49 protein-coding genes and 1 pseudogene (2 of these 50 cut by a window edge) are annotated in these 56,498 nt (G+C 72.3%); 24 read left to right on the top strand and 26 right to left on the bottom strand.

Annotation, left to right across the window (positions count from 1 at the left end):
• Positions 1–330, top strand: the 3' end of a protein-coding gene (locus ACZ7L0_RS01930; RefSeq protein WP_471240420.1) for an elongation factor G. Its footprint begins 1,860 nt before the window's first position; the window shows 330 of its 2,190 coding nt (coding positions 1,861–2,190); the start codon falls outside the window, past its left edge; it ends in the stop codon at positions 328–330.
• 74 nt (positions 331–404) lie between these two features.
• Here ACZ7L0_RS01930 and ACZ7L0_RS01925 read toward each other — a convergent pair whose 3' ends face one another.
• On the bottom strand, positions 405–2,252 hold the full coding sequence (locus ACZ7L0_RS01925) for a coagulation factor 5/8 type domain-containing protein (protein WP_471240419.1): 1,848 nt from the start codon (positions 2,250–2,252) through the stop codon (positions 405–407).
• Between the two features lie 211 nt (positions 2,253–2,463).
• Here ACZ7L0_RS01925 and ACZ7L0_RS01920 point away from each other — a divergent pair, with 211 nt between their 5' ends.
• From ACZ7L0_RS01920 to ACZ7L0_RS01900, 5 genes are all read left to right on the top strand, one after another.
• Positions 2,464–3,780 (top strand): ABC transporter substrate-binding protein, encoded by a 1,317-nt coding sequence (locus ACZ7L0_RS01920; RefSeq protein WP_471240418.1) that lies wholly within the window; start codon positions 2,464–2,466, stop codon positions 3,778–3,780.
• A 5-nt stretch (positions 3,781–3,785) separates the two neighbouring features.
• Positions 3,786–4,775 carry a carbohydrate ABC transporter permease gene (locus ACZ7L0_RS01915; RefSeq protein ID WP_471240417.1) on the top strand — a complete coding sequence of 330 codons (990 nt, stop codon included), beginning with the start codon at positions 3,786–3,788 and terminating at the stop codon, positions 4,773–4,775.
• A gap of 7 nt (positions 4,776–4,782) precedes the next feature.
• On the top strand, positions 4,783–5,622 hold the full coding sequence (locus tag ACZ7L0_RS01910) for a carbohydrate ABC transporter permease (RefSeq protein ID WP_471240964.1): 840 nt from the start codon (positions 4,783–4,785) through the stop codon (positions 5,620–5,622).
• 29 nt (positions 5,623–5,651) lie between these two features.
• Positions 5,652–7,016: a GH1 family beta-glucosidase gene (locus tag ACZ7L0_RS01905; RefSeq protein ID WP_471240416.1), complete on the top strand. Its 1,365-nt coding sequence runs from the start codon at positions 5,652–5,654 to the stop codon at positions 7,014–7,016.
• A 209-nt stretch (positions 7,017–7,225) separates the two neighbouring features.
• Positions 7,226–7,417 carry a hypothetical protein gene (locus ACZ7L0_RS01900; RefSeq protein WP_471240415.1) on the top strand — a complete coding sequence of 64 codons (192 nt, stop codon included), beginning with the start codon at positions 7,226–7,228 and terminating at the stop codon, positions 7,415–7,417.
• Between the two features lie 68 nt (positions 7,418–7,485).
• Here ACZ7L0_RS01900 and ACZ7L0_RS01895 read toward each other — a convergent pair whose 3' ends face one another.
• Positions 7,486–8,247 (bottom strand): CDP-alcohol phosphatidyltransferase family protein, encoded by a 762-nt coding sequence (locus tag ACZ7L0_RS01895; protein ID WP_471240414.1) that lies wholly within the window; start codon positions 8,245–8,247, stop codon positions 7,486–7,488.
• Between the two features lie 121 nt (positions 8,248–8,368).
• On the opposite strand from ACZ7L0_RS01895, the gene ACZ7L0_RS01890 reads away from it, so the two are divergent.
• The 5 genes and pseudogenes from ACZ7L0_RS01890 to ACZ7L0_RS01870 form a co-directional block, all read left to right on the top strand.
• Positions 8,369–9,349 carry a zinc-dependent alcohol dehydrogenase gene (locus tag ACZ7L0_RS01890; RefSeq protein ID WP_471240413.1) on the top strand — a complete coding sequence of 327 codons (981 nt, stop codon included), beginning with the start codon at positions 8,369–8,371 and terminating at the stop codon, positions 9,347–9,349.
• A 188-nt stretch (positions 9,350–9,537) separates the two neighbouring features.
• Positions 9,538–9,936 (top strand): 6-pyruvoyl trahydropterin synthase family protein, encoded by a 399-nt coding sequence (locus tag ACZ7L0_RS01885; RefSeq protein WP_471240412.1) that lies wholly within the window; start codon positions 9,538–9,540, stop codon positions 9,934–9,936.
• Positions 9,933–11,132, top strand: a complete 1,200-nt coding sequence (locus tag ACZ7L0_RS01880) for a glycosyltransferase family 4 protein (protein WP_471240411.1) — start codon at positions 9,933–9,935, stop codon at positions 11,130–11,132. Before ACZ7L0_RS01885 ends, ACZ7L0_RS01880 begins: the two co-directional genes overlap by 4 nt.
• Positions 11,129–12,178 (top strand): methyltransferase domain-containing protein, encoded by a 1,050-nt coding sequence (locus ACZ7L0_RS01875; RefSeq protein WP_471240410.1) that lies wholly within the window; start codon positions 11,129–11,131, stop codon positions 12,176–12,178. Before ACZ7L0_RS01880 ends, ACZ7L0_RS01875 begins: the two co-directional genes overlap by 4 nt.
• Before the next feature lie 143 nt (positions 12,179–12,321).
• A pseudogene (locus tag ACZ7L0_RS01870) lies at positions 12,322–13,530 on the top strand (lysylphosphatidylglycerol synthase transmembrane domain-containing protein); the annotation flags it as partial.
• Positions 13,531–13,589: 59 nt separating this feature from the next.
• Here the strand turns inward: ACZ7L0_RS01870 and ACZ7L0_RS01865 are convergent.
• Complete coding sequence (locus ACZ7L0_RS01865) at positions 13,590–14,369, bottom strand: creatininase family protein (RefSeq protein ID WP_471240409.1); 780 nt, start codon at positions 14,367–14,369, stop codon at positions 13,590–13,592.
• A gap of 39 nt (positions 14,370–14,408) precedes the next feature.
• Between ACZ7L0_RS01865 and ribA the strand changes: the two genes are divergently transcribed.
• From ribA to ACZ7L0_RS01845, 4 genes are all read left to right on the top strand, one after another.
• Positions 14,409–15,068, top strand: a complete 660-nt coding sequence (gene ribA / locus ACZ7L0_RS01860) for a GTP cyclohydrolase II (protein WP_471240408.1) — start codon at positions 14,409–14,411, stop codon at positions 15,066–15,068.
• A 100-nt stretch (positions 15,069–15,168) separates the two neighbouring features.
• Positions 15,169–16,308, top strand: a complete 1,140-nt coding sequence (locus tag ACZ7L0_RS01855; protein ID WP_471240963.1) for an NAD(P)/FAD-dependent oxidoreductase — start codon at positions 15,169–15,171, stop codon at positions 16,306–16,308.
• Positions 16,305–17,369: a saccharopine dehydrogenase gene (locus ACZ7L0_RS01850; RefSeq protein WP_471240407.1), complete on the top strand. Its 1,065-nt coding sequence runs from the start codon at positions 16,305–16,307 to the stop codon at positions 17,367–17,369. Before ACZ7L0_RS01855 ends, ACZ7L0_RS01850 begins: the two co-directional genes overlap by 4 nt.
• Positions 17,362–18,516 carry a saccharopine dehydrogenase family protein gene (locus tag ACZ7L0_RS01845; protein ID WP_471240406.1) on the top strand — a complete coding sequence of 385 codons (1,155 nt, stop codon included), beginning with the start codon at positions 17,362–17,364 and terminating at the stop codon, positions 18,514–18,516. Before ACZ7L0_RS01850 ends, ACZ7L0_RS01845 begins: the two co-directional genes overlap by 8 nt.
• A 13-nt stretch (positions 18,517–18,529) precedes the next feature.
• On the opposite strand, the gene ACZ7L0_RS01840 is transcribed toward ACZ7L0_RS01845, so the two are convergent.
• From ACZ7L0_RS01840 to ACZ7L0_RS01830, 3 genes are all read right to left on the bottom strand, one after another.
• Entirely contained in the window at positions 18,530–19,753 is a 1,224-nt protein-coding gene (locus ACZ7L0_RS01840) for a serine hydrolase domain-containing protein (RefSeq protein ID WP_471240405.1), read from the bottom strand.
• Between the two features lie 65 nt (positions 19,754–19,818).
• Complete coding sequence (locus ACZ7L0_RS01835; protein ID WP_471240404.1) at positions 19,819–21,195, bottom strand: MFS transporter; 1,377 nt, start codon at positions 21,193–21,195, stop codon at positions 19,819–19,821.
• Complete coding sequence (locus tag ACZ7L0_RS01830) at positions 21,192–21,779, bottom strand: TetR/AcrR family transcriptional regulator (RefSeq protein WP_471240403.1); 588 nt, start codon at positions 21,777–21,779, stop codon at positions 21,192–21,194. The genes ACZ7L0_RS01835 and ACZ7L0_RS01830 overlap by 4 nt, the downstream gene beginning before the upstream one ends.
• A gap of 76 nt (positions 21,780–21,855) precedes the next feature.
• Here ACZ7L0_RS01830 and ACZ7L0_RS01825 point away from each other — a divergent pair, with 76 nt between their 5' ends.
• Entirely contained in the window at positions 21,856–22,293 is a 438-nt protein-coding gene (locus ACZ7L0_RS01825; RefSeq protein WP_471240402.1) for a PPOX class F420-dependent oxidoreductase, read from the top strand.
• A 27-nt stretch (positions 22,294–22,320) separates the two neighbouring features.
• On the opposite strand, the gene ACZ7L0_RS01820 is transcribed toward ACZ7L0_RS01825, so the two are convergent.
• Positions 22,321–23,196, bottom strand: coding sequence for an NAD(P)-dependent oxidoreductase (locus tag ACZ7L0_RS01820; protein ID WP_471240401.1), 876 nt, complete (start codon positions 23,194–23,196; stop codon positions 22,321–22,323).
• A 117-nt stretch (positions 23,197–23,313) separates the two neighbouring features.
• Here ACZ7L0_RS01820 and ACZ7L0_RS01815 point away from each other — a divergent pair, with 117 nt between their 5' ends.
• Positions 23,314–23,907, top strand: coding sequence for a TetR/AcrR family transcriptional regulator (locus ACZ7L0_RS01815; RefSeq protein ID WP_471240400.1), 594 nt, complete (start codon positions 23,314–23,316; stop codon positions 23,905–23,907).
• A 67-nt stretch (positions 23,908–23,974) separates the two neighbouring features.
• Here the strand turns inward: ACZ7L0_RS01815 and ACZ7L0_RS01810 are convergent, their stop codons facing one another.
• Both ACZ7L0_RS01810 and ACZ7L0_RS01805 read right to left on the bottom strand, forming a co-directional pair.
• Positions 23,975–25,330 (bottom strand): MFS transporter, encoded by a 1,356-nt coding sequence (locus ACZ7L0_RS01810; RefSeq protein ID WP_471240399.1) that lies wholly within the window; start codon positions 25,328–25,330, stop codon positions 23,975–23,977.
• 173 nt (positions 25,331–25,503) lie between these two features.
• Positions 25,504–26,169, bottom strand: a complete 666-nt coding sequence (locus ACZ7L0_RS01805; protein ID WP_471240398.1) for a TetR/AcrR family transcriptional regulator — start codon at positions 26,167–26,169, stop codon at positions 25,504–25,506.
• Positions 26,170–26,378: 209 nt separating this feature from the next.
• Between ACZ7L0_RS01805 and ACZ7L0_RS01800 the strand changes: the two genes are divergently transcribed.
• Complete coding sequence (locus ACZ7L0_RS01800) at positions 26,379–27,260, top strand: shikimate dehydrogenase (RefSeq protein ID WP_471240397.1); 882 nt, start codon at positions 26,379–26,381, stop codon at positions 27,258–27,260.
• Between the two features lie 38 nt (positions 27,261–27,298).
• Positions 27,299–29,080 carry a bifunctional sugar phosphate isomerase/epimerase/4-hydroxyphenylpyruvate dioxygenase family protein gene (locus ACZ7L0_RS01795; RefSeq protein WP_471240396.1) on the top strand — a complete coding sequence of 594 codons (1,782 nt, stop codon included), beginning with the start codon at positions 27,299–27,301 and terminating at the stop codon, positions 29,078–29,080.
• Between the two features lie 16 nt (positions 29,081–29,096).
• On the opposite strand, the gene ACZ7L0_RS01790 is transcribed toward ACZ7L0_RS01795, so the two are convergent.
• From ACZ7L0_RS01790 to tkt, 7 genes are read right to left on the bottom strand one after another with little or no spacing between them, the layout of a single operon-like run.
• Positions 29,097–29,690, bottom strand: a complete 594-nt coding sequence (locus ACZ7L0_RS01790; RefSeq protein ID WP_471240395.1) for a histidine phosphatase family protein — start codon at positions 29,688–29,690, stop codon at positions 29,097–29,099.
• A 6-nt stretch (positions 29,691–29,696) separates the two neighbouring features.
• On the bottom strand, positions 29,697–30,578 hold the full coding sequence (gene gnd, locus ACZ7L0_RS01785; RefSeq protein ID WP_471240962.1) for a phosphogluconate dehydrogenase (NAD(+)-dependent, decarboxylating): 882 nt from the start codon (positions 30,576–30,578) through the stop codon (positions 29,697–29,699).
• A 26-nt stretch (positions 30,579–30,604) separates the two neighbouring features.
• Positions 30,605–32,266 (bottom strand): glucose-6-phosphate isomerase, encoded by a 1,662-nt coding sequence (gene pgi / locus ACZ7L0_RS01780; protein ID WP_471240394.1) that lies wholly within the window; start codon positions 32,264–32,266, stop codon positions 30,605–30,607.
• Complete coding sequence (opcA, locus tag ACZ7L0_RS01775) at positions 32,259–33,194, bottom strand: glucose-6-phosphate dehydrogenase assembly protein OpcA (protein ID WP_471240393.1); 936 nt, start codon at positions 33,192–33,194, stop codon at positions 32,259–32,261. The genes pgi and opcA overlap by 8 nt, the downstream gene beginning before the upstream one ends.
• Positions 33,191–34,777 carry a glucose-6-phosphate dehydrogenase gene (gene zwf / locus ACZ7L0_RS01770; protein ID WP_471240392.1) on the bottom strand — a complete coding sequence of 529 codons (1,587 nt, stop codon included), beginning with the start codon at positions 34,775–34,777 and terminating at the stop codon, positions 33,191–33,193. The genes opcA and zwf overlap by 4 nt, the downstream gene beginning before the upstream one ends.
• Positions 34,777–35,919, bottom strand: coding sequence for a transaldolase (gene tal / locus ACZ7L0_RS01765; RefSeq protein WP_471240391.1), 1,143 nt, complete (start codon positions 35,917–35,919; stop codon positions 34,777–34,779). Before tal ends, zwf begins: the two co-directional genes overlap by 1 nt.
• 19 nt (positions 35,920–35,938) lie before the next feature.
• Positions 35,939–38,014 (bottom strand): transketolase, encoded by a 2,076-nt coding sequence (tkt, locus tag ACZ7L0_RS01760; RefSeq protein ID WP_471240390.1) that lies wholly within the window; start codon positions 38,012–38,014, stop codon positions 35,939–35,941.
• A 166-nt stretch (positions 38,015–38,180) separates the two neighbouring features.
• On the opposite strand from tkt, the gene ACZ7L0_RS01755 reads away from it, so the two are divergent.
• Entirely contained in the window at positions 38,181–39,104 is a 924-nt protein-coding gene (locus ACZ7L0_RS01755) for a helix-turn-helix domain-containing protein (protein WP_471240389.1), read from the top strand.
• A gap of 3 nt (positions 39,105–39,107) precedes the next feature.
• Here ACZ7L0_RS01755 and ACZ7L0_RS01750 read toward each other — a convergent pair whose 3' ends face one another.
• From ACZ7L0_RS01750 to ACZ7L0_RS01725, 6 genes are all read right to left on the bottom strand, one after another.
• Complete coding sequence (locus ACZ7L0_RS01750; RefSeq protein ID WP_471240388.1) at positions 39,108–39,482, bottom strand: MerR family transcriptional regulator; 375 nt, start codon at positions 39,480–39,482, stop codon at positions 39,108–39,110.
• Positions 39,483–39,606: 124 nt separating this feature from the next.
• Positions 39,607–40,626 (bottom strand): NADP-dependent oxidoreductase, encoded by a 1,020-nt coding sequence (locus ACZ7L0_RS01745; protein ID WP_471240387.1) that lies wholly within the window; start codon positions 40,624–40,626, stop codon positions 39,607–39,609.
• 65 nt (positions 40,627–40,691) lie between these two features.
• The gene (locus tag ACZ7L0_RS01740) at positions 40,692–42,086 is read right to left on the bottom strand and encodes a glycoside hydrolase family 16 protein (RefSeq protein ID WP_471240386.1); all 1,395 of its coding nucleotides are present in this window, start codon (positions 42,084–42,086) and stop codon (positions 40,692–40,694) included.
• Between the two features lie 164 nt (positions 42,087–42,250).
• Positions 42,251–43,489, bottom strand: coding sequence for a L,D-transpeptidase (locus ACZ7L0_RS01735; RefSeq protein ID WP_471240385.1), 1,239 nt, complete (start codon positions 43,487–43,489; stop codon positions 42,251–42,253).
• A gap of 210 nt (positions 43,490–43,699) precedes the next feature.
• The gene (locus ACZ7L0_RS01730; protein ID WP_471240384.1) at positions 43,700–44,455 is read right to left on the bottom strand and encodes an IclR family transcriptional regulator; all 756 of its coding nucleotides are present in this window, start codon (positions 44,453–44,455) and stop codon (positions 43,700–43,702) included.
• A gap of 30 nt (positions 44,456–44,485) precedes the next feature.
• Positions 44,486–44,911, bottom strand: a complete 426-nt coding sequence (locus ACZ7L0_RS01725; RefSeq protein WP_471240383.1) for a MarR family winged helix-turn-helix transcriptional regulator — start codon at positions 44,909–44,911, stop codon at positions 44,486–44,488.
• A 231-nt stretch (positions 44,912–45,142) separates the two neighbouring features.
• On the opposite strand from ACZ7L0_RS01725, the gene ACZ7L0_RS01720 reads away from it, so the two are divergent.
• The 4 genes from ACZ7L0_RS01720 to ACZ7L0_RS01705 are packed head-to-tail and all read left to right on the top strand — an operon-like array spanning position 45,143 to position 48,938.
• Entirely contained in the window at positions 45,143–46,060 is a 918-nt protein-coding gene (locus tag ACZ7L0_RS01720) for an SDR family NAD(P)-dependent oxidoreductase (RefSeq protein WP_471240382.1), read from the top strand.
• Between the two features lie 2 nt (positions 46,061–46,062).
• The gene (locus ACZ7L0_RS01715; protein ID WP_471240381.1) at positions 46,063–46,947 is read left to right on the top strand and encodes an amidohydrolase family protein; all 885 of its coding nucleotides are present in this window, start codon (positions 46,063–46,065) and stop codon (positions 46,945–46,947) included.
• A gap of 12 nt (positions 46,948–46,959) precedes the next feature.
• On the top strand, positions 46,960–48,468 hold the full coding sequence (locus tag ACZ7L0_RS01710; protein WP_471240380.1) for an acyl-CoA synthetase: 1,509 nt from the start codon (positions 46,960–46,962) through the stop codon (positions 48,466–48,468).
• A gap of 14 nt (positions 48,469–48,482) precedes the next feature.
• Entirely contained in the window at positions 48,483–48,938 is a 456-nt protein-coding gene (locus ACZ7L0_RS01705) for a MaoC family dehydratase (protein WP_471240379.1), read from the top strand.
• A gap of 53 nt (positions 48,939–48,991) precedes the next feature.
• Here the strand turns inward: ACZ7L0_RS01705 and ACZ7L0_RS01700 are convergent, their stop codons facing one another.
• The 4 genes in view from ACZ7L0_RS01700 to ACZ7L0_RS01685 are tightly spaced (at most 33 nt apart) and all read right to left on the bottom strand, a layout consistent with a single transcriptional unit that may run on beyond the window.
• Positions 48,992–50,662 (bottom strand): PHP domain-containing protein, encoded by a 1,671-nt coding sequence (locus ACZ7L0_RS01700; protein WP_471240378.1) that lies wholly within the window; start codon positions 50,660–50,662, stop codon positions 48,992–48,994.
• Between the two features lie 23 nt (positions 50,663–50,685).
• Positions 50,686–52,530: a LamG-like jellyroll fold domain-containing protein gene (locus tag ACZ7L0_RS01695; RefSeq protein ID WP_471240377.1), complete on the bottom strand. Its 1,845-nt coding sequence runs from the start codon at positions 52,528–52,530 to the stop codon at positions 50,686–50,688.
• A gap of 33 nt (positions 52,531–52,563) precedes the next feature.
• On the bottom strand, positions 52,564–55,662 hold the full coding sequence (locus ACZ7L0_RS01690; RefSeq protein WP_471240376.1) for a glycoside hydrolase family 2 TIM barrel-domain containing protein: 3,099 nt from the start codon (positions 55,660–55,662) through the stop codon (positions 52,564–52,566).
• Positions 55,662–56,498, bottom strand: the 3' portion of a protein-coding gene (locus ACZ7L0_RS01685; RefSeq protein ID WP_471240375.1) for a carbohydrate ABC transporter permease. Its footprint extends 27 nt past the window's final position; 837 of the gene's 864 nt are visible here — the last part of the coding sequence; its start codon lies off the right edge, out of view; its stop codon occupies positions 55,662–55,664. Before ACZ7L0_RS01685 ends, ACZ7L0_RS01690 begins: the two co-directional genes overlap by 1 nt.

The raw sequence follows: 56,498 nt of genomic DNA, 5'->3' as shown, positions 1-56,498 counted from the left end.
TTCCGCACAGCGGGCCGGCTCGGGCTCCGGGAGGCTCTGCGGGCATGCGCGACGGCCCTGCTGGAACCGGTCGCCGAGGTGACGGTCACCGTGCCCGAGGCCGCCGTCGGCGGGGTGCTCGGCGATTTGGCGGCGCGGCGCGGCCGGGTCACGGGTTCCGAGGCGCGCGGCGGCGCGGCGGTGCTCACCGCCACCGTGCCGCTGGCCGAACTGTTCGGCTACGCGACCCGGTTGCGCAGCCGGACGCAGGGCCGGGGCACCTTCACCGCCCGGCCCACCGGTTACGCGCCGGCCCCCGCGTCGGTCACGGCGGCGACGACGGAGCGGTAGCCGGCACGCCCGCGCGCGGTTCGCGTCACGCCTCCCGGCAGGCGTGACGCGAACCCCGTACCGTCGCGGACCCGTCAGGGGTACGCCACCACCGTGGACGGCGTCGTCGACGTGCCCGAGGTCGGCGACCCGGTGTCGTTGATCACGTGCTCGTACTGGCCGTTGCCGCCGAGCGAGACGACGAGCAGGTCGTGGAAGCGCACGCCGGGCCGGTTCGGCGCGGCGAAGCCGTGGTGCTGCACGATGGCGGGGTCGACGTTGTAGTAGCAGTAGCTGCCGAGGCCCCAGCCCTCGTGGGTGGTGACGTTGTCGCCGACCTTGTAGGCGGCGTAGCCCTTGACCGGGCCGTTCTGGATCGCGGCCTGGTCGGGGGCGTCGTACGCCTTCTCGTTCTGGAAGAAGATCGTGCGGCCCCGCTGCCCGTACCACTGCACGTCGTACTTGTTGAAGTGCTCGACGAACAGGCCCGTGCACAGCACGTCGTCGCCGTTCACGACCACGCCGTGGTCGGCGCGGTTGGTCTCCCAGCCGACGCCGGTGCCGTGGTCGGCACGCCACACCCAGGTGTGGTCGACGATCGTATGCCGGCTGTTGACGACCATGCCGGTGGTGGCCCGGCCCGGGCCCGCGCCGCCGACGCGGATGAAGACGTCCTGCACGGTGGTCGGGTTGGCGGAGTGGTCCCGGGTGGCGCCGGGCGGGCCGATCTCCAGCAGGGTCGGGGAGTTGACCGGGCCCGCGTCGACGAGGAGACCGGCGAGGCGTACGCCGTCGACGTCGGCGACCTGCAGGGCGGTGACGCCGTCCTGGGGGACGAGGGTCGCGTAACCCAGGCCCAGCACGACGGTGTCGGCCCGGTTCACCCGGATCGGCCGGTCCAGGTGGTAGATGCCCGGGGTCAGCAGGAGGTGAAGTCCCTGGGCGAGCGCCTCGTTGAGGGTGGCCGCGGTGACGCCGGGCCTTGCCACGTAGAACCGTGACAGCGGCAGGGATGTGCCGCGGGGTGTGCCGTTTCCCCAGGTGACGCCCCGGGCGTCGGTGCGCTTTTCCGGCAGGAAGACGCGGAACTCGCCGCCGCTGACGTGCAGGAAGGGCTTCTCGCGGGAGACGGGGGTGGTCTCCAGCGTGGTGTACGGCGGGCTGGGGAAGCTCTGTGCCGGGGCGCCCTGGACGCCGGAGAACACCATGTTCCACACGCCGTTGAGCCAGCCGCCGATGGCGCTGTCCCGTGTGTACCACTGCTGTTGGGAGTAGGGGCCGATCTGGCCGTCGACGCGGCTGTCGGCGATGTAGCCGCCGCTCGCCCAACCGTAGCCGGACGGGGCGAGATTGAGGCCGCCGCGTACGTGCATCCGGCGGAACGGGGCCGCCTGGGCCACGGCCCAGCGGTTGGTGCCGTTCGCGGGGACCAGGGCGAGGTTCTCCGCCGAACGCCAGAAGTTCTGCGTGGCGTTGCCGCCGAACCAGCCGGCGTCGACCGTGACATCGCCGTTGATCGTCGTGTCGTCGGGGGAGAGGCCGAGGCCCGCGATGGAGGTGTAGAAGCCGATCTGGGCGTTGAGGCCGTGGTACGTACCCGGCTTGAACAGCAGCGCGTAGCGGCCGGTGCCGAACTGGGCCGACTCCTGCTGCCGGAAGACCTCGTCCAGCCGGGCCTGGATGCCGGGCGTGGACGGGTCGAAGACGAGGACGTTCGGGCCGAGGTCGCCGCCGCCGGGCAGCGCGCGGGGACGCCCCCGCCCGGCCGGACGCGACGGCGCGGCCGAGCCACCCGGGGCCGGGGAGGCGCCCGAGGCGCCCGAGGCGGGGGAGGACGACAGTCCGGCCAGGACGGGGGCCGCCGCGGCGGCGGCGCCGAGGACGGTACGGCGGCCCGGGGCCGGCCTTCGTGGCTGGGGGGAATCCGGGGAGACAGCGGGCATGGGGCGGCTCTCCTTGTTCAGGAAGTGAACGGTGGGGAGGGAGGGAGCGCTCTCTTGCCGGGGAATGCTTCAGGCAGTTGAACGCACGCGTCAAGAGGCGCGGCGGAGTTCGGCGAGTGGTGTCCAAACCCTTGACGGGTCCACGTCTCCCGGTTTAACTCACGTCCTAAATTAAGCCGTGAGTGCACTCCCTGAAGGGACATCAGGAGCCATGCGCAGCATCCGAGCCGCGGCCGTAGGCGCCGTCACCCTGTCACTCGCCCTCGCCGCCTCGGCCTGCGGAGGGGGTTCGCCGACGGGCGGCGGGTCCGGCGACTCGCCGAAGACGCTCACGTACTGGGCCTCCAACCAGGGCGCGAGCATCGCGGTGGACAAGAAGGTCCTCCAGCCCGAGCTGGAGAAGTTCGAGAAACGGACCGGGATCAAGGTGAAGCTGGAGGTCGTCCCCTGGTCCGACCTGCTCAACCGGATCCTCACCGCGACCACCTCCGGCCAGGGCCCCGACGTCCTGAACATCGGCAACACCTGGAGCGCCTCCCTGCAGGCCACCGGCGCGCTGCTGCCCTGGGACGCCGAGCGGTTCGACAGGATCGGCGGCAAGGGCCGGTTCGTCGACGCGGCTCTCGGCTCGACCGGCGCCGCCGGCAAGGACCCGGCCGCCGTTCCGCTGTACTCGATGGCGTACGCCCTCTACTACAACAAGAAGATCTTCGCCGACGCCGGCATCGCCGAGCCCCCGGCCACCTGGGACGAACTGGTCGCCGACGGCAGGAAGATATCCGCGCGGGGCAAGTCGGTCCTCGGCGCCGAGGGCGCGAACCTGTCGGAGAACATCCACCACGTCTTCGTCTTCGCCCGGCAGCACGGCGCCGACTTCTTCACCTCCGACGGCAGGCCCGACTTCACGGGTGACGGTGTGGTCGCCGCGGTCAAGGACTACGTCGACCTGATGGCCAAGGACAAGGCCATTCCGGCCGGTGACGCCGAGTACGCGCAGAACCAGTCGGTGAGCGACTTCGCCAAGGGCAGGCAGGCCATGCTGCTGTGGCAGTCCGCGTCCGCCAACCTCACCTCGCAGGGCATGGACGAGGACGAGTACGGCGTCGCCCCCGTGCCCGTCCGGTCCGGCACCCCCGGCACCGGCACCCAGGTCAACTCGATGGTCGCGGGCATCAACCTGGCCGTCTTCCGGGACACCGGCAACCTCGACGGTGCCACCGAGTTCGTGAAGTTCATGACCGGCGACGAGGAGCAGAGGATCCTCAACAAGGCCTACAGCTCCATCCCGCCGGTCAGGTCCGCCCAGTCCGACGCCGCGTTCAACACCCCCTCGAACGCCGTCCTGAAGAACACCCTGGCCCACAGCGCCGCCGCGCTGCCGCAGGTCGCGGACGAGTCGCAGTTCGAGACGGCGGTGGGGACGGCCGTCAAGGAACTGTTCGCGGACGCCGCCGCCGGACGCGCGGTCACCACCGCTTCGGTGAGGGCCCGGCTCGCCAAGGCCCAGCAGCAGATGCCGGCGAAGTGAGCGCGATGACCACCACCACGGCCGCCGTCCGTAAGACGGCGCCCACGAAGTCCCCGGGCGCGGTGCGCGGACCGCGCCGCGCCGGGCGGATCCGCCGCGTCGGCCTGCCCTACCTGCTGCTCCTGCCCGCGCTGCTGCTCGAACTCCTGGTCCACCTGGTGCCGATGGTGATCGGCATCGTGATGAGCTTCAAGGAACTGACCCAGTTCTACCTCCGCGACTGGGGCCGCGCCCCCTGGGCCGGTCTCGGCAACTACAGGGTGTCGGTGGACTTCGACGCCCCCGTGGGCGAGGCGCTGCTGCACTCCTTCTTCGTCACCGTCGGCTTCACCCTGCTGTCGGTCGGCCTGTGCTGGCTGATCGGCACGGCCGCCGCGATCTGTATGCAGGATCCATTCCGTGGCCGCGGCCTGCTGCGGGCGTTGTTCCTCGTGCCCTACGCGCTGCCCGTCTACACGGCCGTCATCACCTGGGTGTTCATGTTCCAGCACGACAACGGCCTGGTGAACCACGTCCTGCACGACCAGCTCCACCTCACCGGCGAGCCGTCCTTCTGGCTCATCGGCGACAACAGCTTCTACGCCCTGCTCACCGTGTCCGTGTGGAAGGGCTGGCCGTTCGCCTTCCTCATCGTCACGGCCGGTCTGCAGAACATCCCCGGGGAGCTGTACGAAGCCGCCGCGCTGGACGGCGCCGGAATGTGGCAGCAGATCCGCCGCATCACGCTGCCGTCGCTGCACCCGGTCAACCAGGTGCTGCTCCTGGTGCTGTTCCTGTGGACGTTCAACGACTTCAACACGCCGTACGTGCTGTTCGGCAAGGCCGCCCCGGAAGCCGCGGACCTCGTCTCGGTCCACATCTACCAGGCGTCCTTCGTCACCTGGAACTTCGGCACCGGCTCCGCGATGTCCGTCCTGCTGCTGCTGTTCCTGCTGGCCGTCACGGGCGGGTACCTCCTGCTCACCTCGCGCGGGCGGAGGGCCGCGGATGCCTGAGTCCCCGATGGCCGCCCCGCGTTCCTTCCGCTGGACCCGGCGGATCCTCCTCACCCTGCTCACCGGCTTCGTCCTGCTGCCGGTGTACGTGATGGTCTCCAGCTCCCTGAAGCCCCTCGCGGACGTCACCGGCGAGTTCCGCTGGCTGCCCAGCGGGCTGACCGTCCGCCCGTACATCGACATCTGGTCGACCATCCCGCTCGCGAGGTACTTCGTGAACTCGCTGCTCGTGGCGGGCGCGGCGACCGTCTGCTCGGTGGTGATCGCGGTGTTCGCCGCGTACGCCGTGAGCCGCTACGACTTTCCCGGCAAGCGGGTGTTCACGGTCACCGTGCTGTCGACGCAGATGTTCCCCGGGATCCTCTTCCTCCTCCCGCTGTTCCTCCTCTACGTCAACATCGGCAACGCCACCGGCATCGCCCTGTTCGGCTCGCGCGGCGGCCTGATCCTGACCTACCTCACCTTCTCCCTGCCCTTCTCGATCTGGATGCTCATCGGGTACCTCGACTCGGTGCCGCGCGACCTGGACGAGGCGGCGCTGGTGGACGGCTGCGGGCCGCTCGGCGCGCTGATCCGGGTCGTCGTCCCGGCCGCGATCCCCGGCATCGTCGCGGTCGCCGTCTACGCCTTCATGACCGCCTGGGGCGAGGTGCTGTTCGCGTCCGTGCTGACCAACGACACCACCCGCACCCTCGCGGTCGGCCTCCAGGGCTACTCCACGCTCAACGACGTCTACTGGAACCAGATCATGGCCGCCTCGCTCGTCGTCAGCGTCCCCGTCGTCGCGGGCTTCCTGCTGATGCAGCGCTACCTGGTGGCCGGACTGACGGCGGGAGCCGTCAAGTGACCGACTCGCCGTCCTCCGAAAGGGATCACGTGTCCGACCCCATCGACCTCGCCGCGCTCCCGCACGACTTCCTGTGGGGCACGGCCACATCGGCGTACCAGATCGAGGGGGCCGTCGCCGAGGACGGCCGGGCGCCCTCGATCTGGGACACCTTCTCGCACACGCCCGGCAAGACCGACAACGGTGACCACGGCGACATCGCCTGCGACCACTACCACCGCTGGCGCGAGGACATCGGCCTGATGCGGCGCCTGGGCACGAACGCCTACCGGTTGTCGATCGCCTGGCCGCGCGTACTGCCCGGCGGGGACGGCCCGGTGAACCCCAAGGGGCTCGACTTCTACGACGCGTTGGTGGACGGGCTGCTGGACGCGGGCATCACCCCCTGCGTCACCCTCTACCACTGGGACCTGCCGCAGGCACTCCAGGACCGCGGCGGCTGGCCGCGGCGGGAGACCGCCTTCGCGTTCGCCGAGTACGCCTCCGCCGTCGCCGGCCGCCTCGGCGACCGCGTCACCCACTGGGCCACCCTCAACGAACCCTCCTGCTCGGCCTGGATCGGCCATCTGGAGGGCACGATGGCCCCAGGCCTGACCGACCTGTCCGCCGCCGTGCGCGCCTCCTACCACCTGCTCCTCGGCCACGGCCTGGCGACCCGCGCGATCCGCGCGGCCGCCACGAACGCCGAGATCGGCATCGTCAACAACCTCTCCACCGTGCACGCCGCCACCGACCGCCCCGACGACCTGGCCGCCGCCCGCCGCCACGACGGCCACGTCAACCGCTGGTGGCTCGACCCGGTGCACGGCCGCGGCTTCCCGGCCGACATGGTCGAGACGTACGGCGTCGAACTGCCGCAGCGGCCGGGCGACTCGGCCGCCATCGCCGCCCCCCTGGACTGGCTCGGCCTGAACTACTACTTCCCGGCGTACGTCACCGACGACCCGAACGGCCCTGCCCCCTACGCCCGTTCCGTCCGCCGCCCGGGCGTCCCGCGCACCGGCATGGACTGGGAGGTCGACGCGAGCGGCATCGAGACACTGCTGCTGCGCCTCACCCACGAGTACGGCGCGCGCAAGCTGTACGTCACCGAGAACGGCTCCGCCTACCCGGACGCCGTACGCCCCGACGGCACCGTCGACGACCCCGAACGCCAGGACTACCTGGTCGAGCACCTCACCGCCTGCGCCTCGGCGGCCCGCCGGGGCGCCCCACTGGCCGGCTACTTCGCCTGGTCCCTGCTGGACAACTTCGAGTGGGCCTACGGCTACGCCAAACGCTTCGGCCTGGTCCACGTCGACTACCGCACCCAGGCGCGCACGATCAAGGGGAGCGGACACCGGTACGCGGAGATCGTCCGCCGCCATCGGGGGGTGACGCGCCGGGCGGCCTGAGCCGGTGGCCGGGCGCCCCGACGGGGGCCGGACGGCGCTCCGGGGATCCCTCACCATGAGCGCGTCCTGGACCGTACGTGGCCTGCGTCCCGCGGTGTTCGCGGCGGTGTGCGTGCTGCCGGCCGCCGCCGGGCACGGGCTCGGCACGGGTGACATGCCGCCGGTGCGGGCCGAAACCGCCGGGTTCCTCGGGGTTTACCGCGCACGGGATGCGCGCGGCCGCGACGCACGGCCACACCCCCGAGGCCACGAAGAGCAGCTCCGCGAAGCCCGCTTCGGCCTCGGGCGACTCCAGCGACTCCACCGCCCGCGGGCTGGGCGTCGCCGGGCTGATCGTCGGCCTCCCGGGCCTCGCGGCGGCGGCCTTCGCCCTCGTACGCGTCCGGTGCGCGCGCTCGTAGCACCGCACAAGTGAGGGGCCCGGACCAGCCGATGGTCCGGGGCCCCTCCGCACGCACGCCGCAAGGAGTCACCGCAGGGCGGGCTCCAGCAGTTCCTCCACGGGCGTCACCGGGGCGGTCCGGGAGGTGCGGTACAGCCACCGCACGTCCCGTCCGAAGGACCACAGCAGCGATCCCAGCGCCAGCAGCGCGATCCCCAGGTTGGCCGCGTGCGGCAGCAGTTCCGCGCCGGCCAGCAGCAGGCAGACGCCCTGCAGCGCGGCGACCGTCTTGCGGGCGAAGGACGGCGGGAGGGGGGCGTTCAGCCAGGGCAGGGCCCGGGCGGCGGCGACGAACGCATATCGCATACCGCCGATCAGCAGCACCCACGGACCGAGCTGCATGGCCACGTACACGCTCAGCACCAGGATCAGGAACGCGTCGACCTCCATGTCGAAGCGGGCGCCCAGCGCCGTCGACGTCCCCGTGCGGCGGGCCACCTTGCCGTCGACACCGTCCAGGATCAGGGCCACGGCGGTCAGGCCGACCAGCAGCGTGACCGGCGGGGAGCTCTCGAAGGAGTCGGCGACCAGCGCGGTCACCCCGCCGACGAGGGTGGCCCGGCCGAGGGTGACGCGGTTGGCGGGGCCGAAGGAACTCAGCCGGGAGCGGTGCAGTGCCCGGGAGAGCACCGCCCAGGTGGCGATCGCGAACGCCAGGCCCGTCAGCCAGCCGGCCGGCCCCATGCCGATGGCCGAGCCCAGCAGGGCCAGCAGCAGGATCTGAACGCCCGCTCCCACAGCGGTCTCCTGCTGGACCAGCCTCGCGTCGTACGTGTTGTTCAGGGCCACCGCACATCCTCCGGCCGAGTGACAGAGTCGATCATCGCCGCGTACTGTGCGCGGCCTGTGCACATCTCCCTGTGCACAACTCGGTACGTGAACAACTTCCCGATCGTTCAGGAGGATGCGGATGAACCACTCGGCCCGCGCGTTTTGGCTTCGCTCGCCGGGGTACGGCGAGATCCGCGACGTGACCCTCGCGGCGCCGGCCGAGGGCGAGGTCGTGGTCCGCGCGCTGTACTCCGGAGTGAGCCGGGGCACCGAGACGCTGGTCTTCCGCGGCGGCGTCCCCGAGAGCCAGCACGCCGCGATGCGGGCGCCGTTCCAGGAGGGCGACTTCCCCGGCCCGGTGAAGTACGGATACCTCAGCGTCGGCGTCGTCGAGGAGGGGCCCGAGGAGCTGGCCGGCCGCACGGTCTTCTGCCTGTATCCGCACCAGAGCCGTTACGTCGTCCCGGTGAGCGCCGTGACCGTGGTGCCCGAGCACGTGCCCGCCGAACGGGCGGTCCTCGCCGGGACGGTGGAGACGGCAGTGAACGCCCTGTGGGACGCCGCGCCCCTGATCGGCGACCGCGTCGCCGTCGTCGGCGGCGGCATGGTCGGCTGCTCGGTCGCCGCCCTGCTGGCCCGCTTCCCCGGCGTACGGCTGCAGCTCGTCGACGCCGACCCCGCGCGCGCGAAGACCGCCGAGGCCCTCGGTGTCGGGTTCGCCTCGCCCGAGGACGCGCTCGGCGAGTGCGACCTGGTCGTCCACGCCAGCGCCACCGAGCAGGGCCTGACCCGGTCGCTGGAACTGCTCGCCGCCGAGGGCACCGTCGTCGAACTGAGCTGGTACGGCGACCGGCGCATCGCCCTCCCGCTCGGCGAGGCCTTCCACTCCCGTCGGCTGACCGTGCGCAGCAGCCAGGTCGGCACCGTCTCCCCGGCCCGCCCCGGCCGCACCTACGCCGACCGGCTCGCCCTCGCCCTCGACCTGCTCGCCGACCCCGCGCTGGACGCGCTCGTCACCGGCGAGTCCGCCTTCGACGAACTGCCCGACGTACTGCCCAAACTGGCCTCCGGGGAGATCCCGGCCCTGTGCCACCGGATCCGCTACGGCGACAACGGCTGACGGGCCCGTCCGGTCCCAGGCCACCGGCCGCCACCGCAAGAGCGCCTGACCTGAGAAAAGAGTGAGGCCTGACCTGAGAAAAGAGTGAGGAGCGACTGAACACGGGGAAGCGAAGAGCCGTACTACACGGCATCCCCCGGCAGTAAACCGCCGGGGAACCAGACGCGCCGCACCTGGAGGGTCGTCCGTTGTTCAGCATCACCGTCCGCGATCACATCATGATCGCCCACAGCTTCCGCGGCGAGGTGTTCGGGCCCGCCCAGCGGCTGCACGGCGCCACCTTCCTGGTGGACGCCACGTTCCGGCGCGAGCAGCTGGACGACGACAACATCGTCGTCGACATCGGTCTGGCCACCCAGGAACTGGGCGCCGTGGTGAGCGAGCTGAACTACCGCAACCTCGACAACGAGCCCGACTTCGCCGGGATCAACACCTCCACCGAGTTCCTCGCCAAGGTCATCGCCGACCGGCTCGCCGAACGCGTCCACAAGGGCGCCCTCGGCGAGGGCGCCCGGGGACTCGCGGGCCTCACGGTCACGCTGCACGAGTCGCACGTCGCCTGGGCGAGTTACGAGCGTGCGCTGTGACCGACACGACCATCGAACGCAAGCCCCTCGACGGCCCGTCGCCCCTCACCTACGTGCCTGCCCAGCGCGAGGCTCCGAACCACGTCGGGATCATCCCCATGTCCCTGCGCACCGTGCACTTCGTCCTGCCGGGCGGCATCGACGACCCGGCCGCCCCCAGCGGCGGCAACGCCTACGACCGGCGGGTCTGCCTGGACCTGCCCGGCTTCGGCTGGCAGGTCACCAAGCACCCCGTGGACGGAAGCTGGCCCCGCCCGGCTGCCGCCGCCCGTGACGCGCTCGCCCGCACCCTGCGGGACCTGCCCGACGGCGCGGTCGTCCTGCTGGACGGGCTGGTCGCCTGCGGTGTCCCCGAGATCGTCGTCCCCGAGGCCGAACGGCTGCGCCTGGCCGTCCTGGTCCACCTGCCGCTCGGCGACGAGAGAGGCCTCGAGCCGTCCGTCGCCGCGGACCTCGACGCCCGTGAGCGGGCGGTGCTGCGGGCGGTGCCCGCCGTGATCGCCACCAGCGACTGGGCGGTGCGCCGCCTCGTCTCCCACCACGGCCTCGCCCCCGAGCGGGTGCACGTCGCCGCCCCCGGCGCCGACATCGCCCCCCTCGCCCCCGGCACCGACGGCGTCTCCCGGCTGCTGTGCGTGGCCGCGGTGACCCCTCGCAAGGGCCAGCACCGGCTGGTGGAGGCGCTGGCGGCGGTCCGGGACCTGCCGTGGACCTGCGAGTGCGTGGGCGGACTGAACCAGGACCCCGAGTACGTCGCCCACCTGCGCACCCTCATCGCGCGGCACGGTCTGACGGACCGTCTGCACCTGGCGGGCCCGCGCTCCGGCGCCGCCCTCGACGCCAGCTACGCCGCCGCCGACCTGATGGTCCTCACCTCCTACGCCGAGACCTACGGCATGGCGGTCACCGAGGCCCTCGCGCGCGGCATCCCGGTACTGGCCACCGACGTCGGCGGCCTGCCCGAGGCGGTCGGCCGCGCCCCCGACGGCGGCGTCCCCGGCATCCTCGTACCGCCGGAGGACCCCGCCGCCCTCGCCGCCGAACTGCGCGGCTGGTTCGGCGAGGCCGACGTGCGCCGCCGTCTGAAGGCCGCCGCGCGTGGCCGCCGCGCGGCCCTCGACGGCTGGGCGGCCACCGCCCGCAGCCTGGCCGGAGTCCTGCTGCGACTCCCCGACGAACCCCGGAGGGCGGCATGAGCCGTACGACCACGACGACCGACGGGATTCCCGCCCAGCCCGGCCCCCATGCCGTGCCGGACGCGGCAGTGAAGGCGGCGACGACCATGACGCACACGCAAGGGGCCGCCGCCCGCGGCGAGCACGGCCCGTCCGACGTGATCGCCGGCGCGGGCCCCGTCGCCCGGCCGGGCGAGCGGGCCACCGTACGGCTCAGGGAGACCGGGCCCGACGAGCCGCCCCGGTACGCGCCCGAGTGGCTGCAGCTGCGCGAGGCGGCCGACGGGACGGCCCGGGCGCTCGACCTGCTCGACCCGCTGCGGATCCGGCTGGCCAACCTGCCCGGTCGATGCGGCGGGCTGGCCATCCACGACCTGGGCTGCGGCACCGGCTCGATGGGCCGCTGGCTCGCCCCCCGCCTGGACGGCGCCCAGCACTGGGTCCTGCACGACCGCGACCCCTACCTGCTGCACTTCGCCGCCGTCGCCTCCCCCCGGGCCGCCGCCGACGGCAGCCGCGTCACCGTGGAGACCCGGCGCGCCGACGTCGCCCGGCTCACCCCGGACGCCCTGGCCGGCGCCTCCCTGGTGACCGCCTCCGCCCTGCTCGACGTCCTCACCCGCGAGGAGGTCGAGGCACTCGCCGACGCCTGCGTGGGCACCGGGTGCCCGGCGCTGCTCACCCTGTCCGTCGTCGGACGCGTCGACCTGACCCCGTCCGACCCGCTGGACGCCGAGATCGCCGAGGCGTTCAACGCCCACCAGCGGCGCGAGGGACTGCTCGGCCCCGACGCGGTCACCGTGGCCTGCGAGGTCTTCGGCGAGCGCGGGGCGAGCGTACGGGTCCATCCGAGCCCCTGGCGGCTGGGCCCCGACGACGCCGAACTGACCGCCCAGTGGCTGCGCGGCTGGGTCGGCGCGGCCGTCGAGGAACGCCCCGCCCTGCGCGAGCGCGCCGAGGGTTACCTCCAAGGCCGCCTGGCCGCCTGCGCCGCGGGCGAGCTGCGCGTCACCGTCCACCACAGCGACCTGCTGGCGCTGCCCCGGTCGGCGGGCGGCCAGGCATGAGCGGGGGGACCTCGCGGAGGGCGAGCGCCGGGGCCCCTCAGACGGTGAGCGCCAGGACGACGCTGGCGGCCAGCGCCCGGACCACGCGACCGGGCGCCGCCAGGACCGCGCAGGCGTCCGGCGCCGCGACGAAGCCCCGGACGGTGCGGGCCGCCACGCACGCGCGCGTGAAGCCCACCACGACGCCACGCGCACGCGTGCGCAAGGGCGCGGGCGCGCCCCCGCGGACGCCCTCCTCGGTGTCCGGGCACGCGGTCACCGTGAAGGCCGTTACCGTGCACGGCCCTTCGCCGCTCACCGAGACGACGTTCCCCGAGGCTCTGGGCACCGAGGTTCCGGACACCGAGGCTCTGGACATCGAGGTTCCGGACGCCGAGGCGACGCACGCGCCCCAAGCAGCGGCAACGCCCGCGCACACCCCCGGTGCCGACGCGCCCACTCCCCAGGCCGCCGTCCCCCGCACCGGCCCGCGCGCCTTCCTCGCCCGCCTCAACACCCCCGCCGTGAAGACCCACTTCGGCACCGTCGCCGGAGCCGTCATCCTCGCCGTCCTGCTGTGGCGGCTGGGTACGGGCGTGTTCCTCGACGGGCTGCGGCGGATCGACACGGCCACACTGCTCGTGGCGCTGGGCATCGGGGTCGTCACCACCGTGTTCAGCGCCTGGCGGTGGCAACTGGTCGCCCGGGGCCTCGGGATGCGGCTGCCGCTCGGGGCGGCCGTGGCCGACTACTACCGGGCGCTGTTCCTGAACGCGGCCCTGCCCGGCGGCGTGCTCGGCGACGTGCACCGGGCCGTGCGGCACGGGCGGAGCGCCGGGGACATGAAGCGCGGCGTACGGGCGGTCGTACTGGAGCGGGTGGCCGGGCAGGTGGCGCTCGCGGTGGTCGGCGCGGTGGTGCTGCTGACCCTGCCCTCGCCGGTCCGCGGCGAGGCCCGCAGCTTCGCCGCGCCGACGGCGCTGGCCGTGGCGGGCGCGCTCGCCGTCGTCCTCGCCGTCCGGATGAACCGCGCCCCCTCCCGCCGAGGCAGCGCCCTGACCAAGACCCTCGGCGAGGCCCGCCGGGCCCTGCTGTCGGGCCGCGACTGGCCGGGCGTGACGCTGTCCTCCGTTGTCGTCCTGGCCGGACACCTGGCGATGTTCGTCGTGGCGGCCCGCGTCGCCGGCTCCGGCGCCTCCGTTCCGCTGCTGCTCCCGCTCGCGGTCCTCGCCCTGCTCGCCATGGGCCTGCCGTTGAACGTCGGCGGCTTCGGCCCCCGCGAGGGCGTCACCGCCTGGGCGTTCGGCGCCGCCGGGCTGGGCGCGAGCAGCGGGCTGGCCGTCGCCGTGGTGTACGGGGTGCTCAGTTTCGTGGCCGCCCTGCCCGGCGCGCTCGTCCTTCTCGCCCGCTGGTACACCGGGCTGCGCGGAAGCTACCCGCGCCCGCTCCCGGAATCCTTCTCCGGTGACGTGAGCAACTCCACGTACGCGCCGAAGGATTCGGCGAGGCTCGCCAGCAGCACCCTCCCCTTTTCGGCCGAGCCCAGGGAAGGACGGCCGATGACACCCGATTCGGTATAGGCGGACATTCCCACGGTGAGCAGATGACGGCGGTCGTCCGCGACGAAATCGGCGGACTCATAACCAGGACGGACCAATTCGGGATGAGCGTGCAGCAGAATGGAGGTCTCGATTTCTCCGGCGTGCATGTCGGTCAGCAGCGAGGTGAGCACCCCGGCCCGCTCCCGCGCCGCCTCCCAGTCCTCCGCGGACGGGAACAGCGCCATCCGCTCACCGCGCGCGGAGGCCTCCTGGACCACGTTGCCCAGCACGTAGTTGCCGCCGTGCCCGTTGACCACCACGAGCACGTCGACGCCCGAGCGGCGCAGCGACGCCGCGATGTCCCGTACCACCGCGTGGAGCGTCACCGAGGAGATGCTGACGGTCCCCGCCCAGGCCGCGTGCTCGTGCGAGCAGGAGATCGTCACCGGAGGAAGGAGGTGCACCGGGTGCGTCGCAGCGATCTCCCGGGCGACGGCACAGGCGACCAGCGTGTCGGTCGCCAGGGGAAGATAGGGGCCGTGCTGCTCGAAGCTGCCGACGGGAAGGACGGCGACCTGTGTTGAGACGCCCGCCCCCCGGGTCCGTACGTCTTCGGAGGTGTCCGCCGGCACCAGTCCGCAGGCCGCCGTACGCGCACCCGAACCACTCATTTCTTCACGGCCTTTCGTCTCTGCTTTAGGAATCAGATCATGACAGAAAAAATCGGCGTACTCGGCAAGAAGTCACCGCAGCGCACGGGTGTGGAACGCGTCGTGAATGCGCCACTGCCCACGGTGTACGGCAAGTTCCAGGCGGTCGGTTACCTGGACCACGACCGCGGGGACGAGCAAGTGGCCCTCGTCTACGGCGACATCGGCTCCGAGGGCGTGCTCACCCGGCTGCACTCGGAGTGCCTGACCGGCGACGCGTTCGGCTCCCAGCACTGCGAGTGCGGCGACCAACTGGCCTCCGCGCTGCGCGCCGTGGTCGCCGAAGGCAGCGGCATCGTCGTCTACCTCAGAGGGCACGAGGGCCGCGGCATCGGCCTGCTCGCCAAGCTGCGCGCGATGGCCCTGCAGGCGGAGGGCCTGGACACCGTGGAGGCGAACCTCGCCCTCGGACTGCCCGTCGACGCCCGCGACTACGGCGTCGCAGCCGAGATACTGCACGACCTCGGCGTGAACTCGGTCCGTCTGATGTCCAACAACCCGCGCAAGCGCGAGGCGTTGCTGCGGCACGGCATCCAGGTCGCCGAGCAGGTTCCGCTGCTGATCGCGCCGTGCGAGAACAACATCACCTATCTGCGGACGAAGCGGGAGCGGCTGGACCACCACCTGCCCCATCTGGACGCCGTCGCGCACCTGTCCTGAATACGGGCCCGGAGATCCGGACAGGAAGAGGGCATGACCGAGGCGGCCTCTTCCTCTCCGGGACCGGGGCGCCCGAGTGCCGGGGAGGCGCCACGTGACCATGAGGGCCGCGGTCGTGATCGTCGGCGGCGGGGTGACCGGCACCAGCGTCGCCTGCCACCTGGCCCGTGCGGGGGTCCGTGACGTCGTACTGGTCGAGCGCGACGAACTGGCCGCCGGGTCCACCTCGAAGGCGGCGGGCGGGGTGCGCGCCCAGTTCTCCGACGAACTCAACATCCGGCTGGGCGCCCGCAGCCTCGCGGCCTTCGCCCGGTTCGAGCAGGACACGGGGCACGACATCGGACTGCGCCGGGTCGGCTATCTCTTCCTGCTGTCGACGCCCGAGCAGGTGGCCTCCTTCGAGAAGAGCGTGCGCCTGCAGAACTCCCTCGGCGTGCCCAGCCGCCTGATCACCCCCCAGGAGGCGCGCCGCCTGTCCCCGCTGATCAGCACCGACGGTCTGCTGGCCGCCGCCTTCTCCCCGGACGACGGCCACTGCACGCCCGAGGCCGTCGTCCACGGCTACGCCTCCGTCGCCCGCTCCCACGGCGTCCGGATCCTGCGCCACACCGAGGTCACCGGCATCGAACTGCGCGGCGAGCGGATCACGGCGGTGACGACCACCCTGGGCCCGATCGCCACCGGCACGGTGATCTGCGCGGCGGGTGCCTGGTCGCGGGCGGTCGGCGCGATGGCCGGCGTGGACCTGCCGGTGACGCCGCTGCGCCGCCAGATCGCCGTCACGGAAGCCGTGCCCGGCCTGCCGCCCGCGCTGCCGATGACGATCGACTTCACCACCAGCCTCTACTTCCACGCCGAGGGCCCCGGCCTGCTTCTGGGCATGTCCGACCCCGACGAGACGCCCGGCTTCGCCACCGACACCCACGACCGCTGGATCCCCCGGCTCACCGAGGCCATGGAACGGCGCGCCCCCGCCCTGCTCGACCTGCGCCGCACCGGCGGCTGGGCGGGCCTGTACGAGGACACCCCCGACCACAACGCGCTGATCGGCGAAGCGCCTTCGGTATCCCGTTTTCTGTATGCGACCGGCTTCTCGGGACACGGCTTCCTCCAGGCACCCGCCGTCGGCGAGGTCGTCCGCGACCTGTACCTGGGCCGCGTACCCTTCCTGGACGTCCGTCCCCTGAGCGCCGGCCGTTTCGCGGCCGACGCCCCGCGCCCGGAGGCCAACCTGGTATGACCGATCTCCATCTGTGGCTGCGCCACGAGGACCGTACGACGGAACGCCGCACGCCGGTCGTCCCCGCCGACGCCCGGCGCCTCGTCGAGGCCGGGGTGGCACTGACCGTCGAGGAGTCCGCACAACGGATCTTCCCGGCCGGGGAGTACGAGGCGGTGGGCGCCCGTATCGCGCCCGCCGGGTCGTGGGTGTCGGCGCCCCGGGACGCCGTGATCCTGGGCCTGAAGGAACTCCCCGACCAGCCCGGCGAACTGGCGCACCGTCATATCTTCTTCGGGCACGCCTACAAGCGGCAGCCCGGCGCCGCCGCCCTGCTGCGCCGCTTCACGGCCGGGGGAGGGGCGCTGCTCGACCTGGAGTACCTGGTGGACGACGGCGGGCGCCGCCTGGCCGCCTTCGGATACTGGGCCGGATACCTCGGCGCGGCCCTGGCCGCGCTCCAGCAGCGGGGCAGGCTCGGCGCGCCGCTCACGCCCACCTCCAAGGAGGAGCTGGACGAGGTCCTGCGGCCGGCCGCCGGGGACGAGGCGTTCACGGCGCTGGTGATCGGCGCCCTGGGCCGCAGCGGTCGCGGGGCGCGGGCCGCCTTCGCCGCCGCCGGCACCGAGCCGGTCTGCTGGGACCTGGCCGAGACCCGCGCCCTGGACCGCCGCGCGCTGCTGGAGCACGACGTGCTGGTCAACGCGGTGCTCGCGATCAGCCCCGTCCCGCCGTTCCTGCGCGAGGAGGACCTCGACGCCCCGGGCCGCCGTCTGCGCACCCTGTGCGACGTCACCTGCGACGTCGGCTCGCCTCTGAACGTGCTGCCGGTGTACGACCGCACCACCGACTGGACGGATCCCGCGCGCCGGCTGCGGGGCGAACCGCCGCTGGACCTGATCGCCATCGACAACCTGCCCTCCCTGCTGCCCCGGGAGTCCAGCACCGACTTCTCCGCCGCGCTGCTGCCCCAGCTGCTGGACTTCACCACCGGCTCCGGCCCGTGGCGGCGCTGTCTCGACCGGTACGACGAGGCACGCCGGGAACTCGGCGTCACCGAAGGGGGCTCGCGCGATGCCTGACCTGCTCACCGCGAGCGGCACGGTCCACTGGGTCGGCGCGGGGCTGTCCACGGGCAGCGGTCTGCCCGCGCTGTGCGACACCGCCGCACGGGTACGGCTGTGGCACCGCACCGAGGAGCGCGCGGCCCGGGCCCTCGCCGGGCTGGGCCTGACCGGGCGGGCCGAGCCGCGGGCGTTCACGCTCCCGGCGCTCGCGGCCGAACTGGCGCCCGGCGACGTCGTCGTGTCGATGCTCCCGGCGCCCGAGCACGCCGGTCTGCTGGCCGCGTGCGTCAGACGGCGCGGCCACTTCGCCTGCTCCAGCTATGTCTCCCCGGCCGTACTGGACCAGGTCCCGGCGGCCCGGGAGGCGGGGCTCGCCGTCCTCACCGAGGCGGGTCTGGACCCCGGCATCGACCACCTCTTCGCGCACAGCCTGATCGGCAGGGCGCGGGCGGCGATCGGCGACGCCACCCCGGCGACGTACCGCCTCACCTCGTACTGCGGTGGCGTCCCGGCCGTCCCCAACGACTTCCGCTACCGCTTCAGCTGGGCGCCCGCCGGAGTGCTGGGCGCCCTGCGCTCACCCGCCCGCTACATCGAAGGCGGCGCCGAGACCACGGCCGAGCGCCCCTGGGAGGCGACCCGGCCGCACACGGTGGACGGGGAGACCTTCGAGGCGTATCCCAACCGCGACAGCGTCCCGTTCGTCGAGCAGTACGACCTGCCGGCCGCCTGGACACCGCATACATTCGTCCGCGGCACCCTGCGCTTGGCCGGCTGGCGGGACGCCTGGGCGTCCGTGTTCGAGGAACTGAAGGGCGGCGACGACGCCAGGATCGCGGCGCTGGCCCGGGAGCTGGCGGCCACGTATCCGACGACGGAGGCCGACCGCGACCGTGTCGTCCTCGCCGTCTCCCTGGATGTGGACGCGGGCCCGGGCCGCACCTGGTCCGGCAGCTGCCTGCTGGACCTGGTGGGCGACGCCGAGGAGAGCGCCATGGCCCGCTGCGTCTCCCGGCCCCTGGCCCTCGGTGTCCGCCACATCCTGGACGGCGGCCTGCCGCCGGGCCTGAGCCGGGCGGCCGGGACACCGGCCCGCTCGGAGCAGTGGCTCACCGAACTCGCCGCGGAGGGACTGGACTTCAGCGTCCGGCTCGGCCCTTAGGCGTGGAACGTGTTCAGTCGACGACCGCCTCGTGCACCAGGCGCTTCAGCTCCGGGAAGATCTTCAGCGTCTTCGGGCGCACCTGCGTCATGAACTGCACGGTCAGATCGCGGCCCGGGTCGATCCAGAACGTGGTGGTGGCCACGCCGCTCCAGCCGTAGGTGCCCAGCCCCACGGGGGCCACGGTCCGGGCGGGGTCGGTGACCACGGAGACGTTGAAGCCGAAGCCGACGCCCGCGTTGTGGGGCTCCTGGTGGGCCGGGGTGCCGAAGGAGCGCAGGTCGGCGCCGCCGGGGAGGTGGTTGCTGGTCATCAGGGCCACCGACTCGGGGGAGAGCAGCCGGGTGCCGTCCAGTTCGCCGCCCCGGCGGAGCATCTCCATGAACCGGTGGTAGTCGTGGGCGGAGGCGACCATGCCGCCGCTGCCGGACAGGAAACGGGGACGGCCGTGCACCGGGAGCCCGGGGATCGGCTCGATACCGCCGGAGTCGGTCTCGCCGTACAACTCGGCGAGCCGGCCGGACTGTCCGGGCGTGACCTCGAAGCCCGCGTCCGTCATCCCGAGCGGACGAAAGACGCGGTCGGCGAGGAACCGGTCGAGCGGCTGCCCGGAGACCACCTCGATCACCCGGCCGAGCACATTGGAGGCGACCGAGTAGTTCCACCGCGTGCCCGGCTCGAACTGCAGCGGCAGGCGCGCGTACACCTCCATCGTCTCGGCCAGGTCCGCGCCCGGCGGCACCGACGATTCCAGACCGGCCTCGCGGTAGAGGGCGTCGACGGGGTGGGAGTAGTAGAAGCCGAAGGTGAGGCCCGCGGTGTGGGTCAGCAGGTGGCGCAGGAGGATCGGGCCGTCGGCGGGGCGGGTCTGCACCTCGGCGCCGGAACCGCTCACGTACACCCGGGGGTTCGCGAAGGCCGGGAGGTGGCGCTCCAGCGGATCGTCCAGCGACAGCGCGCCCTGCTCGGCCAGCAGCAGCACGGCGACCGCGGTGACCGGCTTGGTCATGGAGTAGATCCGCCACAGGGTGTCCGGCTCGACCGGCAGACCCGCCGCCCGGTCGCGGTGCCCGTGCACGGTGAGGTGGGCGACTCGGCCGCCGCGCGAGAGAGCCACCAGGAAGCCGGGCAGACGCCCTTCGTCGACGTAGTGGGCGACGGACTGGTCGAGGCGGTCCAGCGCCTTCGCGTCCAGCCCGGCCTCGCCCGGGTCGACTTCCTGCCGCAACTGTGCCATCGCTCTCCTTAGGCCGTGTCCGACCCGGTGCGGTCCGTCATACCCCGCGGGGACGACCTCAGACCTCACCGGACGTCGTCGGACCTCATCGTCGCAGGAAGCCCGGCGGGCTCCCGCGCATCCGCGCCGGGTGTGATCGACACGACGCGGCGTCCGGGCAGCGCCCGGGACGCCACCGCGCCGGCCGCGGCCACGGCCGCCAGAACCGACAGCGTGGGTACGGTCCCCGCGCCCACCAGCGAGGTCGCCGCCGCCACGCCCAGGGTCGGCCCGACGTTCAGCGCGGTCTGCTGCAGCCCGCCCGCCACCCCGGCCGAGCCGGCTTCCGCCCGCCGTACGACGACGTGCGTGGCCGCCACCATCACCGTGCCGAACCCGGCGCCCAGCAGCGCGAACCCGGCGCCCAGCGCGAACGTGCCCGACGCCCGGGACAGCACCAGGACGCCGGCCGCGAGGACCGCCATCGCGGCCCCGGTCGTACGGCGGGCGCCCACCCGGCGCAGCAGCACCGCGCACCCGGGGGCGGACAGCACCATCAGCACCGCCAGCGGCAGGCTGCGCAGGGCGCTGTCGAACGGGTCGAGGCCCAGCTCGCCCTGGAGGACGTAGGTGACGGTGAACAGCGTGCCGAACAGCGAAGCCGACGCGGCCACCAGGATGCCCAGCGCCGCCCCCGCCGCCTTCGAGCCGACCACCTCGGGCGGCAGCAGCGGGCTCACGGCCCGCCGCTCGTGCCGGACGAAGGCGGCGCCGGCGAGCGCGGCCAGGGCCGCCACGGCCACCGTCCGCGCGGACACCGGCCGGGCGACCAGGGCGTGGACCAGGCAGCCGAGCGTCACCGCGAGGAGCAGCGCGCCGGGCAGGTCCAGCCGGGGCCCGGCCGGCCGGGCCCGCCCGGTGTCGCGCGCGGCGAGCGCGAGCACGCCGAACCCGCAGGCGGGCAGCACGTTGAGGAAGAACACGGCCCGCCAGCCCAGCCCCGTCACCAGCGCCCCGCCCACGACCGGCCCGGCGGCGGCCGCCAGGCCGATCGCGGCGGTGCGCACCGCGAGCGGCATCGCCAGCCGGTCCGGCGGGAACGTGGTGCGCAGCATCCCCAGCGTGGCCGGCTGCAACAGCGCGCCGCACACGCCCTGCGCCGCCCGCAGCGCGATCACCCAGCCGACGTTGGGCGCCAGGCCGATGCCCGCCGAGGTCGCCCCGAAGCCGAGCATTCCGCAGGCGAACATCCGCCGCTGGCCGTACCGGTCGCCCAGCCGCCCGGCGAACACCAGCAGGCCGGCCACCGCGATGAGATAGGCCGTACTGGTCCACTGCACCTGCGCGAACGACGCGTGCAACTCCCGTTGCAGGGTGGGCTGGGCGACCGTGAGGACCGTGCCGTCCAGGGCGACGACCACGGCGCCCGCCACGCTGCTCGCCAGCGTCAGCGGACGGTTCACCGCGCGTCCTCGGGACCGAGGTGGGCGTCCAGCGCCAGCCGCAGCAGGGGCAGGAAGTGGTCGCCTCCGGTGGCGAGTTGGAGGCTGCCCCAGGCCCACAGCTGGGCGATGCCGTGCAGGTTCGCCCACAGGGCGCCCGCGACCAGGCGGGCGTCGGCGTCCGGACGCACCTGGCCGACGAGTTCCGCCAGCAGGCCGAACAGCGGCAGGCTCGTCTCCCGGAGCCCCAAGTGACCGCTGGCCAGCAGATCGTGACGGAACATCAGCTCGTACATGCCGCGGTTGTCCAGCGCGAACTCCAGGTAGACCCGGCCCAGCAGCGTCAGCCGCGCACGCGGGTCCGCCGGGGCGTTCGCGAGCGCCGCCCGCGCCCGGTCGGCCAGGTCGCTGAAGCCGCGGCGCGCGATGGCGGACAGCAGTTCCAGGTGGGTCGGGAAGTACCGGCGCGGGGCTCCGTGGGAGACCCCGGCCCGGCGGGCGATCTCCCGCAGGGTCAGCGCTCCGGCGCCCTCGGCGGCCACCAGTTCCACACCTACGTCTACCAGGCGGGTCCGCAGGCCCGCCCCGGATTCACTCAAGGGCATAGACAGTGTCTACCAGCCGCGCGTAGACACTGTCTACTCGGGAATGCGGAAGCGCCCCGGGCCAGTTGATCCAGACATGACTCAGGACGCGACGCAGGACGCACTGCTGAAGCTGCTCTCCGAGGGCCACGACGGGGTGCTGGTCACCCTCAAACGCGACGGCCGGCCCCAGCTGTCGAACGTCAACCACGCCTACTACCCCGACGAGCGGATCATCCGCGTCTCGCTCACCGACGACCGCGCCAAGACCCGCAACCTGCGCCGGGATCCCAGCGCCTCGTACCACGTCACCACCGCCGACCGGTGGGCGTACACGGTCGCCGAGGGCACCGCCGACCTCTCGCCCGTCGCCCGGGACCCGCATGACGAGACGGTCGAGGAGCTCATCCGCCTCTACCGCGACGTCCGGGGCGAGCACCCCGACTGGGACGACTACCGGGCGGCCATGGTCCGCGACCAGAGGCTGGTGCTGCGGCTGCGCGTGGAGCGTGCATACGGTATTCCGAAGGCGTAGGCGTCTCGGGCGGGGATCGCATACGGTCTACGCGCCGTCGGTCCGCGCCTCGATCGCCCGCAGAACCGCCACCATGTCCTGACCGCCGTACCCCCGCTCCACCGTCTCCTCGAAGAGGGCGTGGCAGACGTCGAGGAGCGGGGAGGCCAGGCCGGCCTTGCGGGCGGCCTCGGCGATCAGCCGGTTGTTCTTCAGCACGTCCAGGGCCGCGGCCTGCACCGCGAAGTCACGGGCGTGCAGCTTCGGCGCCTTCATGCGGGAGACGCCGCTGGCCATCGGCCCCGCGTCCAGCACGTCCAGGAAGAGCCGCCGGTCCAGACCCTGCCGCTCGGCGAAGTGGAACGCCTCCGTCAGCCCGGTCACCAGCGTGATCAGGAACAGGTTCACCGACAGCTTCATCAGCAGGGCGGCGGGCGCCGGGCCGCAGAGGAACGTCTCCCGGCACAGGGGCGACAGCAGCGGCCGTACGCTCTGAACGGCCCTCTCCTCACCGGCCAGCATGGCCACCAGCTCGCCCCGCTCCGCCGGGACCCGTGATCCGGACACCGGGGCCTCCACGTACCGCCCGCCCGCCGCGCGGACCGCGGCTTCCAGGCCGCGTGAGTACTCGGGCGAGGTGGTGCCCATGTGGACGACGGTCCGGCCGGCGACCCGCGCCGCGAAGTCCGGGGTACCGCGGCCGAGGACGGCGTCGGTCGCGAGGTCGTCGGCGAGCATCAGCAGCACCACCGCGGCCCGCCCGAACACGCCGTCGGCGTCGGCCGCCACCTCCGCGCCGGCCGCGCGCAGCGGCTCCGCGCGGGCGGCCGTGCGGTTGTAGACCACGAGCGGCGTGCCCGAGGCCGCCAGCCGCAGCGCCATGGGCTGCCCCATCACTCCGAGACCGATGAAACCGACCCGCATGGAGACCACCCTCCGATCGAGGGGCGACTATGACAGCGGTCATAGTAGCGGCTGTTATGACGCCGGTCATAGGGTGGTGCCCGGGAAACATGGCCGTACGGTGCCGGGAGGTCGACGATGGCGGAGTCCCGGCGGGGGCCGCGCGAGCGGATGGTGTACAGCGCGGCCCAGCTCATCCGGCGCGACGGAGTCACCGCGACCGGCATGCGGGACGTCGCCGCGCACGCCGGGGCGCCGCGCGGCTCGCTGCAGCACTACTTCCCCGGCGGCAAGGAACAGCTCGTCAACGAGGCCGTCGACTGGGCGGGCCGGTACGCGGGCGGGCGGATCGCGCGCTTCCTGGCCGGGCTGGACCGGCCGACGCCGAGCGGGCTGTTCGCGGCGATGGCGCGGCAGTGGACCGACGAGTACGAGACGGCCGGCTTCGCCGCCGGCTGCCCGGTGGCCGCGGCCACCGTGGACTGCGCCTCCGCCGGGAGCTCCACCCGCGAGGCGGTCGCCGCCGCCTTCGCCTCCTGGCGGCGCCCGCTGGCCGGCGCCCTCATGGACCTGGGCGTGCCCGCCGCCCGGTCCGACGCGCTGGCCACCCTCATGATCAGCGCCCTGGAGGGTGCCATCCTGCTGGCCCGCGCCGAACAGGACGTACGGCCCCTGACAGCCGTGGTCCAGGAACTCGGTCCGCTCCTCGACTCCGCCGTACGCCCGTCATGAGAGGCCGACGGGCGGCCCGCACCGGGCCGCCCGTCCGTCCGTGAATCCGTGGGTCCGCGGCCCGGCGTCAGGCCGACACCTTCTCCGCGCGTGAGGCCTCCCGCCCCGCCCGCTCGCCCAGCTCCTCGGTCGGGACCCGGTGGGTCTCCCGGGCCGAGAGGGCGGCGACGACCGGCGGGACGCACAGGGCCGCCGTGAACAGGGCCACCGCCGACCAGTCGTCGCCGCCGGGACCGGCGACCTGCGCGGCGAAGGTGACCGCGAACCCGGCGACTGCGAAGCCGGTCTGCGTACCGATCGCCAAGCCGGACAGGCGGACCCGGGTGGAGAACATCTCGCCGTAGAAGGAGGGCCACACGCCGTTCGCGGCGCTGTAGACCACGCCGAAGGCGAGGACGCCCGTCAGCAGGGTGAGCGGGTAGTTGCCGGTCGAGATCGCCCACAGGTACAGGAACATCGTCACCGCGCTGCCGGCCGCGCCGGCCAGGTACACCGGGCGGCGGCCGATCCGGTCCGACAGCGTCGCCCACAGCGGGATCGCCGCCAGGGCGACCAGGTTGGCGAGGGCCCCCACCCACAGCATCGAGGACCGGGACATGCCGACGGAGTCGCTGGTGGCGTAGGCCAGGGACCACACCGTGAAGATCGTGCTCACCGAGGCGATGAGGGCGCCCGCGATCACCCGCAGCACGTCCCGCCAGTGCTCGCGCACCAGCACCAGCAGCGGCAGCCGGACGACGCCCGCGCTCGCCGCCTCCCGGGCGAAGGCCGGGGTCTCCTGCAGCTTGCGCCGGATGACGTAGCCGACGACGGCGACCGCCACGCTCAGCCAGAACGGCACCCGCCAGCCCCAGGACAGCAACTGGTCCTCGGGCAGCTGGGCGACAAGGAGGAAGACGAGGGTGGCGATCAGCTGACCGCCCTGGGTGCCGCTCAGGGTGAAGCTGGTGAAGAACCCGCGCCGGTGTTCCGGCGAGTGTTCCAGGCTCATGGAACTGGCGCTGGCCTGCTCGCCGGCCGCCGAGATGCCCTGCAGCACCCGGCACAGCACCAGCAGCACGGGCGCGAGGGAGCCCACCTGGGCGCGGGTGGGCAGACAGCCGATGAGGAACGTCGACAGGCCCATCAGGATCAGCGTGAACACCATGATCTTCTTGCGGCCCAGCCGGTCGCCGACATGGCCGAGGAAGAGCGCGCCGACCGGGCGGGCGGCGTAGGCGACGCCGAACGTGGCCAGCGACAGCAGGGTCGCGGTGGCCGGGTCGGAGGCGTCGAAGAAGACCTTCGGGAAGATCAGCGCGGCGGCGCTGCCGTAGATGAAGAAGTCGTAGTACTCCAGGGCGCTGCCGATCCAGGCGGCTGTCGCGGCCTTCTTGGGCTGGCCGGGCGGGGCGGCGTCCGGGGGCGCGGCGGGGACGGACACGGCGTGCTCCTTCGGGGGACTCCACCGTAGGCGGAGTGAGCGGAAAGCGGGGGAACGCGTGAGGAAGCGCATGCGGCCGGATCGCGGCTAATGAACCCACTGGATAGTTAGTGGCGGTGGGTGGGATGTTGCGCCGGTGTTTCCCCGCTGTCAAGAGGTCGCGCGCGGCCCGCTCAGCCCGCCGCGCGCTCCGCCGTCAGGTAGGCGATCACCATGTCGCCGAGCATGGCGCGGTAGTGCTCGCGCTGCGCGGGGTCGACGAGGTCCCGCCCGAACAGGGCGCCGAAGGTGTGCCGGTTGGCCACCCGGAAGAAGCAGAACGAGCTGATCATCGCGTGCAGGTCGACCGCGTCCACGTCGGCCGTGAACAGGCCGGAGGCCTGGCCCGCCGCCAGGATGCGGCGGATCACCTCCAGGGCCGGCGAGCCCATCCTGCCGAGTTCCTCGGAGGCGGCGATGTGCTCGGCGCCGTGGATGTTCTCGATGCTGACCAGGCGGATGAAGTCGGGGTGGCGCTCGTGGTGGTCGAAGGTGAGCTCGGCGAGGCGGCGGATGGCCGCGACCGGGTCGAGATGCTCGACGTCGAGCTGCTGTTCGGCCTCGCGGATCACGCCGTACGCCCGCTCCAGGACGGCCGTGAAGAGCTGCTCCTTGCCGCCGAAGTAGTAGTAGATCATCCGCTTGGTGGTGCGGGTGCGGGCGGCGATCTCGTCGACGCGGGCGCCGTCGTACCCGGCCCGGGCGAACTCCTGCGTGGCCACGTCGAGGATCTCGGCCCTGGTGCGGGCGGCGTCACGGATGCGCCCGGTGTCGCGTGCCGGTTCGTCGACGGCTGTCATCGGGTTCCTTCGGGCGTAGGGCCAGTGCCCGTGATTGTAGAAGCAGGGCTCCGGGCCGCCGACGGGATCTTCCCCGGAAGGCCTCCGGGAGCGTTCCGGGGGTCTTCCGGGAGCTCGCCACCGTCCTCGCCGGGGCTTCCCCGGGGCTCGCCGGGCTGATATAGCTAACGTACCGGTTCGTACATTAGGCAGTGGCTCAGGAGGTCTGCGTGGCCAGGGACTCGTATCTCGTCGGGCTCGTCGGTGCGGGCATCGGGCCCTCGCTCAGCCCAGCCCTGCACGAGCGGGAGGCCGGCCGGCAGGGGCTGCGCTACGTCTACCGGCTCATCGACATCGACACGCTCGGCGTCCGCCCCGAGGCGGTGGGCGACCTGGTACGGGCCGCCCGAGACCTGGGCTTCGACGGGCTGAACATCACCCACCCGTGCAAACAGCTCGTCCTGGAGCACCTCGATACGCTCGCCCCGCAGGCCGAGGCGCTCGGCGCGGTCAACACCGTCGTCTTCGGCGACGACGGCCGGGCGACGGGCCACAACACCGACGTCACCGGCTTCGCCGCGTCCTTCGCCCGCGGGCTGCCGGACGCGCCCCTGGAGCGGGTGGTGCAACTCGGCGCGGGCGGCGCGGGCGCGGCCGTCGCGCACGCCACCCTCACCCTGGGCGCCGGGCGGGTCACCGTCGTCGACGCGCTGCCCGAACGGGCCGCCGCCCTCGCCGCCTCCCTGAACCGGCACTTCGGCGCCGACCGGGCGGCCCCCGCGGCCCCGGCCGCACTGGCGGAGCTCCTGGAGCGGGCCGACGGCATCGTGCACGCCACCCCCACCGGCATGGCCGCCCACCCCGGCCTGCCCTTCCCGGCGGACCTGCTGCACCCGCGCCTGTGGGTCGCCGAGGTCGTCTACCGCCCACTGGAGACCGAGCTGCTGCGCACCGCCCGCGCGACGGGCTGCGCCACCCTCGACGGCGGCGGCATGGCCGTCTTCCAGGCGGTGGACGCGTTCCGCCTCTTCACCGGGCGGGAACCCGACAGCGCCGCGATGCTCACCGACTTCGCCGAGCTGGCCGACGGCGCGGTCGCGGCACGCAACTAGCCCGGCGCGGCCCGCCGGCCAGGAAGAGAGGAACCGAGGTGCGTACGTCCATCGCCACCGTCTCCCTCAGCGGATCCCTCACCGAGAAACTCACCGCCGCCTCCCGGGCGGGCTTCGACGGCGTCGAGATCTTCGAGAACGACCTGCTCGCCAGCCCCCTCACCCCCGAGGAGATCCGCACCCGCTGCGCCGACCTCGGCCTGAGCATCGACCTCTACCAGCCGATGCGCGACATCGAGGCCGTCCCCGCCGACGAGTTCGCCCGCAACCTGCGCCGCGCCCGGCACAAGTTCGAGCTGATGCGCAGGCTCGGCGCGGACACCGTCCTGGTGTGCTCCAGCGTCTCCCCGCTGGCCGCGGACGACGACGGTCTCGCGGCCGCACAGCTGAGCGAACTCGCAGGTCTGGCACAGGACTTCGGCATCCGCGTCGCCTACGAGGCGCTCGCCTGGGGGCGCCACGTCAGCACCTACGACCACGCCTGGCGGATCGTCGAGACGGCCGGCCACCCGGCCCTGGGCACCTGCCTGGACAGCTTCCACATCCTCTCCCGCGGCAGCGACCCCAAGGGCATCGAGGACATCCCCGGCGAGAAGATCTTCTTCCTGCAGCTGGCGGACGCCCCCCGGCTCGCCATGGACGTGCTGCAGTGGAGCCGCCACTACCGCTGCTTCCCCGGACAGGGCGGCTTCGACGTCGCCGGGCTCCTCGGGCACGTCCTGCGCACCGGCTACGACGGCCCGCTCTCCCTGGAGGTCTTCAACGACGTCTTCCGGCAGGCCGAGGCGGGCCCGACGGCCGTGGACGCGCGGCGCTCGCTGCTGCTGCTGCAGGAGGCGGCCGGGGTGGCGGCGCCGCCCGCGCCGGTGGTGCCGACGGGCGTCGCCTTCGCCGAGCTCCTCACCCCGGACGCCGAACCGGTCACCGCGGTGCTGGGCGCGCTGGGCTTCGCCCGTACCGCCCGCCACCGCGGCAAGCCGGTGGACCTGTGGGAGCAGGGGAAGGCCCGGATCCTGGTGAACACGGGAGCCGCCGTGCGCCGGGACGGCACCGCCCTCACGGCGGTCGGGCTGGAGTCACCGAACCCGGCGGGCGCCGCCCGGCGCGCCGAGGCGCTGCTGGCCCCGGTCCTGCCCCGCCGGCGCGCCCCCGAGGACGCCCCGATCGAGGCGGTGGCCGCCCCCGACGGCACGGAACTGTTCTTCTGCGCCACGAACCGTCCCCCTCTGCCCGACTGGCGGGCCGACTTCGCGGACGTGCCGCACACCCCCGCGGGCGGCTCGGTCACCCGTGTCGACCACCTCGCCCTCACCCAGCCCTGGCACCACTTCGACGAGGCGGCCCTCTTCCACCGCGGCGTCCTCGGCCTGGACGCCCAGGAGAGCGTGGACGTGGCCGACCCCTACGGCCTGCTGCGCAGCCGCGCCGTCACCAGCACCGACGGCGGCGTCCGCATCGCCCTGACCGTCGGCGCCGCCCCCACCGACGACGGCGCCCACGCCCAGCACATCGCCCTGGCCACCGACGACGTGGTGACGGCCGCCCGCCGCTTCCGCGCGGCCGGCGGCCGTCTGCTGCCCATCCCCGCCAACTACTACGACGACCTGGCCGCCCGGTACGAGTTCACCGACGGGCAGTTGGAGACGTACCGCGACCTCGGCATCCTCTACGACCGGGACGCGGGCGGCGCCTTCAGGCACTGCTACACCGCCACCGTCGGCCGGGTCTTCTTCGAACTGGTCCAGCGGGATCCCGGCCACCGGGGGTACGGCGCCCAGAACGCTCCCGTACGCCTGGCGGCGCAGCACGCGCGGCGCTAGCGCGTGCCGCGCCGGTTCAGGGCTGGGTGTTCCACTCCGCGATCACCGGCCGCCCGTGCTCCGTCGACAGACGGCTGAGGGTGCCGGTGGCCAGCTGGAAGAGGCGGCCGTCGGCGGGCGGCAGGCCCAGCCGGCGGGCGGTCAGGACCCGCAGGAAGTGGCCGTGGGCCACGAGGACCACATCGCCCTCGTCGCGGGCGAGGGCCGTGTCCACGCGGGACAGCACCCGGTCGGCGCGCCGGCCCACTTCGGCGGCCGACTCCCCGGGGTGTCCCTCGGGGCCGGGCGGCACGCCGTCCGTCCACAGGTACCAGTCGGGGCGGGTGCGGTGGATGTCGGCGGTGCTGACGCCCTCGTACCCGCCGTAGTCCCATTCGTGCAGGTCGGGGTCGGGTACGGCCCCGGTCAGGCCCGCGAGGTCGGCGGTGCGTATCGCCCGGCCGAGCGGGCTGGTGAGCGTCAGGGCGAAGGTCCGGCCGGTGAGGAGCGGAGCGAGGGACTTGGCCTGTTCCTCACCGCGCTGGGTGAGGGGCAGGTCGGTGAAGCCGGTGTGCCGTCCCGACACGCTCCACTGCGTCTCACCGTGGCGGACCAGCAGGAGGTCCCCCACGGCCGGTCAGTCCTTCGCCGACTCGACGGCGTGCCCGCCGAACTGGTTGCGCAGCGCCGCGATCATCTTCATCTGCGGGGAGTCGTCCTGGCGGGAGGCGAACCGGGCGAAGAGGGAGGCGGTGATCGCCGGGAGCGGCACCGCGTTGTCGATGGCCGCCTCGACGGTCCAGCGGCCCTCGCCGGAGTCCTCCGCGTAGCCGCGCAGCTTGTGCAGGTGCTCGTCCTCGTCGAGGGCGTTGACGGCGAGGTCGAGCAGCCAGGAGCGGATGACGGTGCCCTCCTGCCAGGAGCGGAACACCTCGCGGACGTTGTCCACCGACCGGACCTTCTCCAGGAGCTCCCAGCCCTCGGCGTAGGCCTGCATCATGGCGTACTCGATGCCGTTGTGGACCATCTTGGAGAAGTGCCCGGCGCCGACCCTGCCCGCGTGGACGTAGCCGTACGGGCCCTCCGGCTTGAGCGCCTCGAAGATCGGCTTCAGCCGCTCCACGTGCTGCTTGTCGCCGCCGACCATCAGGGCGTAGCCGTTCTGCAGGCCCCACACGCCGCCGGAGACACCCGCGTCGACGAAGCCGATGCCCTTGACGCCGAGTTCCGCGGCGTGCTTCTCGTCGTCGCTCCAGCGGGAGTTTCCGCCGTCGACGACCGTGTCGCCCTCGGACAGCAGGTCCCCGAGCTCGTCGATGACGGACTGGGTGGCGGTGCCGGCCGGGACCATCACCCACACGGTGCGCGGGGCGTCGAGCTTCTCGACCAGTTCGGCGAGGTTCTTGACGTCGGAGAGTTCGGGGTTGCGGTCGTAGCCGACGACGGTGTGGCCCGCGCGGCGGATCCGCTCGCGCATGTTGCCGCCCATCTTGCCGAGGCCGATGAGACCCAACTGCATGGCTGCCATGATCAGTTCACTTCTCTCTAAGCGTTCTTCTGAGCGTTCTTGAGCGAGCGGTACGCGGCCACGAGGGCACGGGTGGACGGGTCGAGACCGGGCACGTCCGCGCCCTCGGTCAGAGCGGGTTCGACGCGCTTGGCGAGGACCTTGCCGAGCTCCACGCCCCACTGGTCGAAGGAGTCGATGTTCCAGACCGCGCCCTGCACGAACACCTTGTGCTCGTAGAGGGCGACGAGCTGGCCGAGGACCGACGGGGTCAGCTCGGGGGCGAGGATCGTCGTGGTGGGGCGGTCGCCCGGGAAGGTGCGGTGCGGCACCTGCTCCTCGGGCACGCCCTCGGCGCGCACCTCGTCGGCGGTCTTGCCGAAGGCCAGGGCCTGGGTCTGGGCGAAGAAGTTCGCCATCAACAGGTCGTGCTGGGCCGCCAGTTCCCCGCGGAGCCCGGCCACGGGCCGGGCGAAGCCGATGAAGTCCGCCGGGATCAGCTTCGTACCCTGGTGGATCAACTGGTAGTAGGCGTGCTGCCCGTTGGTGCCGGGCGTGCCCCACACCACCGGACCGGTCTGCCACTGGACCGGACGGCCCTGCCGGTCCACGGACTTGCCGTTGGACTCCATGTCCAGCTGCTGCAGATAGGCCGTGAACTTCGACAGGTAGTGGCTGTACGGCAGCACCGCGTGCGTCTGGGCGTCGAAGAAGTTGTCGTACCAGATGCCCAGCAGGCCCAGGATCAGCGGCGCGTTGGCCTCGGCGGGCGCGGTCCGGAAGTGCTCGTCGACGGTGCGGAACCCGTCGAGCAGCTCCCTGAACCGCTCCGGTCCGATGGCGATCATCAAGGACAGGCCGATCGCGGAGTCGAACGAGTACCGGCCGCCGACCCAGTCCCAGAACGCGAACATGTTGTCCGGGTCGATACCGAACCCGGTGACCTTCCCGGCGTTCGTCGACAGGGCGACGAAGTGCTTCGCGACCGCCTTCTCGTCGCCGTCGAGGCCCTCCAGCAGCCAGGAACGGGCCGAAGTCGCGTTGGTGATCGTCTCGATGGTGGTGAAGGTCTTGGAGGCGACGATGAACAAGGTCTCCGCCGGGTCCAGGTCGCGGATCGCCTCGTGCAGGTCGGCGCCGTCCACGTTCGACACGAAACGCACGGTCAGCTCCCGCGCGGTGTACGGGCGCAGCGCCTCGTACGCCATCGCCGGGCCCAGGTCGGAGCCGCCGATGCCGATGTTGACGACGTTGCGGATCCGCCTGCCGGTGTGACCGGTCCACTCGCCGGAGCGGACCCGCTCGGCGAAGGCGGCCATCTTGTCCAGGACCGCGTGGACCCGCGGTACGACGTTCTCGCCGTCGGCCTCGACCTCCGCGTCCCGGGGGGCGCGCAGCGCGGTGTGCAGCACGGCCCGGTTCTCGGTGACGTTGATCCGCTCGCCGCGGAACATCGCGTCCCTGAGAGCGGACACGCCGGTGGCGGCGGCCAGTTCCCGGAGCAGGGCGAGGGTCTCGTCGGTGACCAGGTGCTTGGAGTAGTCGATGCGCAGATCACCGACGGTGACGACATACCGCTCGGCGCGGGCGGGGTCGGCCGCGAACAGCTCCCGCAGGCTCGGCCGCTGCAGCGCGCTTGCGCGGTGGTCCTCCAGGGCGGCCCACTCGGGCCGCCGGGTGAGCTCGGGCACGTCAGACATGGGCGGGGATCTCCTTGGCGCCCTCACCGCGCAGGGCGACGGCGTACATCTCGTCGGCGTCGAGGCGGCGCAGCTCCTCGGCGATGAGTTCGGAGGTGGCGCGGACCTTCAGCGCGAGGGTGCGCGGCGGCTGGCCCGGCAGGGTCAGCGTGGCCAGCGGGCCCTCGGGCCGGTCGATGACGATCTCGCCGTTCTCGGTGCCCAGGCGTACGGCCGTGACGACCGGACCGCCGGTGACCACCCGGTCCACCGTGACCTGGAGGCGGGCCTCGAGCCAGCGGGCGAGCAGCTCGGCGCTGGGGTTGTCCGCCTCGCTCTCCACCGCCGCCGAGATCACCTTCACCCGGGCCTGGTCCAGGGCCGCGGCCAGCATCGACCGCCACGGGGTGAGCCGGGTCCAGGCCAGGTCGGTGTCGCCGGGCGCGTAGGAGCGTACGCGGGCCTCCAGGGCTTCGAGGGGGCGCTCGACGGCGTACATGTCGGTGATCCGGCGCTGCGCGAGCGCGCCGAGCGGATCCTTCGCCGGGTTCTGCGGCGCGTCCACCGGCCACCACACGACCACCGGCGCGTCCGGCAGCAGCAGCGGCAGGACCACCGAGTCGGCGTGGTCGGACACCTCGCCGTAGGTGCGCAGCACGACCGTCTCGCCGGTGCCGGCCTCGGAGCCGACCCGCACCTCCGCGTCCAGGCGGGACTGGGTGCGCTCGCGCGGGGTGCGGGCGTGCCGCTTGATGACGACCAGGGTGCGCGAGGGGTGCTCGTGCGAGGCCTCCTCGGCGGCCCTGATCGAGTCGTAGGCGTTCTCCTCGTCCGTGACGATCACCATCGTCAGGACCATGCCCACGGCGGGCGTCCCGATGGCGCGGCGGCCCTGCACCAACGCCTTGTTGATCTTGCTTGCCGTGGTGTCGGTCAGGTCGATCTTCATGGCCTGCGCCAGCTCCGTCCGTCTCGTGCGAGCATCTCGTCTGCTTCCTCGGGGCCCCACGTGCCCGCCGGGTACTGGGCCGGCCTGCCGTGCGCCGCCCAGTACTCCTCGATCGGGTCGAGGATCTTCCAGGACTCTTCCACTTCCTGGTGACGGGGGAACAGGTTGGCGTCGCCCAGCAGCACGTCCAGGATGAGCCGCTCGTACGCCTCCGGGCTGGACTCGGTGAACGACTCGCCGTAGGCGAAGTCCATCGACACGTCCCGGATCTCCATCGAGGTGCCCGGCACCTTGGAGCCGAACCGGACCGTCATGCCCTCGTCCGGCTGGACGCGTATGACGATGGCGTTCTGCCCGAGCTCCTCGGTGGCCGTGGAGTCGAAGGGGGAGTGCGGGGCCCGCTTGAAGACCACCGCGATCTCGGTGACCCGGCGGCCCAGCCGCTTGCCGGTGCGCAGGTAGAAGGGCACACCCGCCCAGCGGCGGTTGTCCACCTGCAGCTTGACGGCTGCGTAGGTGTCGGTCTTCGAGCGGGGGTCGATGCCCTCCTCCTGGAGGTATCCGGGCACCTTCTCCCCGCCCTGCCAGCCCTCCGCGTACTGACCGCGCACGGCGTTCGGGCGCAGGTCCTTCGGCAGCCGGACCGACTTCAGCACCTTCAGCTTCTCGGTGAGCAGCGCCTCGGCGTCGAAGGCGATGGGTTCCTCCATCGCGGTGAGGGCCATCAGCTGCAGCAGGTGGTTCTGGATGACGTCGCGGGCGGCGCCGATGCCGTCGTAGTAGCCCGCCCGGCCGCCGATGCCGATGTCCTCGGCCATGGTGATCTGCACATGGTCGACGTACGACCGGTTCCAGATCGGCTCGTACATCTCGTTGGCGAAGCGCAGCGCCAGGATGTTCTGGACGGTCTCCTTGCCGAGGTAGTGGTCGATCCGGAACACCTGGTCCGGTTCGAACACGTCGTGCACGATCGCGTTCAGCTCGCGGGCGCTCGCCAGATCGTGCCCGAACGGCTTTTCGATGACGGCGCGCCGCCAGGCGCCCTGCGGGGGGCTCGCCAGGCCGTGCTTCTTCAGCTGCCGCACCACCTTGGGGAAGAACTTCGGCGGTACGGAGAGGTAGAAGGCGAAGTTGCCGCCGGTGCCGCGGGAGGCGTCCAGCTCGTCGACGGCCGCGCGCAGCTGCTTGAACGCCGTGTCGTCGTCGAAGTCGCCGGGGATGAACCGCATGCCCTCGGCGAGCTGCTGCCAGACCTCCTCGCGGAACGGGGTGCGCGCGTGCTCGCGGACGGCGTCGTGCACCACCTGCGCGAAGTCCTGGTCCTCCCAGTCGCGGCGGGCGAAGCCCACCAGGGAGAAGCCCGGCGGCAGCAGGCCGCGGTTGGCCAGGTCGTAGACGGCCGGCATCAGCTTCTTGCGGGACAGGTCACCGGTCACCCCGAAGATGACCAGCCCCGACGGGCCCGCGATACGGGGCAGCCGCCGGTCGCGCGGATCGCGCAGCGGGTTCACCCAGTCGGCCGCCAAGGCGACCGGCACCCGCACCTCGGCAGGTGCCGCCTCCCGGGCTTCGTTGGTGGTCATTACGCGTCAACTCCCTTGCTGTTCAAGGACTTCGTGACCGCGTCCAGCAGCTCCTGCCAGGCCGCCTCGAACTTGGCGACGCCCTCGGTCTCGAGCTGCCGGACGACCTCGTCGTAGGAGATCCCGAGCCGCTCGACGGCCGCGAGGTCGGCGCGGGCCTGCGCGTAGCCGCCGGTGACCGTGTCGCCGGTGACGGCGCCGTGGTCGGCGACCGCGTGCAGGGTGGTCTCCGGCATGGTGTTGACCGTGCCGGGCGCGACCAGATCGTCTACATACAGCGTGTCCTTGTATGCGGGATCCTTCACACCGGTGGACGCCCACAGCGGACGCTGCCTGTTCGGCCGGTCCCCGGCCAGGGCGAGCCAGCGCTCGCCGGCGAAGACCTCCTCGTACGCCTCGTAGGCCAGGCGCGCGTTGGCCAGCGCGGCCCGGCCCTTGAGCGCGAGGGCCGCCTCGGTGCCCAGGACCGTCAGCCGCTTGTCGATCTCGGTGTCGACCCGGGAGACGAAGAAGGAGGCCACGGAGTGGATGGCGGACAGGTCCAGGCCCTTGGCGCGGGCCTTCTCCAGACCGGCGAGGTAGGCGTCCATCACCGCGCGGTAGCGCTCCAGGGAGAAGATCAGCGTGACGTTGACGCTGATGCCCTGGCCGACGACCTCGGTGATGGCGGGCAGGCCCGCCCGGGTCGCCGGGATCTTGATCATCACGTTGGGACGGTCGACGAGCCAGGCGAGCTGCCGGGCCTCGGCGACGGTGGCCGCGGTGTCGTGGGCCAGGCGCGGGTCGACCTCGATGGAGACCCGGCCGTCCCGGCCGCCCGTCCGCTCGTATACAGGATGCAGAATGTCGGCGGCGGACCGCACGTCGGCGGTCGTCAGCATACGCACCGCCTCGTCGACCGTGACGCCCCGCACGGCCAGCTCCGCCAGCTGCTCCTCGTAGCCCGCGCCGGAGCCGATGGCGGCCTGGAAGATCGACGGATTGGTGGTGACGCCGACGACGTTCCCGGCCTCGACCAGCCCGGCGAGGTCGCCGGAGTCGATCCGCTCGCGGGACAGGTCGTCCAGCCAGATCGACACGCCCTCGTCGGCGAGGCGCTCAAGTGCTCCCGCGGTCGCGGTCGCTTCGGTCACTGTGATCATCTTCCTTCGTGCGATCGGGTCAACCGCGGGCGGCGGCAAGGGATTCCCGCGCCGCGGCGGCGACGTTGTCGGCGGTGAAGCCGAACTCGGCGAACAGGGTGCCGGCGTCGGCGGAGGCGCCGAAGTGTTCGAGGGAGACGATGCGTCCGGCGTCGCCAACGAAGCGGTACCAGGTCAGACCGATACCGGCCTCCACGGCGACACGTGCCCGCACGGCGGGCGGAAGCACCCGGTCGCGGTACTCGCGCGGCTGCTCCTCGAACCACTCCACGGACGGCATCGACACCACCCGGGTGCCGACGCCCTCGGCCTCCAGCCGCTCCCGGGCGGCCACGGCGAGCTGCACCTCGGAGCCGGTGGCGATGAGGACGACGTCCGGGGTCTGGGTGGACGACTCCTCGAGGACATAGCCGCCGCGCGCCGCGTCCGGGTTCGGCGCGTACACCGGCACGCCCTGCCGGGTGAGCGCCAGTCCGTGCGGGGCCGGGTGGGTGGAGTGCCGGCGCAGGATCTCCGCCCAGGCGATGGCGGTCTCGTTGGCGTCGGCCGGGCGGACCACGTTCAGGCCCGGGATGGCGCGCAGCGAGGCCAGGTGTTCGACCGGCTGGTGGGTGGGGCCGTCCTCGCCGAGGCCGATGGAGTCGTGCGTCCACACGTAGGTCACCGGCAGCTGCATCAGCGCGGACATCCTGACGGCGTTGCGCATGTAGTCGGAGAACACCAGGAAGGTGCCGCCGTAGATCCGGGTGTTGCCGTGCAGGGTGATGCCGTTCATCTCCGCGGCCATCGAGAACTCGCGGATGCCGAAGTGGACGGTACGGCCGTACGGGTCCGCCTCCGGCAGCGGGTTGCCCTCGGGGAGGAACGAGCTGCCCTTGTCGATGGTGGTGTTGTTCGACCCGGCGAGGTCGGCGGAGCCGCCCCACAGCTCGGGCAGGACCGGGCCGAGCGCCTGCAGCACCTTGCCGGAGGCGGCGCGGGTGGCGACGGACTTGCCGGGTTCGAACACCGGTATGGCGTCCGCCCAGCCCTCCGGCAGCCGGCCGGCGACGACCCGGTCGAACAGCTCGGCGCGCTCCGGCTGGGCAGAACGCCACTCGGCGATCCGCTTGTCCCAGGCCGCGTGGTCCTCGGCGCCCCGGTCCAGGGCCCGGCGGGTGTGGGCGAGGACGTCGTCCGCGACCTCGAACGTCTTCTCGGGGTCGAAGCCGAGGATCCGCTTGGTCGCCGCGACCTCACCCTCGCCGAGCGCCGAGCCGTGCGCGGCCTCGGTGTTCCGCGCGTTCGGGGCGGGCCAGGCGATGATCGTGCGCATCGCGATGATGGAGGGGCGCTCGGTCTCGGCCTGCGCTGCCCCGAGCGCCGCGTACAGCGCGCGCACGTCGATGTCGCCGTCGTCGGCCGGCTCGATCCGCTGGGTGTGCCAGCCGTAGGCCTCGTACCGCTTCAGCACGTCCTCGGAGAAGGCGGTGGCCGTGTCGCCCTCGATGGAGATGTGGTTGTCGTCGTAGAGGAAGACGAGGTTGCCGAGCTTCTGGTGCCCGGCCAGGGAGGAGGCCTCGGCGGAGACGCCCTCCTGGAGGTCGCCGTCGGAGACGATCGCCCAGACGGTGTGGTCGAAGGGGGAGGAGCCCCGCGGGGCGTCCGGGTCGAACAGGCCGCGCTCGTAACGGGCCGCCATCGCCATGCCGACCGCGTTCGCGACGCCCTGGCCGAGCGGGCCCGTGGTGGTCTCCACGCCCGCGGTGTGCCCGTACTCCGGGTGGCCGGGCGTCTTCGAGCCGTGCGTGCGGAATGCCTTCAGGTCCTCCAGCTCCACCTCGTACCCGGCGAGGTGGAGCTGGGTGTAGAGGGTCAGCGAGGTGTGGCCGGGGGACAGCACGAAGCGGTCGCGGCCGGTCCACTCCGGGTCGGCCGGGTCATGCCGCATCACCTTCTGAAAGAGGGTGTACGCCGCCGGGGCCAGGCTCATCGCGGTGCCGGGGTGTCCGTTGCCGACCTTCTGCACGGCGTCGGCCGCCAGCAGGCGGGCGGTGTCGACGGCACGCCGGTCGAGTTCGGTCCATTCGAAGCTGTCCGGTGTCTGCGTGCTCATCTTCAAGAAATCCTCGATCCGAGCGGGAATCTGCTCTGACGCGTTCAAACTTAAAAGTCTGACTTTTACGGGGGAAGGTCGTCGTGTGTCAGCCTGTGGTGAAAGTGGGACACCCCAGGGCGGCGCGGCGCGGTACGGCGCGCCACCGAGACGGCACGAGAAGGACATGGCGGACACAACCCCCCAAGGCGCGGACGACGACGGCGCCGGTGACGACGGCGTTGACGGGATCAGAACCTTCCCCTTCCCGGTCGAACTCAGCGTCTGCGGCGTCGGCATGCAGATCGGCACCATGGGAACCGGCCGGACCTGGCACACCGAGGCGCCCCTGGACCGCGTGCACCGCATCGACTTCCACGTCGTGATGCTCTTCACCGGCGGCCCCGTACGCCACATGATCGACTTCGCCGAGTACGAGGCGACGGCCGGCGACCTGCTGTGGATCCGCCCGGGCCAGGTCCACCGCTTCTCGCGCACCAGCGAGTACCGCGGAACCGTGCTGACCATGCAGCCCGGCTTCCTGCCCCGTTCCACGGTGGAGGCGACCGGCCTGTACCGCTACGACCTGCCGCCCCTGCTCCGCCCCGACGAACCCCGGCTCACCGCCCTGGAGACGTCCCTCGCCCAGCTGCGGCGCGAGTACGAGGACACCGCGACGCTCCCCCTCGGCCTGCACACCTCGGTACTGCGCCACTCCCTCACGGCGTTCCTGCTGCGCCTGTCCCACCTCGCGGCCAGTTCGGCGGAGGCGGCCCGGCAGCAGGCCGACACGACGTTCACCCTCTTCCGCGACGCCGTGGAGAAGGGGTTCGCCACCAACCACAGCGTCAGCGCCTACGCCGACGCCCTCGGCTACTCACGCCGCACCCTCGTCCGCGCGGTCCGCGCCGCCACCGGCGAGACCCCCAAGGGCTTCATCGACAAACGCGTCGTCCTGGAGGCCAAGCGGCTCCTCGCCCACACGGACATGCCGACGGGCCGCGTCGGTGCGGCCGTGGGCTTCCCCGACGCGGCGAACTTCTCCAAGTTCTTCCACCTGCACACCGGCCAGACACCACTGGCGTTCCGGGCGGAGCTGCGTCAGCCGTGACGGCTACGACTCGACGCGCTCGGCCAGCCACGGCATCCGGCGCACCAGCGTGTCCCGCATCCGCGCCAGCGACTCGATCCGCTCCTCCAGTTCGGCCACCCGGCGCGCGCCGACCTCGTAGTTGGCGGCGCACGCCGGCGCGTACGCGAACACCTCGGGCAGATCGCTGTCGAGGTAGCGGACGAAGGACTTGACGTTCTCCACCGTGAACCCGGAGGCCAGCAGGTCCCGGACGTTGCGCACCCGGGTCTCGGCACCCGGCCCGTAGACCCGGTAACCGGCCGCCGTGCGCTCCGAGTCCAACAGGCCCTGCTCCTCGTAGTAGCGCAGGGCGCGGGTGGTGGTGCCGGTACGGGCGGCCAGGTCACCGATGAGCATCACAGTCGCCTCCGGGGGCTGCGGCATGGTGTATGCGAAAGTCGTATGCACAGCTGCACAGCTGCGCAGCGCCACAACTGCGCGGCTGCATACGGCATACCGTGCTGCACATTCTGTATGGAGCTCAACTGCCCAGTCGTACCACGGTCTTCCCGACGTACCGGCCCCGCACCAGGTCGAGGAGCGCACGCGGAGCGTTCGGCAGGCCGTCGATCACCGTCTCGTCGTAGACGATCGACCCGTCGCGCAGCCAGCCGCGGAACCGTTGCCCGAACTCGGCGGCCAGGTCCAGGTGGTCGCGGACGGTGAAGCCGCGGATCGTCAGCCGCTTGCCGAGCACGGTGAGCAGATCGCCGGGCCCGGCGTCGGGCCGGCCGGTGCTCTGCCGGTGCAGCGCGCCGCAGACGGCGATGCGGCCGTGGTCGTTCATCACCTCGACGGCGGCGCGCAGCTGCTCGCCGCCCACGTTGTCGAAGTAGACGTCGATGCCGTCGGGCGCGGCCTCGCGCAGCCGGTCGGCGATCGGACCGTCGTGGTGGTCGAAGGCCGCGTCGAAACCGAGCGTCCCGGTCAGATGGGCGACCTTCTCGGGCGAGCCCGCGCTGCCGATGACCCGGGCCGCCCCCATGAGCCGGGCGATCTGGCCGGCGAGGCCGCCGGTGGCGCCGGCCGCGCTGGAGACGAACACCGTGTCGCCGGGGCGCAGCCGGGCCGCCTCGACGAGTCCGGCGTAGGCGACCAGGCCGAAGCCCAGGTGCGGGGACGGGGTCGGGTAGGCGGCCCGGTCGACCTTGCGGAACGCCTCGGCCCCGGCGACCGCGTACTCCCGCCAGCCCAGCCGGTGCACCACCAGGTCTCCCGGGGCCAGGGAGAGCGCGGCCGAGGCGACGACCTCGCCGACGGCGTCCCCGTGCATCGGCTCGCCGATCTCGTAGCGCGGCAGGGGCAGTCCGGGCTCGTCGGCCATCAGCAGCAGCATGCCCGGGTCGAGCGACAGGAACAGGTTGCGGACCAGGACTTGTCCGGGGGCCGGGTCCGGCACGGGGACCTCGGTGATCTCGATGTCGCCGGGGGAGGGCAGGCCCTGGGGGCGGGAGGACAGGCGGGCCTCGAGGCCCGTGCGGTGGTTCACGGTCGCGGTCATGCCGGCGACGCTAGGGCTTGACCCGTACGTGAAGGTCAACCCCGGCGCCGCCGGCGGCGCCAAGGTCAGTGACCGAAGTCGAACCAGTTGACGTTCACGAAGTCCGCCGGCTGGCCGCTGGTGAAGGTCAGATAGACGTCGTGGGTGCCGGTGACGGAGCTGATGTTCGCCGGGATCGTCCTCCAGGACTGCCAGCCGCCCGTGTTGGCGACGGAGAAGCTGCCGACGGGTGAGCCGGTGCGGCTGTCCAGCCTGACCTCGACCAGTCCGCTGACACCGCCGGCCGCGCCGGAGGCGACCCGGGCGTAGAACTGCCTGGCCGCGGTGGAGCCGAAGTCGACGCCCTTGTAGAGCGCCCAGTCGCCGCTCGCGAGCGAGCCGATGTCCTGGCCGCCGCCGGTGTCGGTGGTGGTCTCGGTGGCCGTGCCCGAGTGGCTGTCGTACGACTCGGCCTGGATGGGGCTGTAGGCGTCCCGGTTGCCGGACGGCGGGGGTGTGGTGCCGCCGCCCGTCGAGCGGAGCACCTGCACATAGTCGACGGCCATCGGGTGGCCCGGCTCGGTGCCGCTGTCGGGGCCGCCGCCGAACGCCGCCGGGAAGCCGCCGCCCATGGCCACGTTGAGGATGATGAAGAAGCCGTGGTCGGTGGCGTTGGCCCAGGTCGTGGCGTCGACCTGGTTGGCCTTCACGGTGTGGAAGTTGACGCCGTCGAGGTAGAAGCGGATCTCCTCGGGGCTGGTCGAGCGGTCCCACTCCATGGCGTAGGTGTGGAAACCGGCCTGGCAGGTGGTGCCGGAACAGGAGGTGTTGCCGCCGATGCCGGAGGTCTCGTTGCAGGGTCCGCCCGGGTTGGTGCCGCAGTGCACGGTGGCCCAGTCGGTGTTCAGGCCCTGGACGTTCTCCATGATGTCCAGCTCGCCGACGCTCGGCCAGTTCTGGTAGTTGCCGCGGTAGGGCGCGCCCAGCATCCAGAACGCGGGCCAGTAGCCCTTGGCGGCGGCGCCGGTGACGTTGGGCAACTGTATGCGGGATTCCACGCGCAGTCTGCCGCCGGCCGGGGGCTGGAAGTCGGTGCGGGCGGTCTCTATGCGGCCCGAGGTCCAGTTGCCGGAGGCGTCGCGGCGCGGGGTGATGAGCAGGTTGCCGTTGCCGTCGAGGGAGACGTTGCTGGTGCTGGAGGTCATCGTCTCGACCTCGCCGGTGCCCCAGTTGGCGGCGCCGCCCGGATACGACGTGCCGGTGTCGTACTGCCAGGTGGAGGTGTTGACGCCGGTTCCCGCGGCGCCGTTGAAGTCGTCCAGGAACACCTGCGTCCAGCCGGAGGGCGGTGTGGGCGCGGAGGCGCTGGCGGGGAGGGTCGCGGCCGTGGCGGCGGAAGCCGCCAGGCCGAGCGTGGCGAGTACGGCGAGGAGTGCGCGGCGCAACGGGCGTTGTCCGGGTATGCCGGAGGGTTCGCTCATGGGAGGCCTCTCGGGTACGGAGTGGGGCGCGGGTGCTCTTGAGAGCGCTCTCAAGGTGCGGCCAATGTGCTCCACGGCCCTCCGGTCGTCAAGAGTTAAAGCAAGGAAAGTCTTTTCTTTGCCGGGGAGTTCATGCGGTGAAGCCGCGTGTGCGCCGGGGGGTCTCAGAGCGCGCTCCCGGTCTTCCAGTCCGCCCAGGAAAGGTTCCAGCCGTTGAGGCCGTTGGCCGGGTCGACCGTCTTCTCGCCCGAGTTCTTCACGATCACCACGTCGCCGAGCATCGAGCTCTCGTAGAACGTGTAACCGGCCACGGAGGTGTCGTTCGCCCCCTTGGTGTCGTGCAGGCCGACGCAGCCGTGGCTGGTGTTCTGGTGGCCGAACACCGCTGTCGACGCCCAGTAGTTGCCGTGGACGAAGGTGCCGGAGGCGGTCAGGCGCTGGGCGTGCGGTACATCCGAGATGTCGTACTCGTCGCCGAGTCCGACCGTGGACGACTCCATGCGCGTCTGCTGGAACCGCTCGCTGATCACCATGATCCCGGACCAGGTGGTGTGGTCGGAGGCGCCGCCGGAGACGGGGTAGGTGGCGACGGTCGCGCCGTCGCGCCGCACCGTCATCCGCTTGGTGGCCAGGTCGACCGTGCTGATCTGCTCGCGGCCGATATGGAATACGACATCCTTTGACTGCATACCGTATACGCCATCCGCTCCCTCGACGTCCTTCAGCCGCAGGCTGAGCGTGACCTTCGTGCCGGGGGCCCAGTACGTCTCCGGCCGGAAGTCCAGCCGGGTGTCGCTGAACCAGTGCCCGACCACCTCGACGGCGGGCTCGGCGGTCACCGTGATCGCCTTTTGCACGGCGGCCCGGTCCGTGACGGCGTGCGTGAAGTTGATCGAGACCGGCATGCCGACGCCGGAGGTGGAGCCCGCCTCGGGTGTGAAGTAGCCGACGAACGTCGCGCCGGGGGACTTGGTGGTGAACGTGGTCACCGTCTCCTCGGCGGCGCCCCGCGCCTTGGCCGTCACCGTGTACCTCGTCCCCGAGTACGGGTTCTTCGCCGACGTCCACTTGGTGCGGGCGTCGTTGTAGGAGCCCGGCAGGGTGGCGCCGTCGTTGCCGGTGACCTCGACGGACGCCAGGGTGCCGTCGGCGACGGTGACCTCGACGGGGCTGGTGAAGCCGGCCTTCTTGGTGCCGGCCGCGGGTGTGACGGTGATCGTCGCCTTCTTGGTCGTCGCCGCCCGCGCGGACGCGGTCGCGCCGGTGTCCTCCGGGGCGTCCGAGGAGGAGCCGCAGCCGGCGAGGAGGGCGGCGGGTGCGGCTGCGAGGACGCCGAGTATCCCGCGCCGGGACCACGTCCGCGCCCGCTGTCCGGCCCGGTTCGATATGTGCGAGACGCCCACGACACGCCTTCCTGAGTTGTCCGTCGGTGCGTGGGCATCCTGCGTGGGTTGTCTGGGTTGATTCTTTGAATCCGAGGGGTGCTCCCTGAGATTCCGGTGAGGACCGTCGGGGCTCCGTCCCGCCTCCGCTCTACTGGGGACAGGGTGGACCGGCGCGGGAACCGGCGAGGCTGCGGGACCACCGCCTGCCGTGTCGATGCCCGGCGGCGCTCAGGACGTACGCTCCGGCTGCCAGCCGAGGGCACGGGAGATCCCGCGTGCGGCCACCCGCACCGCGGGCGCCAACACCGGTACCTGCGCGGCCCGTTGTGGTACGACGACGGAGACGGCGGCGACCACGGCCCCACCCGGTCCGCGTACGTCGGCTGCCACCGACAGCGCGTCCTCGGTCACCTGACGGTCACTCACCGCCACTCCCGTGCGCCGTACTTCGGCGAGCACCCGGCGCAGTCGGGCCGGATCGGTGATGGTGTACGGGGTGAAGGAGGCGGGGGCGCCGGCGCAGTACTCCTCCTGGAAGCCGGGGTCGGCGTGCGCCAGCAGCGCGAGACCGACCCCGGTGGCGTGCAGGGGCCAGCGTGCGCCGACCCGGATGTGCACGCCGACCGCCGAACGCCCCGAGATCCACTCGATGTAGACCACGTCGGACCCGTCCCGCACCGCCAGCTGTACGTTCTCGTGCGTCGCCTCGTACAGGTCCTCCAGGTACGGCAGCGCGATCTGCCGCAGTGCCAGACCGCGCGGCGCCAGGGCCGCGATCTCCCACAGCCTGAGCCCCACGTGGTAGACGCCGCCGGCGTCCCGCTCCAGCGCGCCCCACTCGGTGAGCGCCGCGACCAGCCGGTGCGCGGTGGTGAGGGTGAGCCCCGCCCGGCGGCTGATGTCCGTCAGGCACAGCGCCGGATGCTCGTGGTCGAACGCGGCGAGCACCGACAGCAGCCGGTCCGGCGCGGAACGGACGGTCATCGCGGGGTGCCCCCTTCCAGCGGTGCGGCCCTAGGAGAGCCCGTCCTCGGCGACCCGCAGCAGCAGCGCGTGCAGCGTCTCCCGCTCGGCCGGATCCAGCGGGGCCAGCAGCTCCCCGGTGACGCGCAGCCCCGCCTCGTCGGTGTCGCGCAGGAAGGCCCGGCCCTGGCCGGTGAGGACGACGATGCGGCTGCGGCGGTCGTCGGGGGCGGGGCGGCGCTCGGCGAAGCCCAGCTTCTCCAGGTCGTCGACCAGGCCGACGATCGCGCTCGGGTCGTAGCCGAGCCGGGTGCTCAGCTCGCGCTGGAGGGCGCCCTCGGAGGTGGCGAGGAAGCGCAGCAGCGCGTAGTGGCGCAGACGCAGGCCCGACTCCTGCAGGAAGGCGTTGAACAGCTGCCCGGAGCGCAGGCCCAGCCGGTACAGCAGGTAGCCGGTGTCGGCGTGCAGCCCGCGCATCCACGGCTCCTGTGCGTCGAGGCTGGGGTTCGGGGCGTGCTGGCGGGTGATGGCGGTCTCCCTCGTTCGGTGGGGGGCTGGGCTGCAAGCATGCCGCACCCGTAGGTTCGGGACAACTATTGACGTCAACAATTATTGCTCTTAGCTTCGATCTCGAAGCCGCAGCAGCACCGCCGCACCACGGGGCAGCTCCGCATCGCCCTGTGCCTCGCCTTGTGAAGGGACTCGCCCGTGTCCACCATTGATCTCACCGGCAAGGCCGCCGTCGTCACCGGCAGCGGCCGGGGCCTCGGCCTCGCCTACGCGCACGCCCTCGCCGCCCACGGTGCCCGCGTGGTCGTCAACGACATCGACGAGGCCGTGGCCGAGCAGGCCGTGAAGTCGATCACCGAAGCCGGCGGCACGGCCGTCGCCGAGGTGGTCCCGGTCGGCACCGCCGAGGCCGCCGACCGGCTCGTCGGCCGCGCGGTCGAGGAGTTCGGACGGCTGGACGTGCTGGTCACCAACGCGGGCATCCTGCGCGACAAGGTGCTGTGGAAGATGACGGACGACGACTTCGACGCGGTGGTCACCACCCATCTGAAGGGCACCTTCACCTGCGCCCGCGCCGCCGCCGTCCGTATGCGCGAGCAGGGCGAGGGCGGCACCCTGATCCTGGTCGGCTCGCCGGCCGGACAGCGCGGCAACTTCGGCCAGACGAACTACGCCGCCGCCAAGGCCGGCATCGCCGCCTTCGCCCGCACCTGGTCGATGGAACTGGGCCGCGCGGGCATCACCGTCAACGCGATCGTGCCGGTCGCCGCGACCGCGATGACCGAGACGATCCCCGCCTTCGCCCCCTACATCGAGGCCATGAGGAACGGCGAGCCGCTCCCGGACTTCCTCCGCAAGGGCGAGGGTTTCGGCACCCCCGAGGACTGCGCGGCGCTGGTCCCGTTCCTCGCCTCAGAGGCCGCCCGCGGCATCACGGGCCAGGCCATCGGCATCGGCGGCGACAAGGTGGCACTCTGGTCCCATCCGCAGGAGATCAAGGCGGCCTACGCCGACGGCGGCTGGACCCCCGGCACCCTGGCCGACGCCTGGCCCACCTCGGTCGGCGCCGAACTCCAGAGCGTCGGCATCCCCGCCCCGAAGTTCCCGGAGGCCTGACCATGGCGACCCTCAGCGTCGAGGATCTCGTCGCGATCGACGTCCACACCCACGCGGAGGTGTCCTCCAAGGGCCACTCCTCCCTGGACGACGACCTGCACGACGCCTCCTCCGCCTACTTCAAGGTCGAGGGCAAGCGGAAGCCCACCCTGGAGGAGACGGCCGCCTACTACCGCGAGCGGAGGATGGCCGCCGTGATCTTCACGGTGGACGCCGAGTCCGCGACCGGCACCGAGCCGGTGCCCAACGAGGAGGTCGCCGAGGCGGCCGCCGCCAACGCGGACGTCCTCATCCCCTTCGCCTCCATCGACCCCTTCCGGGGGAAGACGGGCGTGAAGCAGGCCCGCCGGCTGGTCGAGGAGTACGGGGTCAGGGGCTTCAAGTTCCACCCCAGCATCCAGGGCTTCTTCCCCAACGACCGCTCGGTGGCGTACGACCTGTACGAGGTGATCGAGGAGACGGGCACGATCGCCCTGTTCCACACCGGCCAGACGGGAATCGGCGCCGGGATGCCCGGCGGCGGCGGGATCCGCCTGAAGTACTCCAACCCGCTGCACGTGGACGACGTCGCCGCGGACTTCCCGCACCTGAAGATCATCCTGGCGCACCCGTCCTTCCCCTGGCAGGACGAGGCCCTCGCCGTCGCCACGCACAAGCCGGGCGTGCACATCGACCTGTCCGGCTGGTCGCCGAAGTACTTCCCGCCGCAACTGGTGCAGTACGCCAACACGCTGCTGAAGGACAAGGTGCTCTTCGGCTCCGACTTCCCCGTCCTGACCCCCGACCGCTGGCTCGCCGACTTCGAGAAGCTGTCGATCAAGGACGAGGTCCGGCCGAAGATCCTCAAGGAGAACGCCGCCCGTCTGCTCGGGCTGACGAAACCGTGAAGGGGGCGTCAGATGCGCAATGAGGGACTGGGATCGTGGCCCGCCCGCCGGGCCCGCAAGACCCCGCACCGCACCGCCCTGGTACACGGTGAGCAGTCCACCGACTACCGCACACTGTATACACGCACCACGCGTCTGGCCCACGCCCTGCGCGCCCGGGGCGTCCGCCGCGGCGACCGCATCGCCTACCTCGGCCCCAACCACCCCTCCTATCTGGAGACGCTGTTCGCCGCGGGCACCCTCGGCGCGGTCTTCGTCCCCCTCAACACCCGCCTCGCCGGACCCGAGATCGCCTACCAGCTCGCCGACTCCGGAGCCAAGGCCCTCGTGTACGGCCCCTCGCACGCCGGGCTCGTCGCCGGACTGCCCGGGGAGACCGACGTACGCACGTACCTCGAGGTGGGCGCCGAGTACGAGGAGGCGGTGGCCGCCGCCCCGCGGGATCCCATCGACGAACCGGTGACCGCCGACGACACCTGCCTCATCATGTACACCTCGGGGACGACCGGCCGCCCCAAGGGCGCGATGCTCACCCACGGCAACCTCACCTGGAACGCCGTCAACGTGCTCGTCGACCACGACCTGATCGCCGGCGAACGCGCCCTGGTCTCCGCCCCGCTGTTCCACACCGCGGGCCTCAACATGCTCACCCTGCCGGTGCTGCTCAAGGGCGGCACCTGCGTCCTGGTCGAGGCCTTCGACCCGGAGGCGACCTTCGACCTGATCGAACGGCACCGGATCACCTTCATGTTCGGCGTGCCCACCATGTTCGACCAGGTGGCCCGGCATCCCCGCTGGGCGAGCGCCGACCTGTCCTCGCTGCGGATCCTCACCTGCGGCGGCTCACCCGTCCCGACCCCGCTGATCGCCGCCTACCAGGAGCGGGGCCTGACCTTCCTCCAGGGCTACGGCATGACCGAGGCCGCGCCCGGGACCCTGTTCCTGGACGCCGAGCACGCCGTCAGCAAGGCGGGCTCGGCGGGCGTGCCGCACTTCTTCAGCGACGTACGGGTGGCTCGGCCGGACCTCACCCCGGTCGGTACCGGCGAGACCGGTGAGATCGTGGTGCGCGGGCCGCACGTCATGCCCGGCTACTGGGGGCTGCCCGAGGAGACGGCCGCCTCCTTCGCGGACGGCTGGTTCCGCAGCGGGGACGCGGCACGGGTCGACGAGGACGGCTACGTGTACATCGTCGACCGTATGAAGGACATGATCATCTCCGGTGGGGAGAACGTCTACCCCGCCGAGATCGAGGACCGGCTGCTGGCCCACCCCGACATCGTCGAGTGCGCGGTCATCGGCGTGCCGGACGACAAGTGGGGCGAGGTGCCGCGCGCGGTCGTCGTGCCCCGTGAGGGCGCCGCCCTCGACCCCGACGAGGTGCTGGCCTCCCTGGCCGGCCGACTCGCCAAGTACAAGATCCCCAAGTCGGTGGTGGTCGCGGACGAACTCCCGCGCACCGCCTCCGGAAAGCTCCTCAAGTCCCGGGTGCGCCAGCGCTTCGGCAACCAACTCCCCTAAGGAACAAGGTACTCATGAGCGTCACCGTCAACGGCCTGGACGAACTGAAGAAGCTGGCCGGCAGCGACCTCGGCACCAGCGAGTGGATCGAGGTCACCCAGGAGCGCATCGACACCTTCGCCGACGCCACCGGCGACCACCAGTGGATCCACGTCGATCCGCAGCGGGCCGCCGAGGGGCCGTTCGGGGCACCCATCGCCCATGGCTACCTGACGCTGTCCCTGTTCATCCCGCTCTTCACCGAGCTGCTGGACGTCCAGGGGGCGACGACCAAGGTCAACTACGGCCTGAACAAGGTCCGTTTCCCCGCACCCGTCAAGGTCGGCTCCCGGATCCGCCTGGCGGCACGGCTGGCGGAGGTCGAGGACGTACCCGGCGGGGTGCAGATCACCGTCGACGGCACCATCGAGATCGACGGCGGCGGGAAGCCCGCCGCCGTCCTGCAGAGCCTGTCGCGGTTCTACGCCTGACGTCGACTGTCTACACGTCGACTGTCTACGATTTTCGTCTCCTGTATGCGCCGTCAGGCGCCTGCCACGTCGACGAAGACCGGGTTGGAGTAGAACCACGTGTCGGCCCACGGGTCACCGTTCCCGGGCTCGTGGGGGATCGGGCCGTGCGGGTCGACGGCCGCGCCCAGGTAGCCCGTACCGTGCCGGTTTCCGTCGCTGCCGCGCAGCCGGAGATAGAAGGACTCGGCGCCCGCGGTCAGCGGGACGCGCAGCGTGTACGTGCCCGTGCGGCCGCCGACGTCCTCGGTCCGTACGACCCTGGTGTCCGGCGCCCGCCAGGCGTCCCGGTCGGCGACGGGACCCCGCACCGCGCCCCGGATCACGTCCACCTGCGCCAACTCGGGGAGGATCCCGTGGGGGTTGGTCCGGGAGGCGGTGGTCACGGTGACGTACAGCGTGAGCTTCTCGCCCTTGCGGACGCGCAGCCGGCCGCCGAGCGTGACGCCCCGCCCGTGGTCGCGGTCCCGCTTCAGCCGGACGTCGAGCCCGTCCAGCAGGTGCCCGTGGTCCACCCACACACGGCCCGCGCGCAGGCCCGCCATCACCGCGCGGTAGCCGTGGCGGGTGACGCCGACATGGGTGCGGCTGAACTGGCCGGGCCAGAAGTCGCTGCCGGGCTGCGGGGTGTCGGTGTCGACCGGGTCCGGCAGCCTGCCGGTGTTGTCGAAGTTCTGGCCCGGCGGCCAGTCGCCGTTCCTCCAGGTGTCGAAGACGATCCGGTGGGCGTCGGAGTTGGTGGTGACGGAGAACAGCCGGCCCTCGGCGAGCATCGAGTCCCACAGGCCGCCGACGGTCGCGGTCGCCCAGTCGAAGCCGCCGTAGGTGAGGTAGGCGTCCGCCGGGTATCCGGCGAAGGAGTTGGCGGACGGCTTGTTCTCGTACTCGCCGCGGATCGACGTCGCCGAGCGCCAGCCGGGGATGGCCGCGCCCTGCGCGCCCGGCGCGCCCTCCATGCCGATCATGATCTCGGGGGCCGCGTCCCGCCAGGCGCGCATCTCGTGCGGGGAGTCGATGCCGAGCCGCAGGGGGTGGTTGGCGAGGACGAGGACGTCGTCGACGTAGCCGGTGCGGCGCTGCCGGGCCAGCCACTGGATGGCCTTGACGGCGTGGGCCTCGTTGCGGGCGGTGTTGCCGTTGTCCGGGGCGCCGTCGGTGTAGCCGAGCAGTTTGCCGTCGTAGGCGCTCTCGAACCGGGTGAGCAGGTCCACCTCGTGCGGCCCGGGGGCGGCGAAGACGGTGCCGTGCTCGGCGGCCGGGATGTACCACTCCAGGCCCTGGAAGATCAGCTGGCGCGGGTTCTCGGCGCGGGCCCTGGCGATCTCGTCGTGCTCCAGCGGGGCACCGTACCGCGCGTGCCCGAAATTGGAGTGTTCGGTGAACACCATCCAGTCCAGGCCGTACTCGGCGCCCTTGGCGGCCAGTTGGGAGAACGTGTACTTCGCGTCGTGGCTGTAGACGGAGTGGATGTGGTGGTCTCCGACGAGGTAGGCCAGGCACGGGTCCTCGCCGCCGAGGCCCTGCCGCTCGGCGGCGACCGCGGGCACGGCCGCCGGGCCGAGGGCGAACGCCGCACCGAACAGACCTGCTCTGCAGAGGAGTTGACGGCGTGAGACGCCCTGCGCGTCCAGACGGGCGGGGGAGACGGACGGGTCGGCCCAGGCGGGCAGCTGCTGCTCGGTCATGGTGATCCTCGAAAACCGGGGGGTCAGTGGTTCATGAACGACGCGACGGGCAGCGCCCGTTCGACGATGCGGACGTCGCCGAGGCGGCCGTGCAGGATCTGGTCGATCTTTCCGCCGTACTCGTAGCCGCCGAGCAGCCAGGGAAGGCCCACGGAGGTGATGCCGGTGGCCACCGCCTTCGGGTTGCGGACGACCGGGCAGCCCTCGACGTACAACGTGGTGTGCCGGCCGTCGCTGACGACCGCGAGATGCCACCAGGTCTTAAGCGGGGTCTCCTGGCCCCAGTTGGTCGCGATGCCCTCCTGATTCAGCGGACGCATCGCCCACTGCGGCTCGCGGTCGTTGGACAACGACAGGGTGGCGAGCGGCTCGTCCGGGTCGTCGGCGCTCTTGCCCGCGGCGCCGCCCGTCCCCGCACGGCTGACGAGTCCGGACCACGCGTGGTGGTCCGGGTCCCAGTCGGCGGGGAGGCGGTAGAACGCCTCGATGGTGTAACCGTCCCTGAACGTCGCCCTGTTGAGGGGGGCGCCGTCGACGGTGCGCAGGTACGCGCCCTTCAGCGGCGACTTGAAGCCCTGGAACTCCAGGCTGCCGTGGCCCGGCTGGTCGGGGTGGTGGTCCGAGGACCAGGTCAGCGCGCCGCCGCCCACCGTCACCAGGGTGAGGTCGTTGCCGCGCCCGGACAGGTCCCTGACCGTCCCGGTCACGGCCGCCCCGTCGTCGTGCCCGTCGAAGCGCCAGTAGGCGACCGTGTCGGGGACGACCACCTTCGACGCGGGCCGCGCCCCACGCGCGGGCACCGGGTCGAAACCGGTGAAGCGCGCGGCGAAGTCGATACCGACCGAGAACCGGTCCGCGTCGCCGCTCAGCTCGATCTCCTGCCGCTCCAGCTCGTTGAGCCCCTTCGCGGCCCGGCCCAGGATCCAGGGGGAGACCGTCTCCACGTCGATGACGTTCCGGTCCAGGTCGAAGCGGTAGAGGCGGATCATCGCCGCGCCGCCGAAGTAACGGTTCTGATAGTTCGTCAGGTGGAGGTGTACGTCGTTGCCCGCCGCGTTCTTACGGGTCGCGCGGGCGGCGGGCCAGTAGTGGCCGCCCAGCGCGAGGAAGATCTGGTCGTGGTCGGCGATCAGCCGGTCCCACAGCTGCTGCCCGTACGCGGACAGCGAGTCGTCCTCGACGACCAGTTCGTGCGTGGTGAGGACGACCGGTGTCCTCGGGTACCGGGCGAGGACGTCCTCGGCCCAGGCGTAGCCCTTCTCCGACAGCCGCCAGTCCAGGGCGAGCACCATCCACTCCCGCCCGGCGGCCTCGAACAGGTGGTAGGTGTTGTACCCGTCCGACGAGGCGCCCCCGAACGTCGGCCTGCCCTCGAGGCGCCGCGGCCCGAACGCGTCCAGGTACGGCGTCGGGCCGCGCTGGTCGTCCGTCGACGACTTCACGTCGTGGTTGCCGGCCAGGACGCTGTAACCGACGCCCCGCCGGTCCAGGATCCCGAACGCCTCGCCGATCGCGGCGAATTCGTCCTTGGCGCCGTTCTGGGTGAGGTCGCCGAGGTGGGACAGGAAGACGAGGTTGTCGTCCTTGCCGTGTTCCAGCAGATAGCGCAGGGACGCCTCCACCGGCGCCTTGTCGATGCTCGGCCCGTCGAAGAGGTACTGGGTGTCGGGCATCACGGCGAGGGTGAAGCGCCGGCTCTTCGGGTCGGGCCGCCAGCCGCTTCCCGCAGCCGCTTCGGCGGCGACGGCCGGCAGCGCGGCCCCGGCCGCGGCGGCGGCCCCGAGCAGCGCGGTGGCCCTGAGGAAACCGCGTCTTCCGGCACCGGCCTGCGGGGCCTCGCCCTGGGGGTGGTCATGCGAAGTACACACGTGCGCTCCGTGAGGATGGTGAAGCCGGGGAATTCAGAGAACGCGCAGCGTCCAGCTCCAGTGATGGACGCCCGCGGGGACCAGGTGGGAGGGTGCGGTGTCGGGGCCGCAGGACGCGGTGCCCACTCCCCGGTGGGCCGCGTCGATGTGCACCACGCACCCGGGGCGCGGCACCAGTTCGTCGTGGTGGGCGGCGGCGGTCAGGTCCTCGGCGCGGTAGCGGGTGACGGACACCTGGCGCGGCTCGTCCAGCTCGACCGCGAGACCGGTGGCGTCGGGTGCCGACAGCGTGAAGCGCCGTACGCCGTGCCGGCCGCCGCTCTCCTGCGGCCGCAGATACGGCGTGAACAACTCGTCGACGGGCCGCGCGTAGTGGCCGACGGGCGCCCCGGTGCTGCGGTCCGGGTACGACTCCCAGGGACCCTGCCCGAACCACTCCAGCAGATCCAGGCCCGCCACCGTCTCGAAGACCGACCCGACCCGCGCCACGTCGTCGAACTCCTCCGGCAGCTCGGCCGACTCCGTCACCCGGATACCGCCCTCGACGGGCGTGAACTCCTGCCGGTGCCTGACGACGCCGACCGTGCCGGCGTACTCGGCGAGCACGGTCACCCCGCCGCCCGCACGGTGCACGGAGGCGACCTTGCGGACGAGGGCGTCGAGCCCCCACGCCCGCCAGCGCGGGGCGATGCCGCCGAGCTCGTCGTTGTCGGTGGGCGCCCGCCACAGGGACAGGGTGGGGGCGGCGGTCAGCAGCGGGTGGACGAGGAGGCCGTCGGTGTCGACCTCGACGGGCCGGAGCGCGGCGGCTGCCGAGGGCCGGTCCGCGACCGGGACCGGGCCGGCCGCCCGCAGCCGCACCTGCGGTGCGCACACCTCGGTACCGCGCGGCGCCCACGCCTCGTCCCGGGCCGTCGTCACCCGCAGGGTCAGCCATGCCTCGCCGCCGTCCTCGGGCAGCTCGAAGGGGAGCGGCACCGCCGCCGTCTCGCCCGGCCGCAGGTCGGGCAGTGCGGCCGGCGCGGTCAGGGTGCGGCCGTCGGCCAGGGACAGCTCCCACTCGGCGGCCAGCCAGTCCAGGCCGCGGAAGTGCTGGTGGTTGGCGAGGACCAGCCCCTCGTGCCGGAAGCACCGGATCCGGAGCGGCGCTGCGATCTCCCGGTGCTCGTACAGGGCGGGCTTGGGGGTGCGGTCCGGGAAGACGACCCCGTCCGCGACGAACGCGCCGTCGTGGACGCGCTCGCCGAAGTCGCCGCCGTACGCCCACCGGTGGCCGGGCGCGGTGACACCGTTCGCACACAGCCCGGCGCCCCCGCGCCCGACCGGTCTTCCGTCACTCACGCGCTGCAGGATTCCGTGGTCCCAGAACTCCCAGATGAAGCCGCCCTGAAGACCCGGGGTGGACTCGATGGCGGCCCAGTGGTCGGCGAGGGTGCCGTTGCTGTTGCCCATGGCGTGCGAGTACTCGCACTGGATGAGCGGCTTGGTCTGCTCGCCGGACAGGGCGTGCGCCACGCAGTCCTCGATCGGCGCGTACATGGGACAGGCGATGTCGGAGGCCAGGTCCGGATCCGCCCAGCCGCGCTTGGCGGCGCCCTCGTACTGCAGGGGCCGGGTCGGGTCGTGCCGCCGCACCCAGCCCGCCGCCGCGTCGTGGTTCGCGCCGTAGTCGGATTCGTTGCCGAGCGACCAGATGATCACCGACGGGTGGTTCTTGTCCCTGAGCACCATCCGCGAGACGCGGTCGACGAAGGCGTTCAGATAGCGCGGGTCGTCGGCGATCTCGTGGGCGTGGTCGTGGGACTCGATGTCCGCCTCGTCGACGACGTAGAAGCCCAGTTCGTCGGCGAGGTCGTACAGGGAGGGGTCGTTCGGGTAGTGGGAGGTGCGGATCGCGTTGAAGCCGAAACGCTTCAGCAGGGTGAGGTCCGCGCGCATGTCCTCGTACGACACCGTCCGGCCGGTCAGCGGGTGGAAGTCGTGCCGGTTGACGCCCCGGATGAACACCCGCTCGCCGTTGACCAGCAGGTCCCGGCCGACGACCGCCACGTCACGGAAGCCGACACGGTGGCGGGAGGTGTCGGCGACCGTGCCGTCCACGCGGTGCAGCCGGACGGTCAGACCGTACAGCTCGGGCGTCTCGGCGTTCCAGGTGCGCACCTCGGGGACGGTGGCCACCAGGCGCGCCTCACCGAGGAAGTAGGAGACCCGGTCGTCCTCGGCGTTGCCCCGGTCGAACTCGGCGTCCTGCGCGAGGAGCCGGCCGTCCAGTTCACCGCTGACGTACCACCCCTCGGGCAGCGCCCCGCCGCGCGCGTCCCGCACCTGGCAGTCCACGCGCAGCTCGCCGTCCCGCCGTGCCCGCACGGTCACATCGGCCAGGTGCAGCGGGTCCGTCGCGTACAGCAGGACCGAACGGGTGATCCCGGCGTGCCACCAGTGGTCCTGGTCCTCGATGTGCGAGGCGTCCGACCACTTCACCACCGTCAGCCGCAGGACCGACCGCCCGCCGGGACGCACCACACCCGTGAGGTCGAACTCGGCCGCCAGATGGGAGTCCTTGGAGATGCCGACGGGGCGCCCGTCCACGTGCACCAGCAGGACGCTCTCGGCGGCCCCGACCTGGAGCACGATGCGGCGTCCGGCCCACTGGGCGGGCACATCCACCTCGCGCTCGTACACGCCTGTGGGGTTGGCGGCGGGCGACCGCGGGGGGAATTCCGCATACGGCATACGGACGTTCGTGTACTGGGGCAGGTCGACGATCGCATGCCGGAGTTCGTCGATCGTATGCGCCGATTCGCCCCTCGTATGCGCCGGATCGTCGATCCTATGCGGCGGTCCGGCGATCGTATGCGGCGTCGCGCCGGCCGTATTCGGCGGTCCGTCGACCGTATGCGGCAGTCCGCCGCCCGTGTCCTGCATGGTCCAGGCGCCAGGGACCTGAGCCGAGGACCACGCACCGCCGACCGGCGCGTCCGGAGCGGGCAGCAACTGGAAGCGCCAGTCGCCGTCCAGGGAGAGGGCTCCGGAGCGCCGGTCGACGGCGTTCATCGGCAGCCGTCCCCAGGAGGTCACCTCGGGCGCCTCCCAGGGGCGCAGCGCCAGCAGCGGGTCCAGGAGCGGGTCCATCAGCGGATGGCCCCCTTGGCCAGGTCGCCGATGATCTGCCGGGCGCCGATCGCGAACACGATCAGCAGGGGGACGAGGGCGAGCAGCGCGCCGGTCATGACCATCCCGTAGTCGGTGGTGCCGTGGGTGCCGTTCAGCTGGGACAGCGCGACCTGGAGGGTGACGTTGTCCGGGTTGGTGAGGGCGATCAGGGGCCAGGCGTAGTCGTTCCACTGGCCCATGAAGGTGAAGATGCCGAGGAAGGCCAGGCCCGGGCGGACGACCGGGAGGGCCACGTGCCAGTACTGGCGCAGGAAGTGCGCGCCGTCGATGCGGGAGGCGTCCAGCAGTTCGTCGTGGATGGCGCCCCGCATGTACTGGCGCATCCAGAAGATGCCGAATGCGTTGGCCGCCGCCGGGACGATCAGTGACGTCATGGAGCCGATCCAGCCGAGCTTCGCCATGATCACGAACTGAGGGATGGCCGCCAGTTGCGCGGGCACCATGAAGATGACCATCAGCAGGGCGAACAGCACCCTGCGGCCGGGGAACTCGAACTTGGCGAAGACGAAGGCCGCCAGCGAGTCGAAGAACAGGACCAGGAAGGTCACCGAGCCCGCCACGAGCAACGAGTTGAACATCGAGCCGAAGAAGTCGATGTTGTCGAAGAGGTGGCGGGCGTTCTGCAGGAAGTGCGAGCCGGGCAGCAGCTTCGGCGGGTACGAGAAGATCTCCGACGAGGTGTGCGTCGACATGATCACGGCCCAGTAGAACGGGAAGGCCGACAGCAGCAGCCCGACGACCAGGACGGCGTGGAGCGCGATACCCCGGCCGCGTGTGCCCCTGGTGGGCTTCGG

It is taken from the genome of Streptomyces sp. NPDC039424, from assembly GCF_055639495.1.
The sequence above is the reverse complement of the archived record's forward strand: the minus strand, read 5'-3'. Positions and strand labels throughout refer to the sequence as shown.

Bases quoted from the DNA above. Each gene is read 5' to 3' on its own strand.
- ACZ7L0_RS01915 (WP_471240417.1), top strand. From the start codon at position 3,786: ATGACCACCACCACGGCCGCCGTCCGTAAGACGGCGCCCACGAAGTCC.
- ACZ7L0_RS01705 (WP_471240379.1), top strand. From the start codon at position 48,483: ATGAGCGTCACCGTCAACGGCCTGGACGAACTGAAGAAGCTGGCCGGC.
- ACZ7L0_RS01910 (WP_471240964.1), top strand. From the start codon at position 4,783: ATGGCCGCCCCGCGTTCCTTCCGCTGGACCCGGCGGATCCTCCTCACC.
- ACZ7L0_RS01805 (WP_471240398.1), bottom strand. From the start codon at position 26,169: ATGACAGCCGTCGACGAACCGGCACGCGACACCGGGCGCATCCGTGAC.
- ACZ7L0_RS01840 (WP_471240405.1), bottom strand. From the start codon at position 19,753: ATGGCACAGTTGCGGCAGGAAGTCGACCCGGGCGAGGCCGGGCTGGAC.
- ACZ7L0_RS01890 (WP_471240413.1), top strand. From the start codon at position 8,369: ATGAACCACTCGGCCCGCGCGTTTTGGCTTCGCTCGCCGGGGTACGGC.
- pgi (WP_471240394.1), bottom strand. From the start codon at position 32,266: ATGTCTGACGTGCCCGAGCTCACCCGGCGGCCCGAGTGGGCCGCCCTG.
- ACZ7L0_RS01875 (WP_471240410.1), top strand. From the start codon at position 11,129: ATGAGCCGTACGACCACGACGACCGACGGGATTCCCGCCCAGCCCGGC.
- ACZ7L0_RS01730 (WP_471240384.1), bottom strand. From the start codon at position 44,455: ATGACCGTCCGTTCCGCGCCGGACCGGCTGCTGTCGGTGCTCGCCGCG.
- ACZ7L0_RS01725 (WP_471240383.1), bottom strand. From the start codon at position 44,911: ATGCGCGGGCTGCACGCCGACACCGGCTACCTGCTGTACCGGCTGGGC.
- ACZ7L0_RS01755 (WP_471240389.1), top strand. From the start codon at position 38,181: ATGGCGGACACAACCCCCCAAGGCGCGGACGACGACGGCGCCGGTGAC.
- ribA (WP_471240408.1), top strand. From the start codon at position 14,409: ATGACAGAAAAAATCGGCGTACTCGGCAAGAAGTCACCGCAGCGCACG.
- ACZ7L0_RS01820 (WP_471240401.1), bottom strand. From the start codon at position 23,196: ATGCGGGTCGGTTTCATCGGTCTCGGAGTGATGGGGCAGCCCATGGCG.
- opcA (WP_471240393.1), bottom strand. From the start codon at position 33,194: ATGAAGATCGACCTGACCGACACCACGGCAAGCAAGATCAACAAGGCG.
- ACZ7L0_RS01830 (WP_471240403.1), bottom strand. From the start codon at position 21,779: ATGCCCTTGAGTGAATCCGGGGCGGGCCTGCGGACCCGCCTGGTAGAC.
- ACZ7L0_RS01710 (WP_471240380.1), top strand. From the start codon at position 46,960: ATGCGCAATGAGGGACTGGGATCGTGGCCCGCCCGCCGGGCCCGCAAG.
- ACZ7L0_RS01925 (WP_471240419.1), bottom strand. From the start codon at position 2,252: ATGCCCGCTGTCTCCCCGGATTCCCCCCAGCCACGAAGGCCGGCCCCG.
- ACZ7L0_RS01920 (WP_471240418.1), top strand. From the start codon at position 2,464: ATGCGCAGCATCCGAGCCGCGGCCGTAGGCGCCGTCACCCTGTCACTC.
- ACZ7L0_RS01690 (WP_471240376.1), bottom strand. From the start codon at position 55,662: ATGGACCCGCTCCTGGACCCGCTGCTGGCGCTGCGCCCCTGGGAGGCG.
- ACZ7L0_RS01745 (WP_471240387.1), bottom strand. From the start codon at position 40,626: ATGACCGCGACCGTGAACCACCGCACGGGCCTCGAGGCCCGCCTGTCC.
- tkt (WP_471240390.1), bottom strand. From the start codon at position 38,014: ATGAGCACGCAGACACCGGACAGCTTCGAATGGACCGAACTCGACCGG.
- ACZ7L0_RS01900 (WP_471240415.1), top strand. From the start codon at position 7,226: ATGCGCGCGGCCGCGACGCACGGCCACACCCCCGAGGCCACGAAGAGC.
- ACZ7L0_RS01750 (WP_471240388.1), bottom strand. From the start codon at position 39,482: ATGCTCATCGGTGACCTGGCCGCCCGTACCGGCACCACCACCCGCGCC.
- ACZ7L0_RS01855 (WP_471240963.1), top strand. From the start codon at position 15,169: ATGAGGGCCGCGGTCGTGATCGTCGGCGGCGGGGTGACCGGCACCAGC.
- ACZ7L0_RS01815 (WP_471240400.1), top strand. From the start codon at position 23,314: ATGGCGGAGTCCCGGCGGGGGCCGCGCGAGCGGATGGTGTACAGCGCG.
- ACZ7L0_RS01825 (WP_471240402.1), top strand. From the start codon at position 21,856: ATGACTCAGGACGCGACGCAGGACGCACTGCTGAAGCTGCTCTCCGAG.
- tal (WP_471240391.1), bottom strand. From the start codon at position 35,919: ATGATCACAGTGACCGAAGCGACCGCGACCGCGGGAGCACTTGAGCGC.
- ACZ7L0_RS01715 (WP_471240381.1), top strand. From the start codon at position 46,063: ATGGCGACCCTCAGCGTCGAGGATCTCGTCGCGATCGACGTCCACACC.
- zwf (WP_471240392.1), bottom strand. From the start codon at position 34,777: ATGACCACCAACGAAGCCCGGGAGGCGGCACCTGCCGAGGTGCGGGTG.
- gnd (WP_471240962.1), bottom strand. From the start codon at position 30,578: ATGCAGTTGGGTCTCATCGGCCTCGGCAAGATGGGCGGCAACATGCGC.
- ACZ7L0_RS01850 (WP_471240407.1), top strand. From the start codon at position 16,305: ATGACCGATCTCCATCTGTGGCTGCGCCACGAGGACCGTACGACGGAA.
- ACZ7L0_RS01740 (WP_471240386.1), bottom strand. From the start codon at position 42,086: ATGAGCGAACCCTCCGGCATACCCGGACAACGCCCGTTGCGCCGCGCA.
- ACZ7L0_RS01700 (WP_471240378.1), bottom strand. From the start codon at position 50,662: ATGACCGAGCAGCAGCTGCCCGCCTGGGCCGACCCGTCCGTCTCCCCC.
- ACZ7L0_RS01865 (WP_471240409.1), bottom strand. From the start codon at position 14,369: ATGAGTGGTTCGGGTGCGCGTACGGCGGCCTGCGGACTGGTGCCGGCG.
- ACZ7L0_RS01845 (WP_471240406.1), top strand. From the start codon at position 17,362: ATGCCTGACCTGCTCACCGCGAGCGGCACGGTCCACTGGGTCGGCGCG.